This is a genomic window from Flavobacterium sp. (assembly GCF_044357305.1).
In the GTDB taxonomy this organism is placed as follows: Bacteria; Bacteroidota; Bacteroidia; order Flavobacteriales; family Flavobacteriaceae; genus Flavobacterium.
Window position 1 is genome coordinate 1 of sequence record NZ_JBIKPS010000020.1, and the last position, 57,671, is coordinate 57,671.

Below are 57,671 nucleotides of genomic sequence, written 5' to 3' on the forward strand. Positions count from 1 at the left end.
ATGCATCAGCAAAACAAACTAATAATGAAAACCTATAAAACTAAAAACAGCACCAAAAAAGTTTTTGATGCTGTTTAATTTATTTATTTTTGTCTAATAATCTGTATCGATTATTTAGGACTAGTCATTTTTTTATTTTAAATTTTTCTATAAAAACAAGAATTGTCTGCTGTAATAATTTTAATTACTAAAATTTGATTTTCATAAGGCGCATTAAATTGGAATTCCGAAAGATTCAAATTTTTAAAATCATTCAACAATCTTCCTTGAATATCATATACCTCAACGGTACTCATTTTAGTTCCTTCTGATTTTATAGCAACCGTAGTTCCTGTTTTATATAGGACTAATGAAGTTGCTGTAGGAGAAAAATTTGAAGCAGAAAGAGCAGAATTTGCAAAAAGAATTTTAAACCTATCTTCAAATGTTCCTTCGGAAGTTGAGAAAGTGTAATTACCATTTTTTAAATTGAACAATTCATTATTATTGGAATCTTTAAGATACACTTGTTGGTTGTCAAAAAGGCCATCCAAACTAGATAGTTTAATTTCAAAATCTCCTGCAACGGTTGTTTTATATCCAAGAGGAATTTCATCATTAACATTAAACGGAAGTGCTCTACCTTGAATTCCTAATTTTTTATCATTTAGTAAAGAATAAAATGCAATTGGATTTCCCGCATCCATTATAGGTCCATCATATCTTGTGTCATAATTATTAGTTGCACCTGCTACATAACCAATTACTATTTGTTTGTATAATCCTGAAGTATTATAAATATCCAACCAAATTCTACTTTTAGAACCTTCTATAGCAGAAGAAGGATTGTTGGTTTTAAAAAATTGCGAATTATCCGTAATTGCAAGTCGCATTGGATTAATAAATGTTGCTGATCCATTAGCTATACCTTGAATAAAAAACGATTGCCCTGCTCCTACTTTTCCGTTTGGCACTGAAGTATTGCAACCACTACACGGATTACTTGGAGCAATAGTACCTATACCGCCGGTAAGATTATAACTTGCATAATCATTATACGAATAATAATAATTGGTTATTGGTGTGTTGTGGGTCCAAAAATACATTGTACCTGCTACTACCCCACTATTGTAATTTAAAAAAGCATCGGCATCTAAAGCACCTGGATAAGGATTTCCAATAAGATTATAAGAATCGTTGGAAGCAGTATAGTTAATTGGAGTAGTTATGCTTCCATTATTTGGAACACCATAAAATTGTCCGTTAAAAACAGCACCTGTCGTTACATTAAAAGGAGCAACATCTGGAGCTCTAACAATATAGCCGGTACCAGAATCCATTACCGAATTGGCCGCAACATTAGACCAATTATTTATAGCTGTATTCCATTTATAAAATTTATCCGTCATAGTGTTAGGAGAAAACACATTAAGCACCTGACTAGAAACTGGGGAAGACCAATAGGTATAATCGTATTTTTTCATAGGCATACTATTCCTTTTGTAATATATAGGAGTAGTATTAATTACATTGGGATTTGTTTGAATTAAACTAGCGCTATCTTCAAAAATTAAACTACCCGGAATAGAAGTAGATTGATCCACAATAACTTCATTAGAAATAGTGAAAATATGATTTGGCTGCACTGTAACTACAACATTAGGATTTACCTGCATGGAACAAGCTTGAATATCGTTAGGTAAATTATAATTAAAGGCAAATATTGCTTTTTTAGTGCTGTCTGGAGTGCCCGTATCCCATGTTGAACCATTCCAAGTTGTTGTTGTAAAGACTACAGATGCAATTGAGGAATATGCAGGAGCACAAATTCCATTAGTTATAACTGCTCTATAATAGGTATTAGCTGTTAAATTTGTAGCTGTTAAAGTAGCAGTAGTATTTACAATATCTACTACCCCGCTTGAAAAATCAATTACTGAAGAAGATTGCCATTTGGTAATGGCTCCTGTATATCCCGTTAAAGTTAGCGTAGCACTACTCGTTCCGCTACACACCGAGGCACTTCCAGATATTGAACCACCAATAGAAGGTGGATTTACAACGTATGCATTTGTGCAAATACTTTTTATAGCCGTACAGCCCGAAACAGAAACTATTACATAATAATAACTGGAATTAGCAACTGTAAATTGAGGTATATAAGTAGCTGCTGTAGCTCCAGTAATTGGAGAACCTCCAGTTGCTGGATTTATATAGGATGTTCTAACCCACCATTGGTAAGTTAGGTTTGTGCCCGAAGCAGTAACCGACAATGGCGCAAAAGCAGTTCCTTGACAGGTGGTTTGAATTCCACTTGAAGGTTGTACCGTTATGGATGGACCAAGATTAACTAAAGTTGTACTAGAAGCCGAAACGGAAGCAGCACAACCATTTGAATTATTGTAATTAACAGTTACTACTTTGGAACCAGCTGTAAGCCAGTTTAAAGTTACTGTATTATTTGTGGTCCCAATTCCTCCTGAAATTATAGAATAATCTACACCTAAAACTCCTGTAAGGACCCAAACATAATTAGACTTCCCCGATTGCGTGGTATAAATAACATTAGTTGACGAACATACCGATGCACCAGGTGACACAATAAATGTAATAGTTGGCAATGCGTTTAAAGTTGTTATTGCAGTTGAAATTGTCGAAGCAGCAGCAGTACATCCACTAATAGTAGTATAATTTACGCTTACAGTTCCATTGGTTGTCAACCATTTTATTACCAAAGTACTATCGGAAGAAGTGCCTCCAGAAACTAAAGTATAATTAGTACCCAATACACCCGAAATTGTCCATATATAATTGGTTTGACCTGTTTGTGTAGCATAAGTAACGTTAGAATTCATACAGGCTGATGCACCAGGCTGAGAGGTAAAGGTCACACTTGGCACAGTAACAATAGTCGAACTTGTTGCGGATGTTCCTGAACAAGAATCATAAGTTACAGTAGCATGAAATGTAGCGGTACCCGAAGAAAGCAACCACTGAATAGTAACTGTTTCAGTAGCAGTGGATCCAGCTATTATAGTATAATCGGTACCTAATACTGCAATGGTGGCACCTTTTAAAAAAGTCCACGAATAATTATCCATACCTGCCTGAGTAGAATAAACATTACTAGAGCCAGCACAAGAAGTAGCTCCTGCCGAACTAGAAAAAGTTGGAGAGACACCTGCATTGACGTTAACTATTGCTGACCCTGAATAGGGACTCATCACTGTATTGGTATTGTCTTTTACAGAAACTAGTGTATAGGTTGTAGTGGAAATAGGAGTAACAGAAATAGTGGCACCAGAGATATAATTATTTACAGTAAAATTTGATGTTCCATCCGAATAGATAACCGTATACGGAGAAACGCCTCCTGTAATAGTTACATTAATATCGGTCGAACTTAATGGACAAATAGTTGCGGATCCAGATAGTACCGCACCTGCTATTACAGGGGTTCCTAAAAAGGCTACGTTATCAAATCGCCAAGTTCCGGTAGTACTAGCAACAAGGGTTGGCGTAGAACTTTGTCTGTATTGCCCTGTGGATTGGTATTGAGATGCTAACAAACGTATTGCAAAATTAGCATTATTGTTAACCGCTGGTATGGCAGAAAAATCCACTCGTACTCTTCTGTACGAATCTCCTGTGTTAGTTTCATAACAACCATTTACATTAATAGAACCTGCACAAATAGTAGTATTGGAACTAGTCATAGTAAAGTTAGTCCAGGTTGTACCGTTAGTAGTATATTGCAATCGAACCGTATTAGGTGATGTTTTTGAAAACCGTTGATCCCAAGTAAAAATTGTATTACTATAACCCGAAGTTCCAACATTAAATTGAACTCCATTAACTTCGTTAACGCTTCCCGGATTAAAACTAGGATTTTGCCAAGCAAAACCTGAGTTACCGCTTCCGCAGCCAGTTACTGAAGAAAGTCCAGTAGCAGTTGTTGGCGTCGACAAGTTAACAACAGATGAAGTTCCGGTTCCAAAATTAGGTGTTGGATTAGATGCTGTACCTAGTAAGGAGTCATAGGTCCAGGATGCTATAGTGGTTTGTGCAGAGAGTGGAGTAAAAGCAAATAGAATACCTATTAAAAATAGAGATTTTAATATACCAAAAGATAATTTTATATTCATTTACTATTAGTGTGAAATTGGGAATTTACTTTTATAATTCGCAAATTTATAAAATTAAATGACACGACTCTATTTCTTTTAAGTTATGCTATGGTTATACATTAACTTTTTATTTAGCAATGTAGCAATCCTATTTAAACCACAAAAAAACCGTTTCGAATAAACGAAACGGTTTCTTAAAATTAAGAGCCGGCGGAGGGACTCGAACCCACGACCTGCTGATTACAAATCAGCTGCTCTAGCCAACTGAGCTACGCTGGCAACTCTTGAGTGGTGCAAATATAATATTGAAATTCAGTTTTCCAAAATAAATTTACACTTTTTTCAAATATTTTTTAATTATAAAGCGTTGATTTTAGCAATCAATTGATTAGCAGTTTGTTCTAAATCTGCATTGATTTGTTTAAAATGTGCTTTCTTATTTTCTACTTTTTTAGCATTAACCTTAACGATTAAAGCATCAAATGAAGTAATTGCTTCATCTATAACAGCATTGGTAGCCTCTGTTGGCTTTCCTTCGCTTGTCATTTCATGAATATAAACTGCTTCAATAATATCTCCTAATACGAAATTGATATCTTTCTTTAAATTTTTAACACTTGGCATTTTTCTTTTATTTAATAATTCGGATGCAAAATTACATATAATCTTTCTAATATTGGTTAAGAAATGTAAATTTCTAACACAGAAGCTTTTCCTTTTATTTCAAACTCCACAATTACTGCAGGAAGTAAAACAGTATCTCCTACTTTATAATGGTATTCATCCTCTTGATAAATCAAAGAAAAACTTCCTTCAACGCACATATAAACTGTGAAAGATTGTCCGTTTTTGGTTACTGAAATAGCACCATCCAACGGAATAAAATTAGTGGTGAAATAATTACAATCCACAACTGTATTGGAAGTATTCACCATTTTAGAATACTTTTTTTCGGCATCTACAACATCATAATTAATGGCATCTAAGGCTAAATCAACATGTAGTTCTCTAGTAGTTCCTTGGGCATCTACCCTATCAAAATCGTATAATCTATAAGTAATATCGGAGGTTTGTTGGATTTCTGCAATTACAGTTCCGGCTCCAATAGCATGAACGGTACCTGTTTCAAGAAAGAAAACATCGCCTTTTTGAACCACTTTGGTATCTAATATAGAAAAGATGGTTTTGTTTTCTAAACTTTTTAAATATTCCTCTGGAGAAGATTTTTCTTTAAACCCTACAATTAATCTTGCATCGGCATCGGCTTGCATCACAAACCACATTTCGGTTTTACCAAAAGAATTATGGCGCTTTTTAGCCAACGCATCATTTGGATGGACTTGAATGGATAAATCTTCGCGTGCATCTAGATATTTAAATAATAACGGGAATTGCTTTCCAAATTGTTGGTAGACTTTTGTTCCTAAAACTTCTTCTGGAGACTCGTTAATAATATCATTTAACGATTTATCTTTTAAACTTCCGTTCGCGATAAGGCTAACGTCGTTTTCAACGGTGGAAATTTCCCAACTTTCTCCTGTAATTTCAGAAGTAATTGGTTTGTTTAAGTAGGTTTTTAATTTGGTTCCGCCCCATATTCTGTCTTTTAATATTGGTTGGAATTGTAATGGGTATAGTTTCATAAGTTTACAAATAAGCAAAATGTTTGTCAATTAGCCCCGATTGCAGTGGAAATCCTGGCGTTGTGAGATTGCTTCGCAAGCTCGCAATGACAGATTGGAACAGAAAGCGGGAAAATGGTTTACAAAAGTAAGAAAATGCTTCGCTTCTAAAAAATAAAATTATGCTTTTTTAAGAATTTGAAGGGCTTTTTCAATATGTATTTTGCTAGACATACTATTAAAAATCATAAGGATAACGCCATTTTTATCGGCTACAAAAGTTTCGCGACCTGGAAGGAAAATAAGGGAATTTTCTACGCCAAATAATTTTCTTAATTTTTTATCGGCATCGGAAAGCAAAATAAATGGCAGATTGAATTTGCTTTTGAATTTTAAATGGGAAGTAACCGAATCGGCGCTTATACCTATAACTTCGGCTCCTAAGTCTTTGAAATCTTGATAATTATCTCTAAAACTACAAGCCTCTGCGGTGCAACCCGGCGTATTGTCTTTTGGGTAAAAATAAATCACAAGGGATTGTTTACCAATATAATTTTGACTGTCAAAAACAGTTCCGTTAGTGTCTTTTGCTGTGAAATTAGGAAGCGTATCGCCTACTTTTAGTGCCATTTTAATTTCCTTTATAGGTTACAAAATTGCGAGGGGTTTCATACAAAACAACTTCCAATTCTTTATTGATATCAATAAATTTTCGAAGTTTATTCCAAATTACAACCGCGATATTTTCGGCAGTTGGGTTCAAATTAGCAAAATCGGGAACGTCTAAATTCAAATTTTTATGGTCAAAAGCATTTTCAATATGCTCTTTAATTAAATCGGAAAGTATTTTAACATCGACAACAAAACCTGTTTCTGGATCAATTTCACCAGTAACCGAAACGATTAACTCGTAATTATGTCCGTGAAAATTGGGGTTGTTGCATTTACCAAAAATAGCATCGTTTTGTTCCATAGACCAGTCTTTTCGATACAATCGGTGGGCTGCGTTAAAATGTGCTTTTCTAGATACGGTTACTTTCATGTTTGATTTAGGAATTGAGATTAAAGTATTTAGGAATTGAATTATCTTTAATGATAAGTATTAAATCCTAAATTTTATATTTTATGATCTTCTAAATAATGGTAAAATTCGTCAAAAATTATTTTAAACCAAATGGTGTAAATAGCTGGATTTTGAATCATATCTTCTTTGATTGCTTCTATGGTCATCCATTTCCAACTTTCTACTTCTTCCTCATTAATGTTAGGTTCTCCGTTAGAATAGCCAATCATCACATGGTCGAGTTCGTGTTCTGTTAATCCGTTATCAAAAGGTGCTTTATATATAAAGTGAAATAACTCTTTTAATTCGGTTTCAAAACCCATTTCTTCAAACAGCCTACGTTTTCCAGCTTGGAGATTGGTTTCACCAGCACGTTGGTGGCTGCAACAGGTGTTGGTCCACAACAATGGGGAATGGTATTTATGATGTGCCCGCTGTTGAAGCATGACTTCATTTTTATCATTTAATACAAAAACAGAAAAGGCACGATGCAAAACTGCTTTTTCATGCGCTTCAAGTTTGTTCATTAAGCCAATAGGCTCGTCTTGTTCGTTGACTAATATTACTTGTTCTTCTTTCATACCCATTATAAGTTGGTCAAAAATACAAAAAAAGAATTGGTACGTTGATTTAATTAAATCAACAACCGTTAAACTTTCCTTAAAGATGGCTTTTTGGAAAACAAAATTGTGTTTTGTAGTGCATTCCTGTTGTAGATTTGTATTCAATTCAAAATTTGTTGCGATGAAAAAAATCTTTAACTATTGGTTTCTCCTTCCGTTATTTGTATTAAATGCCTGTGGACAATCGAATAAAAAAACTGAATTAACGACAAAATCTTCTACTATGGAAAATGTAATTAATAAACCTGAGAATCCTTATTATTCCAATACGGATACTACAAAATTAAATGTATCGGATGCCGATTGGAAGAAAGTCCTTTCACCCGATTTGTATGCTGTGGCTCGAGAAGCGGATACCGAAAGAGCCTTCACGGGAACCATGTGGAATTCGGAAACCAAAGGAACTTATTATTGTGCTACTTGTGGCAATAGATTATTCAAATCCAATCAAAAATTCACAAGCAGTTGTGGTTGGCCAAGTTTTTTTGAACAAGAAAATAAGGAAAGCATAACATTCAAAGACGATAATTCATTTGGAATGAAAAGAACGGAAGCCCTTTGTGGAAGATGTGACAGTCATTTAGGACATTTATTTGATGATGGTCCGGAACCAACTGGCAAAAGATATTGTATGAACGCTATTTCGTTGGATTTTGTTCCGGATAGCGCAATACTTAATAAATCCCAAGGAAATCTTGAAACTATTGTTTTAGGTGGCGGTTGTTATTGGTGTGTAGAAGCTGTTTATGAAAATTTACAAGGCGTAAAAAGTGTTTCTTCTGGATTTGCTGGTGGAACCGTAGAAAACCCTAGTTATGAGGAAGTTTGTACCGGAAGAACTGGAGCTGCTGAAGTAGTTGAAATTACCTATGACAAATCGATTACCAATTTGGATGAAATTTTCAAAGTATTTTTTACCGTTCATGATCCTACAACATTGAACCGACAAGGGGGTGATGTTGGAACACAATACCGTTCCGCAATTTTCTATAAAAATGAAGAACAAAAAATTGCAGCACAAAGTATTATAGATGAATTAAATGCTTCAAAAGTATATGCTAGCAAAATTGTAACAACACTAGAACCGTTCAAAAAATTCTATAAAGCCGAAGAGTACCATCAAAATTATTACGAAAACAACAAAGACAAACCCTATTGTCAAATGGTAATTCAACCAAAAATAGAAAAATTTGAGAAGATCTTTAAAGACCGATTGAAAAAATAATAAAACTAAAAAGTCTCCGATAACGGAGACTTTTTTTTATAAAATATAATCGGTAGTGATAAAATTAGATTCTTTGCTGTTTAATAATTCTTGTAAGATTTCATTATTGTAAGCATTATCTTTAGAAGCGACAAAGGTCCTAATGGAAAAGGATCGTAGCGCATCATGAATACTTAAGGTACCTACAGCCGAATCATTTCTTCCTGTAAACGGATATACATCGGGACCTCGCTGGCAAGAACTATTTAAATTTACACGACATACTAAATTCACTAAAGTATCAATAAGTGGCGCAAGGGTTTTTATATCTTTTCCAAACAAACTTACTTGCTGACCATAATTAGATTCGGCCATATCATTTAAAGGTTCTTGAATGTCTTTAAAGGTTAGTATTGGAACTACTGGTCCAAATTGTTCTTCATGATATACGCGCATTTCTTTATTTATTGGAAACAAAACAGCAGGAAATATATAATTTTCCGAATGTTGTCCTCCTTTTTTATTTAAAATTTTTGCGCCTTTAGCTTTAGCATCATCAATTAATTCCTGAATATAAGCAGGCTTTTCTTTTTCTGGCAATGGAGTCAATAACACTCCGTTTTCCCATGGATTTCCAAAAGGTAAAGCATCTACTTTTTCGGAAAATCGTTTGTTGAATTCGTCCGCAATGGATTCATGCACGTATAAAATTTTTAATGCCGTACAGCGTTGCCCATTAAAAGATAAAGAACCTGCAACACATTCTTGAATAGCCAAATCCAAATCGGCATCAGGTAAAATAATAGCAGGATTTTTTGCCTCTAAACCTAAGATTAAACGCAATCTATTTTTATTTGGATGCTGGTCTTGTAAAGCAATAGCCGATTTACTGTTTCCTATTAATGCCAATACCGCAACTTTTCCGGATTTCATTATTGGGGAAGCAACATCTCTACCCCTACCGTAAACAATATTAATTACTCCTTTTGGGAAACTACTTCTAAATGCTTCAAGCAAAGGAGAAATTAGTAAAACACCGTGTTTTGCAGGTTTAAAAATAACTGTATTTCCCATAATAATTGCAGGAATCAGTAAGGAAAAAGTTTCGTTTAATGGATAATTATAAGGTCCGAGACATAAGACTACTCCAAGTGGCCCTCGTCGAACCATAGCATTTACGCCTTGACTTTTGGTGAATTTGGAATTGGATCGGTCTAATTCTTTATAGTCTTCAATAGTGTCATTAATATAATCCACTGTTCTATCAAACTCTTTTTCAGAATCGGATAATGATTTTCCAATTTCCCACATCAAGAATTTTACTACTTCGCTTCGAGTAGTTTTCATTTGTGTGACAAAATTTTGCATGCATTTAATACGGTCAATCACTTTCATTGTTGGCCATAAACCTTGTCCGTTATCATAAGCATCAAAAGCGGCTTTGGTAACCTCAACGGCTTCGGGTTTACCCATTGTAGGAATACTTCCTAAAAGCGTTGGCGCATAATCTGCAGTGGAAGATATGGTTGAAAAAACCTCTGTTGTTTCTTTGGTCCATTTTTTCAATTCGCCATTAACTAAATAAGTGTTTTGGTGAAGTAAATTGGTGATTTTATATTCGTCTGGTATTGTGTTTATCATGATTATTTTTTTGAAAATTTACACCGAAATTTTTTTTGATAATAAACCATCAAAAATCAAACAGTATAAATCAAGTTAAAAGTTGAAAATAATAAATTAATCCGTAACTAAACTCTCAAAGTAAGCTAAGAGTCTTGAAATTACACCTCTTTTTTTTGATTGGTAATCTCCTTTTGTAGCAACACCTTCAAAAGCTCTGAAGGTTGAAATAAAAAAGCTTATGAAACATATTACTACAATTCCTGTAAATATTAGTATATCTAAATTTTTCATTTATTTTTTTAGTTTTAAGTTAAAGAAAATTAGTAATCCAACAATTGTTGGTGGCCAAAGACCAATAAATACAGCCTTTTCAAAATTTTCTTCAACTAAATATATGTATTCAGAAATGAAAATTAGGGTGATGACAACGATTAAAATAAAAAGTTCTGATTTTTTGAATTTATTAAACATAAATAAAATTTAAAATTGATTAGTAAATTAATAGTGGTAATCATTTGATAAACAACTATTTTTTGTAAATTTACAAAATTAAATACACAAACTGTTTATTTATTTTAAATTTTTGTTAAACAAAATAACTTGTCAAAATCAAATAACCTATTAGACACTTTTTATAACTTTTTTTTATCTGAAAAGGTAAAAGAAAAAAGTGAAGCTGTAATAATTTATATTGCAATAATTAGTTTTCTTTTACACTTGTTATTAATAGGTTTGGTCAACCTCAATATCCTAACATTAAATGATCATTCTAAATTATTAAGCAACCCTATATCTGCCATTTATACACCCTTTTCATTTATACTAATTTATGAGGTATATCTTTTATTGTATTATTTACCTAAATCAACTTCCATCTATATTGGAAAACAATATGAGATAATTTCGTTAATTGTGATTAGAAGGATTTTTAAAGACTTGTCCAAATTAGAATTTTCCTCCAATTGGTTTTCAATCAAGAATGATATTTTATTTACTGGTGATTTGTTAGCGATACTTATTTTGTTTTTTCTAATTTTTGTTTTTTACAAATTAGTGAATATAGGCTCTACTAACAAAGGGGAAGCTGTGAAAATAGAAGTTTTAAAATTTATTACATTAAAAAAAACCATTGCTACATGTTTAGTTCCTGTTTTTTTAATTTTATCACTATACAGTCTTGGTCACTGGTTGTATGAGAGTTACTTTTCTGTAAGTAAAATTGTTACCGAAATGAAAGATATTAATAAAATATTTTTTGATGATTTTTTTACGATACTAATCCTTGTTGATGTTTTATTATTGTTATTTTCTCTTAAACATTCGGATAAATTTAGTAGTGTTATCCGTAATTCAGGATTTATTATTTCAACCATCTTAATAAAATTATCCTTTGGTACAGAAGGAATATTAAATATCATACTAATTGTAACTGCAGTAGTATTTGGTGTTTTAATTTTAAAAACACATAATTTGTATGACAATATTGAAAAATAAATTATTCTAAATCAATACCTACAAAAAACACCCTCAAATTATTGAGGGCGTTATCGTTAATGTAGTGGAATGAGGTTTGTAGTATTATTCTTTAATCTTTACAGTTAATGGATTATTAATTTTAGTAGCATAGTTACTTAAATAGTTTTCCCATGCTTCTTTAGTAGTAAATTCGCCTTGTTTTTTCCATCCGAAACCAGTGTAATAAACCACTTTATTATTTTTCACTTTTAATGAAGCATATAAATTGCATAATTCCTTATTTGGATTCAAATATTTTTCAAAACTTACCTTGGTTTTTTTAGGAAAAACAATTCCAGTTCCAATTTCAGAATCGTCGATTGGTTGCCAATAATCGATCCAACCCGCTTTCAAATTGCCTTCGGTTGTTCCATCATTATTATGTAATGTAATTCCGGTTGAGAGTTCTTTGGCACCCGTAACATCAATTTCAAATTTGGATAAAAAACTTCCATAATCTAAACTGATATGTTTTACTTCGGTAATTTTATTTCCTGCAGCATCCCAATCGGCGTAGGTTAAAACAAAACTCGTTCTAATAGGTCCTGTAGTTATGGTTTTCCAGGTAGTAAAATTTTTAGAATAGTAATACGTAGAATCTACTTTAACTGCTACACCACCAATTCCGCGACTAGCTCCAACGTGAAAATTATCTAAACCTTCACCAGTATCTTTGTGATACGTTCCGGTTCCGTTAGTATATTTTTCGTACCATTTATTGATAACTGGATATTCTACTCTTTTTAACCAAGCGTCAATTCCGCTAGTTAAGGTGCCACCTTTAACCTTGTCTTCAACCATTTTTTGAGCCACCGGACCGTAAGTTCTAAAAGCAACTTTATTGTTTTCCCAAGCATAATCATCGGTTCTTTCAGGAACAAATCTGGAATAACAATAAACAATAGGATCTTTAGTTGTAGCATCGGTATTCAATACCAATTCGTATTTATTAGTAGCCGATGCTTTAATTTTTGGTTGAAAAAGTAACAGGTCGTTAATTCCATCTCCGTTTTCATCCACACATTGGGAAATTAAAAATTCGGTGGTTCCAACTTCTCTAATTCGATAATTTTCTAATACATCCGAAGATTCTAAATCCAATTTACTTATAGATAATTCTACTGTTTCAAATTCTCTATCCCTATTTAATGGATTGGTAATTTCAATGATTTTTGACTTTTGAGAATACGAGAGTAATCCACAGAAAAATAGAAGAACTACTAGTATTTTTGTGCTTATCATTTTAAATTTCATTTGAAGGTTTTCCAATGGTTGCCAAAATTCCACCATCAACATATAAAATATGTCCGTTAACAAAATCACTAGCTTTGGAAGAAAGAAATATTGCCGCACCCGATAAATCGTCTGGATTTCCCCATTTGGCAGCAGGAGTTCTGTTGATAATAAAATCGTTAAACGGATGCCCGTCTATTCTAATTGGAGCCGTTTGTTCCGTAGCAAAATAGCCAGGGCCAATTCCGTTTACTTGAACGTTGTGTTTTCCCCATTCGGTAGCCATATTTTTGGTAAGCATTTTAAGACCCCCTTTTGCTGCAGCATAAGCACCTACGCTATTTCGCCCTAATTCGCTCATCATCGAGCAAATGTTGATTATTTTACCTTCTTGCCGAGCAATCATTCCTTTGGCAACGTGCTTAGAAACAATAAAAGGACTCACTAAATCAATATCAATAACTTCTTTAAATTCAGAAACTTCCATTTCAATTAACGGAATTCTTTTAATGATTCCCGCATTGTTAATTAGGATATCTATAGTACCAACTTCGCTTTCCATTTTGGCAATTGCTGCAATGACTTCACTTTCATCAGCAACATTAAATTTATATCCAAAAGCCTGAATTCCTTCTTTTTTAAATTCCAAAACGGCATCGTCAATTTTAGGTTGAGAGGAATTTCCGTTTACAATAATAGTTGCTCCTGCTCTGCCGAGACCCTTAGCCATTGCCATTCCTAAACCATGCGTGCTACCCGTAACTAGAGCAATTTTTCCAGTTAAATCAAATAATGAAATTCCCATAATTATCTTAAATCGGTTATTTTACAAACATCCATATCGCCATAATCTAGATTTTCACCAGCCATTCCCCAAATAAAAGTATAATTGGAAGTTCCTGCACCTGAGTGTATCGACCAAGGTGGTGAAATAACTGCTTGGTGGTTGTTCATCCAAATATGTCTTGTTTCTTGAGGTTGTCCCATAAAATGGCACACTGCTTGGTTTTCTGGAATATCTAAATAAAAATAAACTTCCATTCTTCTATCGTGAACGTGGGCTGGCATGGTGTTCCAGACGCTTCCGGTTTTTAATTCGGTCATTCCCATTTGCAATTGGCAAGTAGTTACAATACCGCCAATAATCATTTGGTTAACCGTTCGATGGTTAGCCGTTTCCATTGCGCCTAATTGCAATTTATTTGCTTCAGCAAGACCCACTTTTTTATTAGGATAATTGGTATGTGCTGGAGCAGAATTCAAATAGAACATTGCAGGATTAGAAGCATCATCACTGTGAAAGACCACTTCTTTATTTCCACATCCTAGGTAAAGAGAGTCTTTGAAACCCAATTCATAAGAAATTCCATCGGCAACTACTGTTCCTGTTCCGCCAACGTTTATTATTCCTAATTCTCTTCTTTCTAGAAAATAGGAAGATTTTAAAGGATCAATAGTTTCTAAAGAAAGTGGTTGTAAAGGCACTGCAGAACCCGCAATATATCGATCGTAGTGGGAATAGGTAAGATTTACTTTTCCTATTTCCATTAAATTATCAATTAAAAATTCGGCTCTTAACTGATCGGTATCGTATTGTTTTACGGCTTGCGGACTAGAAGCATATCGTGTTTGGTAGGATGCAGACATTATTTGTATTTTATATTATTTTTATTTTTCAAATTTAAAAAAAACAGCGTATAAAAATTATACACTGTTTTTAATATGCTTATTAATAACTTGGATTTTGTTGTATAGTTATAAACGAATTGGTATCAATTTCATATTGTGGAATTGGCAATAAGAAACGATCCGGATTTGCATTTGCCTGAAGTTGCGCCAACGAAATAGGTAAAACACTAAATCCTTGATAAACCGAATAAGTACTTGCAAAATGAGTATCCATAATAGCTTCCGCTTTATTTCCAACATTTTGAAATGTTACATTAAATCTTAACAAATCAAACCAACGTTGGTTTTCAAATGCAAATTCTAATCTTCTTTCAAGGGATAATACTTTTTCAAATTTATCAGATGTATCTATTGATGAAGAAATCAACGCTGGTAAACCTGCTCTTTGATGCACTAAATTAATATTTGATAATGTTGTAGGATTGTCTTTTCCATCTGCTTCTGCTTTCATAAGTAACACATCCGAATAACGTAGTACTGGCCAATCGTTTTCAGCGTCGTATGCTATTAATGTTGGGGACATGTATTTATTTGGATAAACAGAATTAAAAAAACTAAGAACCGTATTATTAGCAACTGTTACATTAGAAGATAAAGTAACTTTTTTAGCAGCAACATCAATAGCTTTTACTTTATTTGTACTTCCTGTTATACCTAAACCACTTACAAACTGTCCTAGTTTAATGTTAGTTACACTTTCTAAGAATAAATCTTTTGAATTGGTAGTTGGTTGAATTGTTTTCCCTGGAAAGGCTGCGTATTCTCCAATATTAGCAACTCTTCTTTTATCGGTAACAATTGCAGAGCTAGCAAAAAGATTAAGTAATTCTGATGTTGGAGAATTTAATCCATCTCCGTCGCCGTTAATAACTGCATTTCCACTATTGGATGGCGCAAAATTATTTGGTAATGGATTACCCATTCCTAAGCCTCCACCTTTAAAACGGATAGCAAAAAGAATTTCTGAATTCATTTCGTTGTTTACTGAAAACACATTAGCATACGAAGATTGCAGAGCATATTGATTGCTATTAATTACATCTTGTAATAATATAGAAGCTTCTGGTTTTCTGTTTAAAGTTAAATAAACTTTAGCCAATAAAGCTTTGGCAGCATATACATTGGCATGTCCCAAATCAGTAGAATTTGCAGAATAAATAGGACTATCTCCATTGGCAATAGCATTTTTTAAATCGGCTTCAATTAATTTATAAATAGCATCTACAGTTGTTCTATTAAAAGTTTTCGCTTCATCGGGTGTAATTGGTTCGTGAATTAAGAAAACCCCTCCATATAAGCGTACTAAATTAAAATAATGATAGGCTCTAATAAAAGATGCTTCAGCAGCAATGCTTTTACACTGACTTAAAGTAACAGGAATAGAAACTGGAGCATATTCTATAGTTCCATTAGCCCCATTATAATTAGCCCCCGAAGCATTCATAATAATATTGGTATTTCGGATATTATTATAAGTTTTTAACCAATAATTGTAAACTCCTTGGTGGGTAGTTGGTGGATAAAACTGATCTAAAAAACTTAAATCATGTTTTACTGTCGAGGTGCTGGTTCCAGAATCCATTATTGTATTGTCACTTCGAAGTTCTGTCATAGCCCATTCTTCTGACAATGGTGCTTGCATTCCTTTATAACAACTAGTTAAACCAACTTTTAAATCTGAATAATTGGCATAAAAATTTTCTACACTTATATTGGATTCCGAATTTAAATCAATTATGTCGGTACATCCGTAGTTTAAAAATAAAACTGTAACACTTAAATATTTTAATAAATTTTTCATTGTTTATAGATTAAAAATTAATATCAACTCCAAATGCAAATGTTTTGCTCATCGGGAAACTTCCTCTTTGGTATCCTCCAATAAGAGCAGATGAATATGGTCCTGAAGTAGAACGTCCTTCTGGATTTACACCTCTATAACTATTTGCAAAATGAAAATATACATTTTGGGCAGTGGCATACAATCTTAAAGAAGATAATCCAATTTGTTTTGCGAATTTTTCTGGTAGTTTATATCCTAGACTTATGTCTCTAAGAGAAAAATAGGAAGCATCTTCTACAACATAATCTGTAAGCATCCAGTTGAATCCGATATCTTCATAAGGAGTTCTTCCATCTCCAGGATTAGCAGGACTTAACCAACGATTAGCCATGTAATTTAAGTTTCTTGATCTAGTTTCACTATAGTTAGAATCCCCGTTAATTACATCTCCACCTTGTACTCCTTGCCAGGTAAAGCTAAAATCAAACGCTTTGTAGGTGAATGTATTGGTTAAACCCCAGGTAAAATCAGGATAAGGATTTCCAATTATTGTTCTATCGTTAGTATCTAAAACACCATCTCCATTAACATCCACCAATTTTAAACCTCCAGGACGTAATGCAGAAGGAAGATTAGAAGTTAGTCCGGAAGCATTGATTTCGGCTTGAGAAATCCAAACACCATCGGTTTGGTATCCAAAAAATTGAATTAGTGGACCACCTACAATACTTTTGTAAATTTCATTTCTTTCACCATAATTTTGCAAATAGGCTTCGTTTCCTAACTCTCTGATTTTGTTTTCCGTATGCGAAATATTGGCTGAAGTAGTCCATTTAAAAGAATTAGTTTTTATATTAGAAGAAGATAATTCAATTTCAAAACCTCTATTATTAAGACTTCCTATGTTATTCCATGCCAATGGGACTCCAGAGAAAGCCATTGATGCTTGTTGTAACAATAATTTATCCGTCTTGGATCTATATGCATCAATTGTAAGATTTATCCGATTTTTGAAAATAGATAAATCTACACCAAAATTAGTTTGGTAAGTACTTTCCCAAGTTATATCTCTATTAGAGGTAATCGTAGAAGTTTGAGCTTGACCAGAAGTTTGGGTTCCATTACTAGGACCAAAAGAATAATCGGCATTGTGTAGTAAATTTTGAAAACCATAATTTAAGATACGATTATTACCCGAAACCCCATAACTGGTTCTGAAAGTTAACTTACTCAACCAATCTACATTACTCAAAAATGACTCTTTTTTAGCAGCCCATCCTATAGAAGCTGCAGGAAAAGATCCCCATTTACGACCAGGACCAAAATAAGAACTTCCATCGGCACGATAACTAGCAGATAGTAAATATTTGCTTTTATATGCATAGTTAACCCTTCCTAAATAGGACAACAACCCTATTTGATTATTGGAACCATAAGTTGCTGATTTATCGATGTAAAGAGCATTATTTAATGTGTTTATATCGTCGTTTGGATAACCTAAACCTGCTGTTTGACTGGTCTCACTAACCGTTTTTTGTGCTGTATATCCGGCTAATAAGTCTAAGGAATGGTTGTCAAATTCTTTTTTGTAGGTTAAAGTATTTTCAGACAATAAATCTACATAAGAATTATACGAATAAACACCTCTACTTAACATACCATCGGCATCAGCATTTTTATCGGTCCAATCCTTTTTAGTATCGTATTTCATATATAAAGTAGCCATCGTTTTAAAATCTAAACCAGGCGCTAAATTTATACTTAAAGTAGCTCCACTTTGCAATCCATAAGAGCGCGCATTAATGTCGTGCATCATTAGGGAAGACATTGGATTATTTTGAGAAGAATTAAATGGATTTCCACCTAACACAGAAGTATTTTGAGCAGTTCCTCCTATTAACCAATACGGATTTCCGTCTGGCATTAGTAGCTGTGATCCATCAGGGTAAGTTGGATAATAATTTAAGTTTAGGAAATGTCTTGGTTGCGCAAAATCACCAGGCTGAATACCAGCCCATTGGTTATTTTGGTTAACAAATGCTGCGGTTAGACTATTATGATTGGCTGGCAACCAAGTTGGATATCTCCAAAAATTAGTTAAGTTCTCGGAAGGAGATTCTTTACTTTGAAAAGATGGATTTAAATTAACGCTTAATTTTACTCTTTTACTTAAATCGATATCCAATTTAGTTCGGAAATTCAATTTGTTGAAATTACTTTTTAACATGATTCCTTCTTCACCTTGATATCCTCCAGAAACAAAATATTTCATACTTTTAGTTCCACCTGTTGCGCTTAATTGAATATTTTTAAAATTTGCTTTTCGCAAAACTTCATCTTGGTAGTTATAACCTTTTCCTCCCAGCATAGTTTGCTCCACAATGTAAGCAGCAATTAAATTATTTACTTTAGCACCACTTCCTTGATAGTAAATATTTAAAGCATTTGGGTTTGATATTCCTTCTGCTTGAATTGCAGGATCGGCATTTCTAATAGCCTGTTCTTTAAATAAAAGTTGCGTGTATTCGGAAGTAGAAAGAAGATCATATCTTTTATAATCACTTTTTACTCCGGTAGTAACTTTAAAAGTAAATTTGGTTTTATCGGTTTTACCACTTTTAGTGGTAATTAAAATTACTCCACTTGCACCTCTAGAACCATAAATAGCAGCAGAAGCAGCATCTTTCAATACCTCAACAGACGCTACATCGGCCATATTAATAGAAGCTAAACCATCTGGAATTGGCTGACCATCTACAACCACTAACGGATCTGCTCCTGCATTAATGGAGCTAATTCCACGAATTGTTATTTTAGTATCTGCTCCAGCTTCAGAGGAAATATTTTGAATTTGTACCCCAGCAATTTTACCCTGTAATGCTTGATCTAGTCTAGAAACAGGCACTTCATCCAGTTTATCATTAGTATATTTTGAGATAGAACCCGTTACATTTGATTTTTTCTGAGTTCCATATCCAATAACAACCACATCGTCTAATTCGGTTTTGGATTCGGCTAAAGTAATGTTGATTACTTTATTTTTTCCAACAACTACAATTTGTGCAGCATACCCAATGTAAGTAAATCGCAAAATAGATTTGGAATTTTTAACAGAAATAGAATACGTTCCATCTAGATCTGTAGTTGTATTAGTCTCTTCAAAAGTTACCGTTACACCAGGAATTGCCTTTCCTTGCGGATCGGTTACAGTTCCAGTAATTTTTAATTTGTCGGTTTGAGCATTAATAATTGATGAGAAAATTAATAGAACCAACAGTACTGTTTTTTTCATAATTTAATAATTGATTTGGTTTTGTGGTTAATGCCATTACAATACTTAAACAAATTATGTTAAAAGTAATGAAATAATTAATCTAGGTGTAAAAATATAGTATATTCAGAAAGGCAAAATCCGTTAATAGGGTAAAAATTGTACAATTACCCATTAATAATTAAAGTATGCCATTAAATTTACAAATTAATTTCAATTAAATAATTTCGTAATATACTGTGATTAATACGTTTAAGCCGTATTTATTATAAATCCAAATACTTAAATCCTGTTTAACCCCAAAAAAAAAGAACTCCGAAGAATTCTTTTTTGTTTTATTAAACTGAAGACATTTTTACTATTTTGAATGGAGGAAAAATTAGAATTATTATTAAGATTTATAGCTTTTTTTCCCAAGAATGGCTACTTGTGAAAATGGGTATTTCGATTAATAAGAAATTCAAAAAAATCACAAATTCGAACATTTAATACATCTACAATTTGTTTTAGTTTGGATATTTTTAAATCTACATTTCCTTTTTCTATCTCGGTATATTTTTTAATGCTCAAATCCACTTGTACAGCAATGTATTCATTAGTAATGATATGATTTTCTCTAATTTCTTTTATTTTAAAATATGTAATTTTAGTTTTAAGAAATTGGGATAGGCCAATTTCATTTATCACTTAATATCTTCAAATTTGATTTTATCAAAATATATTTTTCGATTGATTTTTTTAAGTAACGATTCGTTCTCTTCAATTATTTGTTTGTTTTTTAAATCTAAATTTGAAATATCCGTCAAAGCCAATCCATATCCATATTTTCGTATAAAGACTTCAATAACATCAAATTTGTCTTTATACAATTTTCTTACATTAATTAGATCTACAGAAGAATTAAATTCTTCAAGTTCATTGTTAACTATTTTTTTCATAAACTAAATTGAGATGCTATTTTAAATTAATAATTGCGCAAAAATTATTAAGCATTAATATTGTTGTGTTTGTTGCTATTTTAACCACTACAAAAGAATGGTTCCTGAAACTTTTACTTGGTCATCTACAAACCATTTAAAGGAATTTTCTAGTTTAGATTGCGCATCGGATACCTTGGGCGAATTTACATCGCCAAAACAAAATACTAACAGCACAAAAATAAGGTTGCTGTGCAAATTGAAATTTGAAAATTTAATCATAAATGAAAGTTTGTATTTTGTTAATTAATAAAGAGTTTAAAATAAATGACAAATAAATTTAATTAAAAACTTAAATCCAATAGCCTAAAATTAAATAGACCAATTTGAAAGATATATTTTAAGTATTGAAAGAAAGTTATTTATAGTTCGCATTTTTTCGTAGCAAAATTGGCCAAAATAAAACAAAAAGCGAATGGATTGATCTGGATGTTAATTTTAATAAATAAATAAATTTTTGATAAAAATTAAGTTTTTGGATTTGCTAATAAAGACCTTTTTTTAAGTTTTTGAAAGATATTTACACGCTTTTGAAAGATTATTGTTTCGTCATGATGTTAAATATTAATTAATTTTGATGTAAAATATTAATTACAATTAAGATACATTTATTAACTACATTTACTTAACTATATTATTACCCCCCCAATGTTACAAATTGTAATTCTATTCATTACTGCCACACTTGGATTTATATGTTTTGCTACAATTTATGACAAAAGCTTACTTAAAGACAAGTCATTGATAAATAATTACATGTTAATCTTAATTGGTTTTCAAGCAGTTAGATTTTTAGCATATGCCATCTTATTAGCCAATCCAAATTTGAATTTAAACTGGTTCTCCAAATTAATAGATGTATTAGCTATTTCTCTTTTACCCTGCTTTTATCTCTATTTTGAAAATATTATTTGTAAAAATAAATTTAAAACGGTTAAACTGGTTCATTTTATACCCCCTATATTTTTAATTTTCACTTTTTCCATAAGTAATTTCGTTTCTCCTGAAAATGTACACATTATAAAAAAAATATTTATTTATTCCAGTATTTTGATAAGCTGTATGTATTTGTTTTTTTGTTTTCAACTAATTAAAAAACATGTTTGGAAAAGAAAAAGTGAAATTAAAGTTATTCAAAATCAAAATATTTTGATTAAAAAATGGATTATTTTTTTATTCACTAGCTTCCTTTTACTTGTAACTAATCGTTATATAATCTTTTTTTTTAAAAAATCTTTTGATTTCGATTTTCATCTCATTTGGATTACAGGATTGTTATGGAATATAATATTTATAAAAATTTTGCTTACACCGGAAATTCTTTATGGATTTAATTTTCTTAATAAGTCCATCGATGAAACAACTGAAAAAGTGGTACTTAAAAGCGTTTGGAAAATTGATGGACCATTAAAATCCATAACAAATGAAAAGGACATAAAAATTGCAGAAAAAATAGCATCTAAGCTTACCAAGTATATTCATGAAATTGAAGAATTATCTTTTCATAGCACTATTTTTAGAAATCCTAAACTTGGACTTGAAGATATCGCAGCAGAAATAAAAATCCCTGTAAGTAATGTTAGTTTTATCTTTCGATTTCATTGCAATGAAAGTTTTTCGGATTATAAAAAAATCGTGCGCATTCATGATGCTACCAATTTATTAGAGGAAGGTTTTCTTTACGATAAAACAGTGGAGTCATTGGCTGAAAAAGTTGGATTCTCTTCTTACATTACTTTTTATAACGCATTTAAAAGTATTATGGGAGTAACGACGCAGGAGTATGTGAAGCGGTTTTAATTTTTAGCTTGAAAATACCGCATTTACTATTTCTAATAAAGGTTCTGTTGCCAAAAAACCACTTTTGCTAATGGTAACGAACAATTCGCTTTTACTATATTATTATTACCGTAAGGGATGAATTGATTGTGTTTAGTACACAATCAATTCATCCCTTTTTTTTACCATATAAGTTTAATTCACTTCACTAAAAAGGATTAAAAATTATTCCTCCTCTTTTACTTTATCTTTCTTCTTGTTTACATTACTAGCATGTCTTCCACTTCCTCCTGCATTATCTAAAATTCCTTTTTCGGGGCTTAATTCTTGTAACACTTTTTGAAGTCGAGCATGTGCTTCACTTGCTTCTTTATTGGAAGCATAATCCATAACTAATTTTTCTTCAAATGGTGCATTGCTCATATCAAATAATTCACCTTCGCGATTTAATTTCCAATTGGCTTCCCGAACGTACCATTTATTTCCTAGTTCGGTAAAAATCCATTCTCTGGGATTTCCTTTCTTTCCCATTAATTGCGGTAAAAAACTACGACCATCTACACTTTTTTTAGTTGGCAATTTTGCTCCAGCTACATCTGCAAAGGTTGGCAATAGATCACTAGAATCTATTAAAATATCACTCACTTTATTTGCATCAATAACTCCAGGCCAATTTGCAATTGTAGGAACTAAACTACCACATTCAAGCATAGTTCCTTTTTTTCCTGAAAGTGCTTTGCCACCAATAGTACTTCGAGATGCATATTGACTTGCAGTTCCATTATCGCCCATAAAAACAATAAGTGTATTCTCTCGTAACTTTAAATCGTCAAGGGTTTTTAATAATTTACCTACTAATTTATCCATATAAGCAGTGTTGTCTGCATATAAATCACTACCTGGTTTACTATCCGGAGTGCGTTGAATTACAGCATGAACATGCACCATTGAATAATACAGAAAGAATGGTTTATCTTTATTTGTAGTTATAAAATTAACCAAGTGGTTGTGCATCAAATCGGGCATATAGGTTAGGCTATCCAACTTTTTATTTACTCCGTTTTCAATATAATTTTCCGATTTCTTTTTTTCGGTACTCCAATAATCACCACTTCCTTGAAAGGTTATATAATCATCAAATCCAAAATCTCCAGGTGTTAAGGAAAACTGACTCCATTTTCCGGTTAAGGAAGTTACGTATCCAGCCGTTTTTAAAACCGATGGAATTAAAACTTCATCTTCAGGTTTTATAGTACTAACCATGTCTTGATTTACAGCACCCGTTCTAAAAGCATAACGCCCTGTTAAAATCATTGCTCTTGAGGGTCCGCACAATGGCGCAGTATAACTATGGTTGAATCGTATTCCGCCTTTGGCAAGTTGGTCAATAATAGGAGTTTTATTGCTATCCGAACCATAACAACTTACGTCTCCAATTCCTAAATCGTCGGCAAGAATGTAAATAATGTTAGGTTTTTTGGAAATTTTAGTTTCCTTTTTATTTTGGGCAGACAAATTTACAACGCATAAAAATGCTATTAAAAAGTGTAGTTTTTTTAAGTTTTTCATAGTTGGGGTTTTGAAAAAAATTAATACGTTAGTTGTATAATTTCCGAATTGTAAGTTTTTATATCAATAGTTTTTGCTAAATTTTCATATTCGGGATTGGAATATTTTTTGGCAGCCAATTTTAAAATTTTTATGGTTTCGCCATAACCAATTTTCTGAATTTGCTCGTATTCCCATTTTTTTTCATTTTTCAAATAAGGGACAATCCAATCTAAGGCATTTTTCATGTTTTTCCCTTCACTTATTTGCTGATTCCAAAGGGATACATTACTATTTTCTGCCAATTTTGCAACTAAAAAATAGCCATACAAATTCATATTAACATAATTCCATGACTTTGTTCTTGCTAGCTCAAACGGCTGACTTCCGTCCGGCTTTAATTGGCTTTCCATTCTATTTTTAAAAACTTCAATTTCACTAGCGGCAACATCTAATCTATTTGTAAATAGTGCAAACGCAATAACTTGCTCACTATAAAAGGTACCGTGGTTGTTGTTAGAATCGGCTTCATCCTTGCCAATTGGGCTTTCAAGCATCCAAGTTAAATATTCGGAAAACCATTTCTTTAACTCTTCATGGTCTTTAGTATTCCAATTGGGGGTGTTTTGAATTAATATTGCGGCATCACCAACTCTAAACAAATCTCGTGTTTCAATAATTCCTGTTCCGCGCCCGAAATTTAATCCGGGTATTCCTTGACCAAAATTTAAATGCGGATTTTGTTTTGTTTCTGCATCCAAAAACCAAGTTTTCAATAATTTAGCTGTAAAATCGGCATATTTGTTTTCTTTTGTAAAATAATAGGCTAAGGCCAATATCAAGGCACTATCTTCCACTTTATCAATTTCTTGGGAATCGGAAATATCGTAATAAGTTGGATTTCTTTGTCCGTCTTTTTTTATATAGGGTAATCCGTCTGGCTTAGATGGATCTGGCCACCAATAAGGGCCTGTACTCATATAATCGTGTTTGTCACCACTTGGAGGCACTTGCTTTTTATCCATTACTGAAAAAGTTTTCGCTTCTAAAACTAATTTATCCGCTCTTTTAATCAGTGAGTTTAAAGCATTCACTTTATCTGGATCGTTGGCTGTAATTAGTTCCAAATTTTTTCGCAAAACCTGTCCGTCTATTGCAAATGTTTTTGGAAAATTAGTATCTTTTTCAGAATTTTTTTGCGCTTGTAAACTACAAACACATGAAAAAATAAAGAGAAATGAAATAACTATTTTTGGATTTACCATTTTTAATTTGTTAATTATTGCAGTGAAATAAAAGTTAAATATACTAATCTCCAGACGTTTTCCAATTTAAAGTATCGCCTTTTAAATGTCTTAATGCTTCGGCTTCCGTTTTGGCACCTTTATCTCCTTGGTCTGCCATCCATTTTTTTAATTCTTCCAGCAATTTACCTTTTACAGTTGCTAATGATTTATCGTCCTCTAAATTATCCAATTCATAAACATCTTTTTTGATGTTATACAATTCATATTCTGGTCGGTTTCTGTATAACTTAGCGTGTGCTGCTTGCTTAGGAGTTGTATTTGTTGCATTCAACCAACTATTGTATAACTTGTTTTTTGGCTGGGAACCCGATGATAAAAAGGGTTCGTTAAAACTTATATTCCAAATTAATTTGTAATTATGATCTTGAATAGAACGAACTGGGTAATTATCGGATCCATTTTTTATCCCTCTTGTAGTATGAACGCCATAAACATATTGACGAACTTCTTTTGGTTTTCCGTTTAAAGTAGCATAAAAACTTTTACCGTCTAATTTCATTTTACCTTCTTTATCACCTCTTAAAGTTTCTGGATCGCCACCCGCAACCTCGTATATTGTAGGAACAACATCAATATATTGTGCTAAAATATCGGTTCTAGTATTTGGTTTAATTACTTTAGGCCAACGAGCAATAAATGCCGATTTCAATCCCATATTATAACAGGTCCATTTACCAAAAGGCATCGAACTTCCGTGTTCACTAGCAAAAAGAAATAAGGTATTGTCTTTGTTTTTTTGATTTTCTACCATTTTAGTACACGTACCCACAAGGCTGTCCATATAGGTTATTTCGGCATAATATTTTATTAAATTATCTCTAGTTTCCTTGGTGTCCACCATATAAGGAGCTACAGAAATTTTGCTTGCATCGTATTGTTTTACATCTCCTCTATTCCAAGGACCATGTGGCTGGTTCGAAGCAACAATTAATAAGTAAGGTTTTGAATTGTCTTTATTAATCCACTTTTCGGCATCTGTAAGTTCTACATCTTTACCTTCTCCATTATCGCTATTTCTACCCCCTAAGTATTCAAACGGAAAGTTTGCCATTGGTGCATAATGTTGTTTTCCGATAAGCGCCACACGGTATCCAATTTTCTTGAAATGTTGCGCTACAGAAACAATATTGTCATAAACTTGGGCATGATTAGGATAACTTCCGTTTTTTACTGGAAATAATCCAGTATATAAACTTTGGCGCGTTGGGCCACACATAGCAGTAGCATTATTCATGTTGTCAAAAGTCATACCTTCTTTGGCTAATTTCGCTAAATTAGGAGTGTGAACGTCTTTGTTTCCATAAGGCTCACAATCAATGGAAGTCATATCATCGGCAATAAAAAGCAAAATATCTGGTTTTGCATTGCTAGTTGTAACCTTTGCCGTGTTTTTTACAACAATTCCTTCCTTTGATAAAGTAGCAACAACTGGCTTATTGGTTGGTGCTTTATCCGATAAAAAAGTTTCTAATTCGGATGAAGTAAACTTTGAATTTTGAAATTTGTATTTTTCAATTTGGTGCTTCTTGAAAGTGGAATCCAAAAGCTGAAATGAGGATGCTGTAATAATTACTAAGCTAGCAAAACCTAGAAGCAATAGCGATTTGTTTTTCATGTTGTATTGTTTAATCTTGTTTATTTTCAGTTGTATGTGTAGTTTCCCAAACATTAAAATTTCTGTAGGCAAAATGGGTCCACTGCATTTGTCGAAATCCAATTTTACCATCCTCAAGAATTTTTCCGTATTTTATTCCGTCATCCGTCCAGTCGATAACTTTTCTATCGTCAATGAACAAGAGAATTTTTCCTTCTTGTTTTACTAATTTCATTTTATGAATTGCTGTCGATTGCACCGGAATTCCGAATTCACCGGTTTGCACTAAATGGAAACCTTTATTTTTTCTCAAATTGGCCGTTTCTCTATTGGGATTGTCTCTGCCATTGGCATAATAGGATATATGGTAATCGTTCATGGCGCCTTTGGTATAATCGGTAAAGGTTCCCAGAGTTCTTTTGGGCATCGAAGCATCAAAAATACTTTCGCCTTTCAAACCTTTAGCAGCAAAAAAAACAATACACAAACCAGCATCTATTTCCTGATTTTGGGCTTCCCATTCGGCGATGAAATTTCCAGGAAAATCTATCGGACACCAAAAAACGTGATGGCCTTCTTCCTTTGGCGAATACATATGCATCCAATTGTCTTGGAATTCCACTTTAGCTGGGCCTTCCAAAATCCAATCTTTTACCAATTCCGAATTAGACAAAGCATTGCTGTACAGTAATTTTCCTTTGGAAAATTCTTGTGCACTACTAGTACTAGTAAGCATTACTAGTAAAACATAAAAAATATTTTTTAGGGTATTTTTCATCTATTAATTATGCTCCATTTTATACATTAAACTACGGTATTATTTATTTAATTAGAAACACATCTAAAACCTAAATGCTCCATAGAAGAATCGGACGAACTTTTCATTCTTGCCGAAACTCTATAGCCACTACAGTAGGATTCATTACATAAAAACGACCCGCCACGCATGACTCTTTTAGCCACTAAAGGTTCATCTGGATCATAACTTTTTAATGGACCTTTTGGATTCAAGGCAACTGCAACCTTTTGGAAAGAATCGTAATATAAATTGTGGTATTTATCGGCACACCATTCCCAAACATTTCCAGCCATATCATACAAACCATAGCCATTTGGAGCGAATGATTTTACAGGAGCAGATCCTGCAAAACCATCGGTGCCTTCATTTTTATAGGGAAAACTTCCTTGAAAGTAATTGCAATGCATTTTACCCTCGTCTACCTTTTCATTACCCCAAGAATAAACATTCTTAGTTAATCCTCCTCTTGCAGCATATTCCCATTCGGCTTCGGTTGGCAATCGTTTTCCTGCCCATTTGCAATACGCATTAGCGTCGTCCCAACTAATGTGCACTACGGGATAATTATCTTTTCCTACAATATCGCTATCTTTCCCTTTTGGATGTTTCCAATCGGCTCCATGCGACCAACTCCACCACTGACTGTAATCTTGCAAACTAACTTCGCCCACTGTTAGCACAAATACTAATGAGGCTGCTTTTAACGTTTCGGAATCTGGCTTCTCGGTATCGGGAGGCAATTGTTTTTTTAGTTCTTCCCAATTGATGTCTTTTTCGGCAGTTGTTTTATAACCTGTTGCTGCTACAAATTTTGCAAATTGCGCATTGGTAACCTCGGTAATATCTATAAAAAAACCATTCAATTTCACTGCATGTTTTGGAAATTCATCTTGGCGTGCTTGGTCGTTATCGCCTCCCATAGCATAAGTTCCGCCAGGAATCCAAACCATGCCCACAGGACTAGTTGTAGCAGCATTAGTGACTGGTTTTTCTATAGAATTAGATTTTGTTTTAACTCCAAACCTATTAGGAATAGTAGCAGTACAGCAGGATTTTGTGTTATTGGTTTTTTTTAAAACAGCCGTTTTTTTCTTAGTTGTTTTTTGTGCAACTAGAGTATGAGGAGCAGTAATAAATAAACTTAACAATAGAAAAAGTACTGAAATATTATTTTTCATTTTATGTGTTTTCTTTTAGTTGTAAATAGACTCTAAACTTATAAATAAATTTTTTATAAATTCTTAATTTTCTATTTTACTTGTGCTTCTAAAAAAGCAAGCATTTTAGTTTTCAAATCTTTAGCAACCGATTTATAATCTTTGTCGTCTGCCACATTATTAGTTTCGTTTGGATCTTTATCGTAATCGTATAATTCGGTTCCAATAATAAAATCGGGATTGAATTTTTGTGTACTTCTAAAATTGTTATTCATCCAAATGGTATATCGGTATCTTTTGTCTCTTAATGAATATCCCATAACTTTGGAGGAAGCATAGCCTTGACGCTCGGTTTCTGAGTTATTGCCGCTTCTAGGATATTGGCTAATGGAATACTCTTTTACTGATTTTGCTGATTTGTTCATTATAGGCATTAAACTTTTTCCGTCTAATGTTTCAGGAATTGAAACTCCTGCTAAATCACATAATGTAGGAAAAATATCTACAAATTCAGTTGGAGCATTTGTCGATGAAGGAGCAATTCCTGGAGCAGCAATTATCATAGGAGTTCGAGTTGCTTGTTCAAAATTAGTATGTTTACACCAAAGGTTGTGATCGCCTAAATGCCATCCGTGGTCACCCCAAAGGATAATTATAGTGTTTTCGGTTAACCCTAAAGCATCCAATTTATCTAATAATTTTCCTACTTGAGCATCGGTGTAAGAAACTGCAGCATAATAACCATGAATTAATTCTTGTTGCTTGATAATAGGTAATGTCAATCCAAAATCTTTTTGATCGGTAAACGATAACAATGGAGGTATGTCGGTGTAGGCTCTAATTTCTCCTGCATTATGATAGGCAGCTTCTACACTGTTTTTTGATTTTTCTTGAAAAGGAGCAACCGGCATATCTTCTCTTTTGTATAAATCCCAATATTTTTTTGGAGCCACAAACGGCAAGTGCGGTTTTGAAAACCCAACGGCAAAAAAGAACGGTTTTGTATCGGATTTTAATTTTTCTAAAATTTCTAAAGCACGTAAAGCATTTGCACCATCATTGTAAGCATTATCTGGAACATCCACACATTCAACTGCTGGCTTTATTAATTTGGAAACAAAATCATCTAATTCTTTATCTTTTAAACCTTTATCTTGCCCTTCTTTTTTGAACTTAATTGCTAATTCTTTGGTTTCTGGCGATTGGTATGCTCCTAAAATTGGCATTCCTGTTTCTTTAGCGTAATACTTTTCTTCTGTTTTAAAATAATTATAAAACGGAACACTCCAGGAAGGTTCATCCATTTTTTTATCTACACAACGGGAGTCGTAAATTTTTCCAATTCCTTGGGTGGAGTATCCCTGAGAAATTAAATATTGTGGCAAACTTAAAATATCTGGATTGATATCTCTCATTTTGGTTTTTAAATCCCAAACCTGAGTATAATCTGGTCTTTTCCCTGTCATGATACTCGCTCTAGTTGGTCCGCAAACTGCTTGTTGGCAATAATTACTCATGAAAACGGTTCCCATTTTTGCTAGCCGGTCGATATTTGGAGTTTTAATTAAGGTGTTTCCATAACATCCTAATACCGGTTTTAAATCATCAACAGCAATGAAAAGAATATTGGGCTTCTTTTTTTCTTGTGCCGATACTGGCGCTAAGAATAAAAGTGTAATAACAATAGATGCTATTTTAAAGAAGTATTTAGAGGTTTTCATTGAATTGATTTGTAGTTAAGATGCTATTATTGGGGAATGGTTTAATAGAATTGGAATTATTTTTGAATTACTAATTTTAGGAATTTATAATCGTTATTAGAATGCAATTGTACCAAATAAACTCCATTTAATAAATTGGATACCTCCAATTGTTTATTTGAATTTATTAAATCCAATGGGGAAATTATTTGATTATTCACCATTTGTCCGTTTGTATTAAAAATGGTTAATTCTAAATCGGAATCTAAATTTTTTGAAAAATGAAGAGTGAAGTTATTTTTTGTCGGATTTGGAAATAGAGTAATTTTTGTATCGGACAGATCAAATGTATTTTCTGAAAGCACTAGATAAGAAGGGCCAACTTCCGATAAAGTTAATGGATGGTTGGTAGTTGTACCTGTAGTATATTCATCACAACCTGCATCTTTTAATGTAACGGTTGCAGGTCGTGCTTGTCCGCTAATGTCAAACAATAAAGTGGGATCATCATCAAGAACTGGAATGTCTAAAATTGTCGGATAACTTGCATTAGCATTATTCACCGGACTGTTGGCCGATAATCCGCGATACCCTTCTGAATTTAATGTAAGAAATGGGTTGGTACTTGTCATTCCAGAAGGTATGGTGATACCGATACTACCTTGATAAATATTTCCTGCCCAAGTTGTACCATTATTAGCATTGGAATAAATAGATCCTGAGTTTTTTTGGAAAATATTATTTGCCCAAGTATTGCTTGTTGCTCCAGTTCCGCCTAAATCAATATCCCCACAATTATAAAAAGTGTTGTGAATAAAATTAATGTTATTAAGATTTAAGGTCCTTGGACTTGCAGTTGTAGGTGGCACCAATGGAGCAACATACACATAAGTTACAGCATCGGCAGAACTTCCAACGCCAGAATTTTCAAAATAATTATTATAACAATAAATATTGTTTGCCTCTTTAACTCTAATTCCTCCTGCATTAATAAAGAAATTACTATAGGCTACATTATTATCGCCATTTCTAAAACAAAGCATTGCATTTTGTTGGTTGGTAAATGTGCAAAAACGGATTACATTTTCTTTACATTTTACTGATATGCTTTCACTATCGCCTAATCCTGTATTATTAAAATAACAGTACTCCACAATGGTTCTTGACTTATTGAGGTATTCAGCACCTAAACCAATTCGAACTGGCTCATTTCCGTTATCACCACCAATTCCATAATAATTTTGAAAAGAACAATATTTAATTTTATGGTAGCCAGGAACTGTTGCAGAGGTAGAAATTTGAACAGTACAACCAATAATAGCATCGGCTGGTTTTTTTTCTATATTACAATAGGTTATTTCGTTGTATTGAGTTCCAGCTTTAATTTCAATATATTTTTTCGCATAATACCCGCTAATATTTAACTGCGTAAGTAGGTTATGATTTCCATAAACTTCAATAAGATAATTGGATCCAATATCGCCACTTGTAAATTGAAATCCGCTAAAAGTGATGTAATTTCCATTTATGTTAATATCATCATACCCACTAAAATAGACACCTCCAGGAGTTTGAGCTTTTACAATAATATTATTATTGTCAATGTCTAAAAATACATTTTGATACGTTCCGTTAGCAAGAATAATAATATCCCCTGAATTGGAATTATTGCAGGCCGTTTGTAAAGCAGCAATGGTACTTACATTAATTGTAGCCGCTTTTAGTGCTGTTGGAGCAATTAGAATTAATAAAACACAAGCAGATAAAGAGTTATATATTTTTTTCATAATTGGATTGATCTATTTTTTGACAATAAACTTAATGGTTTTAGAAACATTATTATTTATTATTTCTGCAAAATATATTCCATCGGATAAATCGGAAACATCATAGATAAATGATAATTTATCTTCCGAGAAATCAAAAATTTCTTTTAGTTTTTTTACTAATTGACCATTACTATTATAAACGGAAATTTTAATATTGGAATCAAATGGAATTTTAGAATGTATTGTAAATTGCGATTTTGCAGGATTTGGATCAATAAACAAGTTGTTTTCAAAACTTGCTGTATCTATTTGATTGTTAGACAAAGCATCCAATCTATCGTTTAATTGCGCAATAAACAAACTCGGAATTGCCGCAATGTGGGTTCCTTGAGATTGTACTACTCCAATTGGTTCTGTAGTAGCATCACCAAAACCTGTTATAACTGGGCTAACACATCCTATAGCCCAATTTATTTCATCTCCTGGAGGATCTTGGATAACCATTCTTGCAGCATTACAATTCCAAAACATAGTTTGTCCGCCAGCCCATCCGTGACCGCTTCCCATATCCAAACGGTTTTGCACATTCATACTTCCGTTACCCGTTAAATTATCAAATAATATTCCGGTAGACCAACGGTGGTGAGGGCCAATATCGCTATTTTGAAGTGTTGCAGAGGAGTTATAAAAAACATTAGGTCCGCAGGTTCTGCTGCCATTAACATAATCGTGACGCCCATCTCTAGTGACACAATTTTGAACCAAACAACGCTGTCCATCTACATTAAAGGAATACCTTCTTCCGCCATCAATGATTGATTTTGGATCCAGCATTTTACAATTATCTACCGTAATAAAACTAGCATGTGAATTTATATGTACTGCAGAATATCCAAAATAATATACTTCTAAATTTTTAGCCCAACTATTATAAATATTGTCAAATGAAACTGCTTCCCAACCATGATTTTCATCCGTAGCTGATGCATAAGTAGAAGAAATTCGCATGTTTTCAATACCGCAATTTTGAATTCTGTTATCGGTAAATTTCACCAATTCCCCTGTAGAATATACAGGATCAATAACGTCCATAATTGGCGCATCTAAAGTGATTACATTGCCGCTTATTGCCATTATTTTTCTCTCCGAATCCATGTCGTAAGCACTTGCAGTCCAATTCACTGCGGCAGGATCAATTGTAGATAATAAATCCATTCCCAATAAACTAATCCAAGCAGCATTCGGAATTCGGTGAACAAATACCTTATTACCCACTGCAAATGTATGTCCGGAAGCAACAGTGATTTGTTTTTTGCCTATTGGAACATATAAATCGGTAATTGCTTTTCTTGTAGAAGATCCTGAAACATATGCTGTTCCGGAAGCTCCCAAAAAAGAAAATAGTGTAAATTGGGATGTTTTAGTTCCAATAAAATTAGTCCCGCTTCCATTAAAACCTGCTCCGCGTAGAACTATTCCGCTTGCCGGAATAATAACGGTATCACTCACATTATAAGTTCCCGCAGAAAATAAAATGGCTCCTCTAAATCCGTTAGCATCCAAGGGCATTGCTGCTACTTGATTGATTGCGTTTTGTATATTGGCTAAATTATCGCCAACTACTGGATTTACAGTAAGAACCACACCGATTGTAGGAATTGGAGCCTCACTATTTTTATAACCCACGGCACTAAAATCGGGAATACTATTTCCTTTAACATCGGTAGTATAAACAAGATGACCATCCGTTCCAACAGAAACCAAAGTAGATGTTTGCGCATAACTAGTTCCTACTACTAATACAAGAAGTAACATTATAGAAACAAGGAAATAGTTATTTTTCATTTTATAATTAAATTATTTTTTGGCTTCTTGACTTTTAAAAAATGCTATCATTTTCGATTTTAATTCTTTAGAAGTTGCAGCATAATTTTTATCGTTAACAACATTTACTTTTTCCAAAGGGTCTTTAACATAATCATATAATTCCGAAGCATAAACCTGAGCCTCATTAAAAGATTGTGTGCTGTTAAAGTTATTCATCCAGATAGTATAACGGAATTTATCGGTTCTTAAACTGTACCCCATAATTTTAGGATCGGTATAGCCAACCCTAGCCATTTCGGCTTTCTTCATTTTTCGTGGATACTGACTTATAGAGTATTCTTTACCGGCTAATTTATTGTTTAACATTAAAGGTTTTAAACTTTTTCCGTCTAAATTTTTCGGAATTGCAACACCTGCTAAATCACAAATAGTTGGAAAAACATCTACAAATTCGGTAAGGGAACTTGTTTTTCCTGCTTTTATTCCAGGACCAGCAATTAGTAAAGGTGCTCTTGTGGCTTCTTCAAAATTGGTATGTTTATGCCATAAATCGTGATCGCCTAAATGCCATCCGTGGTCTCCCCAAAGCACAATAACCGTATTTTCAAGGGTTCCTAATGATTCTAAAGTATTTAATAAAATTCCAACTTGGGCATCCATATAGGATATTGCAGCATAATAACCATGAATCAATTCTTTTTGTTTTTCTAATTTTAAACCTATTCGAAGGGAATCTGCAGGTAAAGTTGCAAATTCTGGAATGTCAAGATAATTTCTTAGTTCTCCCGATTGGTGGTAGGCAATTAGTGGTCCGTTTTTAGAATGTTCTTGAAATGTTGCAATAGTCATTTCTTCTCTATTGTACAAATCCCAATATTTTTTAGGAGCTACAAATGGAAGGTGTGGTTTAGAAAATCCAACGGCCATAAAAAATGGTTTATCCTCTTTGGAAAGTGCAATAATTTGATCTTTTGCCAATAACGCATTCACCCCGTCTTGATAGGCATTGTCTGGCAAGTCAATACATTCTGTTGAAGGCCCTTTAATGCTTTTAGGATTTTCATCATTTGCTGCTAAATCTTTATTTTTTAATTTTCTTTCGGCAATGATTTCGGGAGTCATTCGTTCTTTGGTTTCCTTCAATTGATACTGTCCATTGGCTGGCTCTCCAAATTCGGCAGGAAAATCAGATTCTTTAGACTTTAAATAAGGAATACTCCAAGATACAGGATCTACACCTTTAATAGCACTTGAGGGATGGTATATTTTACCAATTCCAGAAGTGGTGTAACCTTGCGAAATTAAATATTGCGGGAGTGTAACTAAATCCGGATTTACATCACGCATTTGAGTGGTTAAATTCCAAACCTGCGTAACATCTGGTCGAGTTCCTGTCATTAAACTAGCACGTGTTGGGCCGCAAATGGCTTGTTGGCAATAATTTCTATTAAAAACAGTCGCCATTTTTGCCAATCTATCAATATTTGGTGTTTTCACCAAGGTATTTCCGTAGCAACCCAAAAGCGGCTTTAAATCATCTACAGCAATAAATAAAATATTAGGTTTATTGGTTGCTTTCTTTTGTGCAAGAACAGAAGTTGAAATTGCAAACAAGAATACAAAAGCAGAAAATTGGATACTTTTTTTAATCATTATGTTTAACTTTTATTGTTGTTTTACTTCTTTTGATTTGAAATAATCCACCATTTTTTTATCTAATTTAGCAGCAATTGCAGCATAACTTTTGTCGTCCGACACGTTTACTTTTTCTAATGGATCTTTAACATAATCGTATAATTCTCTTGCATATACTTTAGAAGCATCATAAGGTTGATCGCTAGTGAAATTTTTCACCCAAACAGTATATCGATATTGTTCTGTTCGCATAGAATATCCCATAAGTTTCCCTTTTCCATCTTCTACTTTATTAATATCGGCCTTATCCATTTTTCTAGGATATTGGCTCATTGCATACTCTTTGACAGCTGCTTTGTTGTTTTTCATAACAGGAACCAAACTTTTACCATCTAAATAGGCTGCTGGAGTACCACCAGATAATTCGCAAAGTGTAGGAAATACATCTACAAATTCGGTCATCGATTTAGATTGACCTGCTTTCATTCCTGGTGCAGCAATGATTAATGGCGCTTTAGTAGCTTGTTCATAATTGGTATGTTTTCCCCACATATCATGATCGCCTAGATGCCATCCATGATCTCCCCAAAGTACAATAATTGTGTTGTTAAGTGTTCCCGATTTTTCTAAGGTATTCAACAAAATTCCTACTTGAGCATCGGTGTACGAAACCGCAGCATAATAAGCATGAACTAATTCTTTTTGTTTTTCAATGGTTAAACCAATTCGGTTGCCATCTTTTTTATCGTATTTTGCAAATTCTTTAACTCCAGTATAACTACTTATTTCTCCCGAATTTTGGTATCCAAAATCCTTACTATTAGCCGCATGTTCTTGAAATTCTGCTACTGGCATATCTTCGCGTTGGTATAAATCCCAATATTTTTTCGGAGATACAAAAGGTAAATGTGGTTTACGAAATCCAACTGCCATAAAAAACGGCTTATTATCTTTAGCCAATTTGATAATTTGTTTTTCTGCTAATAGTGCACTAACACCATCGTCATAAGCATTGTCTGGTAAATCAAGACACTCATAAGCAGGGCCTCTTGAACCACCACCATCTTCATCTAAATCGTCTTTTTTGCCTTTCTTTTTATCTTTATCTTTTCCTTTACCTTTCTCTTTTTCATTTCCTTCTACAACTTCCGCTTCTTTTGCTTGTTGTGCTTTTAATTCAGGAGATTGGTAATGTTTTTGAACCGGTATACCATTAAAATAATCGGATTCTTTTGGAACTAAAAAAGGAATAGTCCAAGATTGTGGGTCGAATTTTTTATCTACACAACTCGGATGAAATATTTTTCCAACCCCCGAAGTTGCATATCCTTGACTGATGAAATATTCTGGAAGGGTAATAATGTTTGGATTCATATCTCTCATCTTAGTATGTAAATCCCTTATTTTAGTTACATCTGGACGTAATCCTGTTAATATACTAGCACGTGTTGGACCACAAACTGCTTGTTGGCAATAATTATTTAAAAAAACAGTCCCCATTTTTGCTAAACGGTCAATGTTTGGCGTTTTAACAATGGTGTTTCCATAACAACCTAAAACTGGTTTTAAGTCATCAATTGCGATGAAAAGCACATTAGGTTTTGATTTTTCTTGAGCAAATAAGGGCGATAAAGATAGTATCCCTAAAAGTGCGGTTGCAATTAATTTTTTCATTAAAATTATTATTTATTATTGAAGGTTATTAGGATGTTTAGGACTAATTATTATTGAATTGGTTTAAAAAATTAATTTAAAACCCATAATAGTGGGTATCTGACTGGTGTGTTTCTTATTATTTCAGGTGTTGTAGAATTCGAATTCAGCGATTTCCACAAATTAATATATTTATTATTTTTAAAGGCTAAGCCTCCAAAAAGCAAACTCGATTGTCGCACTGGCCATTCGTCCCAATACATTACATCGTGCTGGTAAGGCCAAAGGGATTTATTTTCAATATACGGAAACATAAATTGCAACCCTAATTCAATATTTCTTCCATCTGTTGTGGTGTAGGTAAAAAGATTGTCCTTTTTAGTGGATAATATTTGACAAATACTCGACATCGCATCTAAATTAAATAAAGAATAACCATAGGGTTTCGTTCTTTTTAATTCCAAAGGAAAACTTCCGTCTTTCTCCATTTGATTAGGTAAAAGAGTGGATTTGTAAAAATTTCTGCAAAAATCCATCTTTTTTTCATCCTTTATCAAAGCCGCAAAAGCCGCTACTTGCATGGTCCAACACACACTGTGGTTGTTGCCATTATCTCTTTCGGATATTCCGTATTCGTGGGTTGTAATCCAATTTAGATAATTTGAAAACCATAATTTTATAGTTATTAAATCGGCTTTGGATAGCGCTTCAGAATTTTCAATTGCGGCAATTGCTTTGGTAACTTCCACTAAATGTACGGTGTCAATAATTCCTATTCCACGACCCGTTGCAACTCCTTTTATTGCCTGTGCATAAAGCAAATTAGTATTCATTTTAGTATTTTGATTTACAAACCAAGCATTCAAATGAAGTACTAATTGTTGTGCGTATTTTTCGTCTTTTGTTAGAACATAAGCCGATGCTAAGGCTCCAGAAATTTGGCTGAAGCGAATTAACGCTTCTCTATGAGACGTAAAATTTGCAGGATTTGTAAAACCATCTTTTCTTATATAAGGTCCATCTGGATTTTGTTCATCGGGCCACCAATAATCGCCTTCCGAATAAAAATCATGGTTGGTGCCAGCACTTCTAGCACAAGAAGAATTGGTAACCGTTTCGGGAGTTTCATTTAAATATAATTCAGCATTTTTAAGCACGCGACTTCTTTCCACTTCATTTAAATTAAATGCCATTTTAGGAGTCGAGCAACTAGTAAGGATACTACTTGCAAACAAAATAACACCAATAAAATTTATTTTTTTCATTTGAAAAGAGGTAATTGACCTAGCTTATTATTTTTTGAATTTTAAATATTCTCCTTTAAAATTTTGATTTAAAATATTCATCTCGATAGAATCTCCAATGGCATTCGGAATCACTTCAATCGCTGCTTTTCCGTTGGACATTTTAATAGACTCGCTTCCAGTTGGGGTTCCTTGGTTTTTTAAAGTTTGTCCGCCTGACAAGCATTGGAAATAAACGCGTTCTTCATAATCTAAACAACGTATGTTATTTTTATCTACAGCGATTGCAGTAACCAAATAATTTCCGTTTTTTAATTTTTCTGCCGATAATTTTAATCCATCTGCAGAACCGTTTTTTGTAAAACGATAATTGACATCAATAGTATCGGAAACTTTCGATCCATCTTTGGAAATTCCTACCGCAACAAAAGTATTTTTTCCTTCTGCAATATTTACTTCCCAAGTTAATCCACAAGCGGGATATGCAGTGCTATCTCTATCTTTAATTCCTAAAGAAACTCCGTTATGGAAGAATTCAACTTTTGGACAGTTACTAAATACATTTAATATTCTTGGTGTACCTTTTGGTCCTTGGCGTTCGGTCCAAGTGTGGGATTCTATATACGTAAAAGGTTTTTCGCTCCAATAACTTTTAAAAACATAATAAGCATCTTTAGGATTTCCGTTTCTATCAACCAATCCTTTTTGGTTCATATACGGAATATCATCTTCCGGACGCAAAGGCGTTGCAAAGTCTTTAAAGGACCATTGCAGGTTTCCTACAAAAGTTGGATCGTTTTCAGAAATATGCAAATGCCAATCGAATAAATCTACAATATAATTTTCGCTCCAATCGCCTATTTGGGCAATATTGGCAACTTTAGTTTGCACAATTGCTTCTTCCCAACCTTCCGATTTTATTTGACCTTCTCCATTAATTGGATTTTCAGAATGGCGTCCTACATGGCTATCGCCACCGTATTCTGCATGTATAAAATGTTTGTAATCTAATTTATATTTGTCAATGGCTTTCTTGTAACTTTTAAAACTTCCAGAATACCAACCCGACCAAATAGAAGGAGAAAATACATCTACAATTTTAGAACCTTCTTCATATTTACGAATTACGGTTTTTCTAGTTGGATCTAATTTGTGGCTAATATCATTTAGTTCCGACAAAAATGATTTCATTTTTTCGGTGTTATCGCCGTCTTTAAAATCGGGTAACCAACTCATTTCATTTCCTAATGACCATAAAATAATAGAGGGGTGGTTATAATTTTGATGTATTATTTCAGCAAGCATATTTTTGGAATTGGTTTGCCAAACTTCATTTCCAATGCCACCACGACACCATGGTAATTCATCCCAAACTAATAAGCCTAGTTCGTCACAAGCTTTGTAAACTTCTGGATCTTGAGGATAGTGTGCCAATCTAACAAAGTTTGCACCCATTTCTTTTATAGATTCCATGTCTTTTCGTTGTTGCTCGTTAGACATAGCCGCTCCAACTCCTGCATGCTCTTCATGACGGTGTGTACCTCGAACTAATACTCTTTTTCCGTTAAGGAAAAATGGGCCATTGTCTTTAAATTCGAACCATCTAAAACCAACTTTATCTTGAATTTTGTCTTTTTCAATTCCGTTTTCTAACAAGGAAACCGAAACGGCATATAGATTTGGCTTATTAATATCCCATAATTCTGGGTTTTTAATATTTTTAAAATCGATGGAAGTTGTTTCGCCAGAAAAATTCCCTTTTTGGGTTGCAATTACTTTTCCTTTCGGATTGGTAAGTTGAGCGATGTAAGAAAATTGACCTGGATTGGCACTATTTTTTACAGTGGCAACTATGTTTAATGAAGCTGATTTTTCAGATACTTGAGGAGTAGTAATCTTGATGTTGTCCATATTATTTTTAGACATGGAAAGCAACCAAACATCTCTTGTGATTCCGCCATAAATGATAAAATCACTTTTTTGTGAAGGAATTACTTCAATATTATAACTGTTATCTACGCGAACCAAAACTTCGTTAGGTCCTTCGGTAATAAATTTAGTAATATCTAAAGTAAAACCAATGTATCCGCCAATATGTCCGCCAACATCTTTGCCGTTTACATACACTTTAGTAGTAATATTAGACCCTTCAAAATATAATTTATATAATTTGTTAGCATCGATATTGGTAATAACTAGATTCTTTTTGTACCAACTAGCACTTCGTCTGTAACCTGGATCGTTGTCGGTGGCATCTTGACTGTTCCAACTGTGCGGTAAATTTAGGGTAACCCAATTGTTAGCATTTTTTGCTTCGGTTATATTGGAGGTTTCATTTTCTAAATAATTCCAATTACTATCAATGTTAGTTTTAGTTCGTTGTATGCTTTCTGATTTTTGAGCATAAAGCGAATTGAAACCAAATAAGGTAATTATAATTAGTAAATGAGAATTGTAGGTTAAGTTGAATTTCATAAATTAAAGGGCTTGTTTTCTAATAATTGCTTCTAAAAAATAATAATCTGCATAGGTTATTGGTTGGTCAATTTCATCTTTTTTAGGCCAATTGCCGGTGCTATGGTCTAGAAGGAAAGGTCCTTTTACAGAATCATTTAATAAATAGTTGTCGGTGCTTAAAGTAGTTATAACCTTGTTGGCATAATTTAAGTACGTTTTGTTTTTGGTAAAGGAGTATAACTCAATCAAAGCCGAAGCCATTACAGCGGATGAAGAAGCATCTCTAGGAGAATTAGGAATACTAGTATCGTTGAAATCCCAGTAGGCAATTCCATCTATAGGCATATTTTTATTATTGATATAATATTTTGCAGTAGCTTCTGCTTGTTTCAAATATTCTTTATTTTTGGTGTAGCGATACGCCATAGTGTAACCATAAACAGCCCAAGATTGACCACGTGCCCAGGAAGACTGATCATTGAAACCTTGGTGCGTACCTCTGTTTCTTACTACTCCAGTAATCGTGTCGTAGTCTACAACATGAAAACAACTATTGTCTTTTCTGAAATGATTTTTTAATGTGGTATTGGCATGTTGGATAGCGATGTCTTTAAAGCTAGTATCACCAGATAATTTAGAAGCTTCAAACAATAGCTCTAAGTTAATCATGTTATCAATAATTACAGGAAAGTCCCATTTTTCTTTATTATGATCCCAAGAACGAATGGCACCTATTTTCGGATTGAAACGCGTGATTAAAGTTTGAGCACTTTTAATAATTATTGCTTTGTATTTTTCGTTTTTTTGAACCAACAAGCCTTTGCCAAAACTGCAATACACTTTAAAACCCATGTCGTGCGTTTTTCCGTTAAACTTTTCTTTTTCGATAAAGGCATTCCATAAAGCAGCTTTTTCTTTAAATCGAACATCGCCCGTTAATTTATAAATCTGCCATAGGTTGCCCGGAAAAAAACCACTAGTCCAATCTTTAGATGGAACTGTTTTTACTTTTCCAGAAGCAACATTCATAGTTCTTGGAATTGCAACTGAATCTATAGGAAAATCTAGAAGTTTTAAAAACCTAGCATTAATTTCTTTTCGAAGAAGATGGTTATTTGATTTATTTTGGGATGAGCAATTAATGCTTACCATCGTAAATAAAAATATATAAAATAAAGAATTAAATCTCTTCATAACTGAATAGTACTATTTGGTTGATAAGAATCCAGAGTTACAACAAACATTAAAACAAAAAAAAGTTTAGCATTAATAAACTCATGGAGATTATTAAAACAATCAAAAAGGATTGAAATAAGTTGATTTTTATTTTTCTGGATTTCATTTCACAAAAATATATGTAGTAAAGATTTTAATAATCCAAAATAGGGTATTCAAAAATCCAAATACATAAAAAAAGAACCCAAAAACATTAGGATTTAGAGTCGTCCGAAAATTTACTTAAGTATTGTGTAGGTGTTTCGCCAAACTTCTTTTGGAAGCATTTACTAAAGTATTTAGGATTATTAAACCCTACTTTATAGCTAATTTGGGAGATATTTATCTTGTTTTGTTCCAATAATTGAGCCGCTCTTTTCATTCGAATTTCATGTATAAATTCATTCGGAGTGAAATTGGTCCATGCTTTAATTTTAGTAAAAAGCATCGTTCTACTTACGCCTAATTCGGAACAGAAAAACGGAATATCAAATTGTTCGTTTGCAATGTTTTCCTCTACAATTTTAAAAGCTTTTTTCAACAACTGTTCATCTAATGAAGAAACAACAATTTCACTTGGCGTAAAACTATCTTCGGAAGAAAATTTAGTTTTTAATCGTTGTTTGGAAATAAGTAGATTTTTAATTCGCAATTTAAATTCTACTAAATTAAATGGTTTACTGATGTAGTCATCTGCCCCACTTTCTAAACCTTCTATTTTATAAATTAAGGAAGATCTAGAAGTAAGTAATATTACCGGTATATGGCTAGTTTTAATGTTTTCTTTAATTTTGGAACACAGCTCTGTACCTACCATTTCGGGCATAATTACATCACTCACAATAAGGTCTGGCAGAAATTTTAATGCTTTTTTAAGTCCAATTGCTCCATTTTCTGCAGTAATAACATTGTATTCTTCTTTAAGAAGATTCTTCATAAAGGACCGTAAAACTTTATGGTCTTCTACTATTAAAACAGTTAATTTATCTTCGGTATTTTCTAAATCATTTATGTCGTCTTCTTGAACAATTTCAGCAGGATTTAATTGAGAGGTATATTGTTCAAGATCATCACTTATCTTAAAGTCTTTTAAAATTTCTTTGTCTAAAAGATGGTTTCTTCCTAGAAGCATTTTTACTTTAAACACAACCCCTTTAGTTGTTTTATTTTCAACCGTAATAGTTCCTTTATGAAGATTTATGATATTTTTTACAATAGACAATCCAATGCCGGTGCCTTTATTATAATTTATTTGCTCATTGTTGTGCGCTGGAATTTCAAAAAACAAATCAAATATTTTATCTACATGTTCTTTTGCAATACCAATACCTGTGTCTTCTACTTCTATAATTACTTGGCCAACTTCATTTCTTATTTTTACTATAATTTCACCTCCTTTTGGAGTATATCTAAAAGCATTGGATATTAAATTATAAAAAACACGTTCTAATTTAAAACGGTCAAAATAAACTAATATTTCCTCATCCGAAGATTCAAAAGTATATTTATAATCGCCATCTTTGGCAAATTCGGTAAACGACAAAAAGATTTCTTTGATGTATTTTACAATATTTCCTTCGGCTGTTTCTAATATAAATTGGTTATTTTCAAATTTTCTAAAATCCATCAATCTATTTATTAATTTCAATAAATGATTAGCACTACTTTCAATTACCAATAATTTTTTATACATGGCATTAGGACCATTATAATTTAAAAGTATTTGCTGTAAAGGTCCTAAAATTAAGGTCAATGGCGTTCTAAACTCATGAGAGATATTAGTAAAAAATTGCAGCTTTGCACTATTATCTTCTTTATTTCTTTCGCTTTCTCTGTATTCTAAAAATAAATCTTGGCGAAGCTTTTCTTTGGATTTTATAATCCAAATTAAACCATAAAGGGAAACACATAATAAAATTGTAAATAAAGAAAGTGCCCACCAACTTTTCCATGGTGCTGGTTGTACAACTATTTCTAAAGTAGTTGGTTCGGCATTCCAAACGCCGTCATTATTAGCTCCTTTAACCTCAAAAACATAAGTTCCAGAATTTTGAATCGTGAATGTAGCTTCTGTATTGGAAGTGGTAATCCATTGGTTATCCAAACCTACTAATCTATATTTATATTTATTATTTGTAGGATTGATAAAGTTAGGAATTGCAAAAGTTATAGTGAAATTAGCTTTATCATAACTTAAAGTAAGGGAGTTTGTAAATGCAATGGATTTTTCTAATATTTCATTGTCATTAGCAACATTTATAGATTTGTTAGCAATTTTAAAATCGGTTAATATAACCTGGGGAGTGTATTTATTGATTGGGAGTTTTTTAGTATCAAAATAAGTTATTCCCGATGGTCCGCCATAATAAAATTTATTATAACCTATTTGCAAAAAGGCATTGTCATTAAACTCGTTACTAATTAAACCATCTTTTTGATCGTAAATAAAACTAGATTTATTTAATAAATTATATTTTATAATACCATAATTAGAGCTTATCCATAAATTATTATTATCGTCTTGGGAGATGGAATGAATTGCAGTTACATCCGAATCCTCTTTTTTAATATTTATTTTATTAAAATTGGTCCCATTAAATTCATATAGCCCTTTTGCCTTAGTTCCAATCCATATTTTACCTTTTTTATCTTGAAATATAGACAATATATCGTCTCCCGAAAGTAATTTATTATCAAAAAAGTAATGTTTAATATGATACACCTTATTGTCAAAATCATTCAAATTTATAACATTCAATCCGCTTTGTGTACCTATCCATAAATTTTCATTTTTATCAATTAACAACGTTCTAACTCTGTTATTAGTTAAAAAATTATCCGAATAATTATCATTACCAATTATTTGATAGGTTTTATTTGTGCTATCATATCGTATTAAACCTTTTCCAAATGTACCTAACCAAAAAATGCCGTTTTTTCTTCCTTTTGTTATAACATAAACACCCGATTCTTTTAGTATATTTTTCAAATCAGGAGCGATATTTTCATTTACAAATCTTTTAGAATGGATGTCGTAAGCTGCCAAGCCTTCTGTAAAAGTTCCTATCCAAAGAATGCCTGTATTAGATAGACATAAGGATTTAATATTATCTACAGAAACACCAATTGAGGATAATGAATTTATCTTTGTTGTCGTTGCTGTTTTACTGTCAAAAACAGTAATTCCGCCTCCTTCTGTTCCAATATAAATATTTTTATTAGCATCAGCAGCTAATGAACTTACTACATCATAACTCAGTGCGTTTAATCCTGAATTTTGATTTAAATTATTGAAATTATTATTGGATTCATCCCAAAAACTAATTCCGTTGTAATAAGAGCCAATCCACACAGAACCTTTTTTATCGGTGAAAACAGTTTTAATTTTCCCAAAACTTGTCTTTTTCTCTGGGCTATTGTATACTTTACTAATAAATCCATTGGTTTGAATTGTACTAATTCCATTATAAGATCCAACCCAAGCAACCCCTTTTTTGTCAAAATCTAATGATCTTACGTCCGCATCCATTTGGTTTTGATTTATTGAAAACGGAAGTAATTTATTCAAAATTGTATTTAGTTTTAAAAGCCCATTTGCTTTAGTAGCCACCCACAAATTCCCTGACTTATCTTCCTTAATATCTTGAACGTAAACACTTTCATTATTAGCAGTGTAATACTGCTTGAACTCGAATGAATTTCCTTTTCGATTTACTAATTGGCATAAACCTTTGGAAGTTCCAACCCAAATTACTCCTTTTTTAGTTTGGAAAATATTTAATACAAAGTTGTTAGGTAAACTGGTATTGTTTTTTGAATTATGAGAAACCGTCGTAAATTTCTGAGTAGTTTTATTAAAAATGGATATCCCTCCTGCGGTTGCTATCCAAATTTCATTTTTAATTTCTTTAATATCCCAAATGGTATTATTGGTTAAGGTATTTTTACCATTACCATGAAAATAATGTTTAAAAATATTAGTGCTGGGATTATAACAATTTAACCCGTTATAAGTTCCCACCCATATATTCCCTGATTTATCGCCTTCTATTGAAAGAATGTCATTATTACAAATGGATAAAGTGTCTTTTGGATCATTACGAAAAACTTTAATACTACTTCCATCGTATTTATTAAGCCCATCCCGAGTTGCAAACCACATTTGCCCCGGAAAATCTTGATAGATTGCAATAACAGAACTTTGGGAAAGTCCATTAGCAGTTGTAATATTTTTTAATCTGTATAGGTTAGATTGGGAGAAAGAACTTACAGAAAAAAAAATAAAAATATAAAAGAATAGTAGGTTTTTCATATTTTATTTTATGAAAAATAATTAGCTTATTTATTCACCTTGTGAAATTAATACATTAACCATTAATAAACAAAGAAAATTATTTGAAACGTTTTTTTAATTGGTAATTGTATAATGAAGGGATCTTAGCCATTGACTGATTAATAAACTCAATATACGCGTCTGGGCCATATTTTGCAGTAAAATTTCTGTTTCCGTTAATTCCTATTATTCTAGCAAATGGACCTTCCTCCATTCCGTTAAGTTCAATAGGCAGGTTGAGATTATTGCCTGAAACAGCAACGGTAATATTCCAAAATGTAGAATAAGCGCCATGGGATGGTTTCCAATAACTGGCACCTCCACCTGCAAAAAGTGGGTAGGTATTATCTGTATTGGCTTCAAAATGCACTTTGATATTGTCAAATAAATTTTGATGGTTAGCACCTGCATGTTGGTCTAAATCGGGATCGGTAAAAATCTCACAATTTTCATATACATTTTTAGTAGAAAAAGTATTGAAACTTAATGGATGCACCGCTTTATTGTAAACCTTTAAATTTTCGACCAATACATTATGAACGCCACCCATAGCAACGGTGTAATGTGCAATATTTTTTCCTTCGGTAACAATATCTTTAATGGTAACATTGGCAATTTCTTCGGTTAAAATACCGCTATCCGCATTGTTAATGGTAACATCTTTAACCCAACTATTGAAAATTCGGGTAAGAAAAATTCCATTAAATCCTGGTTCCAAATGGTGTGCTACACGAGGAGCATCTGGGAAAGACATTCGTAAATGTTCAATACCAACTTCGGTTAAGTGATTCCATTCTACCAATAAAGCTTGGTAATTTAGTTTAATATCAATAAGCAAAGGTGTTTTAATAGTAACTTTATTTTTTGATATTGCTTCTATTTCAACTTGTTGACGAACTATAGGCAAAGAGGGAAGTTTCCAATGGGAAGAACCAATTTTTACTTTTGAATTTTTATACAATGCTTCAATTATTTCGCCATTTTCGCCATCTTTATTAAAGAGATCCAATTCTACTACATCTCCAACTTTTAAGCCGTTACTATCCGAAATATAAAATACATTTTCACCTCTTTTTCCTTGCACAACTTTTGCTAGAATATTTTGAGGAGTATCGTATTTATCTAAATAGTATTTAACCCGTTGTTTCGGGACTTGTGTCCAAATAAATCCTCCCGACCAGGCAAATTGAGAAAATGGCAAATCAATATTATTCTCTTTTTCAACTTGTCGTTTATCTGTCGTGGTTAAATATTCTCTTAATTCCGCTAATGATTCTTGGTTTTTTACATACATAAGTGGCCGCGGACAAAAAATTTCTGTTCCTTCTTTTCCAGAACCAGCACCTCGTAAAACAAAATTACTGCGTTCAATATACAAAATGTCACTAAGTATTATTTTCCCTGCTGGTAATTGCAAAACAACGTTTCCTAGAACTTCATTTGCCGCTTTGAATGCTTTTAGTAATGCTTTAGAATCGTCTAAATCATCATTAGCAATAACTCCAAAATCAGCAGCTAAAATAATTTTTTCTTTAATTACAGGTAGTTCACTAGTTCCAAAATGGTACCCCGCATAACTAAAATCAGGTAAGAAATTTTGCGAAGAAACTTCTTTGTTACTAATTATTTTTGGTGTTTCTTGTGCAAATGAAACGGCTATATTAATGCAAATTGAAAATAAAACGCAACATTTTTTTATTGGTTTTAAAGGGTTTATTTTGGAGATTGAATTCATTTAGGATAGAATAAAAGTGAAATTATCAAAGGGCTATTTTTAAAAAAACCTATTTCACAATGGTTGGAAAGTGAAATAGATTTTTAAAATAATTTATTATTAATAGTTATAAATCGGTAATCGGACTGTATTTAGGTACTAGTAATTTTATTACAGACCAGGCAATTAAATAGGCAACCGCACATAAAACAAACATAATGGTATAACCTGTTTGAATATGTCCTAAACCTTCGTAGTAATCAAATAAATAACCGCCTAATTTGGAAACTAATACGCCGCCTATTCCACCAGCCATTCCACCAATTCCAATTATAGAACCGATTGCTTTTTTGGGAAACATGTCGGATACCGTGGTGAAAATATTGGCTGACCACGCTTGGTGTGCAGAGGCTCCTACTCCTATTAAAATAACAGGAATCCAAAAAGTATAATGACCTAGTGGTTGCGCTAATACTACTACTAACGGAAATAACGCAATGAAAAACATGGCTTTAAGTCGGCCATCATAAGCAGTATATCCTTTATTAATAAAATACATTGGGAACCATCCTCCAAAAATACTACCCACCATAGTCATACTATAAAGTACCGCTAATGGAAGTACAATGTCGGTTCCTTTCATATCAAATTGTGCCTCAAGGTATTTTGGTAACCAAAACAAAAAGAACCACCAAATTCCATCGGTCATGAATTTTCCAAATACAAAAGCCCAAGTTTGCTTGTATCCTAATAATTTAAACCAAGCTACTTTTTCTTCTTTGGTCTCGGAAACGATTTCAATTACTTCCGTTTCATCTGAATTTATATAATCAAATTCGGCTTTGGATAATCTTTTTTGTTTGGATGGCACTTCATAAAAAATAACCCAAAAAATTATCCAAATAAAACCAATTACTCCTACTAAGATAAAAGCAAATTCCCAGCCATATAATTCTGCAATAATAGGCACCGTTAAAGGGGCTAAAATTGCACCAACATTGGATCCTGAATTAAAAATTCCGGTGGCTAGAGATCGTTCTTTTTTCGGGAAATATTCGGCCACAGCCTTTATTGCTGCAGGAAAATTTCCAGATTCTCCAAAACCTAAAACGGCTCTAGACAACATAAATCCCGCAATAGAAACGGGTACTGCTCCTACTCCTATCCAAACCATAAAGGTTGAAAATGCAGTTCCAACAGGCAACGAATAGGCATGCATAATTGCGCCTAAGGACCATACTGTAATTGCTAAAATGTATCCTTTTTTAGTTCCTAATTTATCTATTATTCTTCCTGCAAAAAGCATTGAAATAGCGTAAATAAATTGGAATACTGCTGTAATATTTGCATAATCACTATTCGACCAATTAAATTCTTCGGATAACTTAGGTGCTAATAAACTTAATACTTGACGGTCTAGGTAATTTACGGTTGTAGCAAAGAAAAGTAAACCACAAATGGTCCAGCGGTATTTCCCTACAGATTGATTCATTTCTTTCATAATAAGTTTAGGTTTGGTTATTTAGGTTGGTTGTTTAGGTTGAAATTAAAAAGTTTGTTGGTCCAATAAAATATTTAATATTTTGTCTCGCAAAGGCGCGAAGGCGCAGTTTATAACTAAATCTTTAGCGGCTCTGCGCCTTTGCGAGAATTAAGTTGATTCTATATTTTCATACTATTTACGTGGCTTATCAACGTATACTATCCGTATTATCGAACAACATTGTATTTCTTTTAAACTTGTACAATTTTATTGTTTGTTGATATCAAAATAGGTTTCGGCATTTTTATAACAAATTGCTTCCACCATGGCTCCAATATGTTTTGTGTTATTTGGCAATTCGCCTTTTTCCATTTCGTCTCCTAACACATTGCATAAAATACGTCTAAAATATTCGTGTCTCGGAAAAGAAAGAAAACTTCTAGAATCGGTTACCATTCCAACAAATCGGCTTAATAAACCAAAGTTGGAAAGTACATTTAATTGTTTTTCCATGCCGTCTTTTTGGTCTAAAAACCACCAAGCGGCGCCATATTGCATTTTGCCAGCAATTTTTCCGTCATTAAAATTGGCCGCCATTGCAGCAAACATTTCGCTATCTCTTGGATTCAAATTATAAACAATGGTTTTGGCTAGACCATTACATTGGCTTAATCGTCCAAAGAATTTGCTCATGTTATCCGCCATATTCAAATCGCCAAGCGAATCAAATCCTTGGTCGGGACCTATATCTTGTAGCATTTTGGCATTGTTATTTCGTATTGCTCCAACATGAAATTGTTGCGCCCAAGATTTGGCATTATTCATCAAAGCCAATTCAAATAATACTGCCGATTTGTATTTATTGATTTCCAAAACAGAAACTGCTTCCCCTTTTAATGCTTTTTCAAATATGGAGTTTACTTCTGTAGAAGTGTATTCCTCTCCATAGAAATTAGAATGACCATGATCGGAAATACGGCAACCCATTTCGTGGAAGTAATCGTGACGCTCTTGAAGTGCTTTTATTAAACTTGGAAAATTCGTAACGGGATAGCCAACTGTTTTTTCTAATTTCAGAATCCAATCTATAAAGGCTTGCCCTTTCTCCATTTCGGATGCTTTATCCGGACGGAAGGAAGGCAAAACGGCTATTTCGAAATTGTCTTCTTTTATTTTTTTGTGGTACTGTAAATCATCCGTAGGATCATCGGTAGTTCCTACCACTTTCACATTCATTTTGCGAAGTAAATTCTTAACGCTGTATTCGGGCTTTTTTAATAATTCCGAACCTTGGTTGTAAATACTTTCGGCAGAATCGGCATCTAATAAAGTGGTGATTCCAAAATAGTTTTTCAACTCTAAATGGGTCCAATGGTACAAAGGATTTCGTAACGTATACGGAACCGTTTCTGCCCATTTGGTAAACTTTTCATAATCAGAAGCGTTTCCTGTAATGAACTTTTCGTCCACACCATTGGCACGCATGGCTCTGTATTTATAATGATCGCCATCAATCCAAATCTGCGCTAGATTTTCAAATTGTCTATCTTCTGCAATATCTTTTGGTGATAAATGGCAGTGGTAATCAAAGATGGGTTGCTTTTTTGCAAAATCGTGGTACAGCGTTCTTGCCGCTTCACTGTGTAACAAAAAATCTTCCGTAATAAATATTTTATCCGACATAAATTAGTTTTAAAAAAGACTTTTTTCAATTCCCATTTCCAAACCACGCAACTCCGCAAGACCTCTTAAACGGCCAATTCCAGAATAACCCGGATTGGTTTTTTTATTCAAATCGTCTAGCATTTGATGCCCGTGATCTGGTCGCATTGGAATGATTCTTTTGGTTTCTTTTTGTTTTTTTAGTATCGATTTTACTACTTCGTACATATCTACATCGCCTTCTAAATGGTTGGCTTCATAGAAATTTCCTTCGGCATCGCGTTGGGTACTTCGTAAATGAATAAAATTCATTTTATCGCCATGACGATCTACAATTCCGGGTAAATCATTTTCGGCAATAACTCCATAAGATCCCGTACACATTGTAAATCCGTTAGACGGAGAATCAATAGCATTTAGTAATTGAATCAAATCAGCCTCAGTACTTACCACTCTTGGCAATCCTAAAATTGGATAAGGAGGATCGTCTGGATGGATAGCCATTAACACACCAACACTTTCGGCAACTGGTATGATTTCACGCAAGAAATAGTATAAATTTTCTTTCAATCGAGCAGCATCAATGCTATCATAACCTTGAAGCACTTTTAAGAAATCTTCAACAGTATACGATTCTTCGGCACCTGGTAAACCAGCAATGATGTTTTGTTGTAATTTTATTTTATCGGCATCGGTTAACTTCTCAAAAGTTGCTTTTGCTTTTGCTTTTTGCGCTTCGGTGTACGTAGTTTCTGCTCCGGGTCTTTTTAGGATAAACAATTCAAAAGCAGCAAATTCATTGATGTCAAATCGCAATGCTTTGGATCCATCGGGCATTTCATACGATAAATCGGTTCTAGACCAATCTAAAACAGGCATGAAATTATAACACACAATGTTAACGCCACATGCCGCTAAGTTTTTGATGCTTTGCTTGTAGTTTTCTATGTATTTTAAATAATCTCCCGATTGTTTTTTGATGTCTTCATGAACTGGAATACTTTCTACAACCGAAAAAGTCAATCCTGCGGCTTCCACTTCGTTTTTTCTTTTCATGATTTCGTCTACTTCCCACACTTGACCATTTTTAATATGGTGTAAGGCAGTTACAATTCCGGTTGCACCGGCTTGTCTAGCGTCTGATAATTTTACAGGATCATTTGGTCCGTACCATCTCCATGTTTGTTCCATAACTTATGTATCTAATATTAGTACTATATTTTTTAAACTCCGCTAAAAGCGCTAAAACCTCCATCAATAGGAATAACCACACCGGTTACAAATGAGGATGCGTCATCGCATAAATAAAGCGTGGTGCTGATTAAATCTTCTGGTTCTCCAAATCTTCCCATTGGAGTTTGATCAATAATGCTGTTGCCTCTTGGTGTCAATGCACCATCTGGAGTTGTTAATAAAGCACGGTTTTGATCGGTTAAGAAAAATCCGGGAGCCAAAGCATTCACACGAATTCCCACTTTTGAAAAATGAACTGCCAACCATTGCGTAAAGTTGGATACTGCGGCTTTTGCGCCACTGTATGCTGGTATTTTGGTTAAAGGTGTAAAGGCATTCATGGAAGAAATATTCAAAATACTGCAGCCTTTTTTACCTATCATGTCTTTTGAAAAAACTTGTGTTGGCAATAAAGTTCCAATAAAATTTAAATTGAAAACGAATTTTATCCCTTCGGCATCCAAATCAAAAAAAGTTTTGAACCCTTCGGTGGTATTTAGCAAGTCTTCTTCCAATAAAAATGGATTGGATGTGGTTCCTAATGGATGGTTTCCGCCGGCACCGTTTACCAAAATATCGCAAGCACCCAATTTTTCATTGACTTCTTTTTTGGCTGCTTCCAACGAATCTCTTTCTAAAACATTGGCAGCAACGCCAATTGCTTTACCACCGGCTGCATTAATTTCGTTAGCAATAGCATCTGCGGCTTCTTTTTTTAAGTCCAAAAGTGCTATTTGGTAGCCTTGTTTAGCCAATGCTTTTGCTAAGGTACCACACAAAACTCCTCCTGCTCCTGTTATAACTACTGTTTTCATCTGTATATTTTATTTGTTTTTTAATGGAAGATGGAACGCCTTAAATCATGTGCCTATGTAATGGAAAAACTTCCGTCATGGGCGTTTCATCTTTTAATTTTTTATGGATTGAATTAAAGCCAAAACTGTTTTTGTTTCCGATTCTATGGTAGCATAATCTTTATCGGCCATCAATTGTTTGCTGATTAATTTGCTTCCCATTCCTACAGCAGAAACTCCTGCTTTGAACCAGCCACCAATGTTTTCTTTGGTGGTATCTACACCTCCTGTTGGCATGAATAATAACTTTGGAAAAATATCTTTTATTCCGCTTAAAAATTCTGGTCCTAGCATGTTTCCTGGGAATAGTTTTATAAAGTAAATTCCAGCATTTTCGGCGGTTATTATTTCAGTTGGCGTCATGCAACCTGGGCTGTATAAAACTCCTTTACTTTTTAAAAATGCAGCAACTTCTGGAACAAATCCTGGGCTGATGAAAAAATCAGCACCTACGGCAAAATATTCTTCGGCTTGTTGCAAGTTTTTTATGGTTCCAATTCCGAGTAATAAATCGGGCATTTCTTCATTTCTAACTTGTACCATTTTAGTGAAATTATGCAATGCCGATTCGCCTCGACTGGTATATTCTACGGCTTTAATTCCGGCTCTGTAAATGGCTCTTAATACTTCTATAGTTACCGTTTCATCAGCATTGAAATACAAAGGAAGCATTCCTTGGGCAACTATGGCATCCGATACTTTTTGGATAGTATTCATAATTTATATTTTAACTTTAATTACTACTTTTTTTATTTCGCCTACGCCAATCATTGGGGCGTGCACATCTTCTGGAAAGAAAATAGCAAATTGTCCGTCCGTTAATTGGAAAAACATGTCGGGTGCATCGCTATAAAAACGCACGTCTTTATCTGGATTGTAAGCACCATTTTGCGTTTTGCACTTTTCTCTTGGTTTCCATCCATAGGTTTCTAGGCCTTTTACGCAAACTTGAATGTCGATGTTTTGATCGTGGCATTCAAATTTGGCTAGACTCGCTTCTTCGGTTTTACCATTTGCCGTATTGACAATCAACTTCATGCCATCGGGAGTTTCTGAAACGCCTTCGGCAAGATTTGCCAAATCATTTTGATTTAAAAACGCAAATGCTTTTGCAAACGAAGGATGTAAATTATAGTATTTATGGGCGTTATTTAATGTATCTATTACCATGTTAATTATCTTGCAACTCTACCAGAAGCATCGCCTCCCATAAGTTTGTTAACCTCATCAACAGTAACTAAATTGGCGTCACCTTTAATGGTGTGCTTCAAGCAAGATGCAGCAACAGCAAAGTCTAAGGCGTTTTGATCGTTATCTGGGTAGGTTAATAATCCGTAGATTAAACCTCCCATAAAAGAATCGCCACCACCAACTCGGTCTACGATATCGGTAATTTGATATTGACGGGTTTGTAGCATTTCTTTTCCATCGTATAAAACTCCAGCCCAAGTATTGTGGGATGCAGAAATAGAACCTCTTAAAGTGGTAATTACTTTTTTGGCTCTTGGGAATTTTTTCATCATTTGTTGGCAAACCGATAAAAAGGCTTCTGCTTTTACATCGTGCCCATGGGTTTGCACAGCTGCTCCTTCTGGTTTGATACCAAAGTGCATTTCGGCATCTTCTTCATTTCCTAAAATCACATCGCAATACGAAGTCAATTCGGTCATAATCGCCTCACGGTCTCCGCCGAATTTCCATAATTTGGCACGGTAATTTAAATCGGTTGAAATAGTAACGCCTAATTTGCTAGCCACCTTAACGGCCTCCAGACAAGCATCTGCAGAACTTTGTGAGATTGCTGGTGTTATACCCGTCCAATGGAACCACTCCACTCCTTGAAAAACTTCTTCCCAATTTACCATTCCAGGTTGTATATCCGACATGGAAGAATGGGATCTATCATAAACAACTTTACTTCCTCTACTTACAGCACCAGTTTCTAGAAAATAAATTCCTAAACGATCACCACCCCAAACAATTTTATCTACGCCAACACCTCTTTTACGCATTTCCATCATGGCGCATTCTCCAATATCATTTTTTGGTAAACGAGTTACAAAATCAACTGGAATACCATAATTTGCTAAGGAAACTGCTACGTTAGATTCTCCTCCCCCATATACAACATCAAAGTTGTCTGCTTGTGAAAATCTTAAAAATCCTTGTGGTGCTAATCTTAACATTATCTCACCAAATGTTACTACTTTTTTAGACATTTTTAAAGTTTTTTATATTAATTATAATTGGTTTTATACTTTAGATACTAACAAAATCATTAATCGTGTACGTGCACGGAATTGCAAATCTATATAAAAAATATTATAATTTGATTTTATTTAATTATTTTTAAAAAAAAGTCTTAAAAAAGAGAATTTGTTATAAACATAAAATATTTCGAATGGTTGTGATTAATAGAAAAGTGAGTTTGATTTAACCTTAAATAGGTTATTAGTTTACACAAATTATTAAATGGCTATGGAGTTTCGGGAGGTCACTATAAATCTTACCTCTATTAGGATGTAACTTCAGGAAGTCACTATGGTACAAATCTTCTATAAGTAAAGAGGTTTGGTGAAACTTTAATAAGCTTTCGTATGCTATATATAATTTGTCATAAAAAAACAAAAGCCATAGCTATGATAAAAATTTGAGTAAAAATTAAAAAACATAAGGTTTACAGCAATAAAAACTACAAAAACATAACAATTCCGAAATAGTTAATAATATAACTATTTGATTAAAACATTTCACACAATAACAATTAAAAATAAGAAAATTGCTTTGAAAATAGGATTACAATATTTATACAATTAATGAAGAAAAAATATTTATTTTTAAATAAGTTAAATTTTAATAATTCATTTGTAATATTTTTTATTTAAGTTTGTAATCTAAATCTATTTATTAAATTAATATCATGAAGAATCTAAAACTAGGATTGTTAGCTTTATTGTTTCTATTGTTAGCAAGTAAAGGGTATTCTCAAGTTTGTGCTGGAAATAAGGTAACTATAACTTTACAGAACATTACTAATCCAACTACTACAACTTTAGAGTTTGATGTTTATATTGCTAATACAGGAACTACAACTTTAAGATTAGCATCATTAGCAGGTGGGGTAAATTACAACGCTGGCATGCTGCCAACTGGAGCAACAGGAACTTTAACATGTATTGATCAGCCAACAGCATTGAATTTTCCTAATTTTACTCCCATTGCATCAAACCAAGCAGTACATACTCTGGCTACAAAACAATTAAAATGGCAAAATACTCCTGTGTCATTAGCAAGTGGTAATACTGTTAATCTTACATCTACCCCATTAAAATTTGCTCGTTTTAGATTTACTAGTTCTTTACCATGGACCGCAAATTTTGCTGGTACGTTAACTCAGCAATACTTGGTTCAGGGTGGATATACTCAAATGGTTGCTACTGTTTATTGTAATGGAAATTCTAATTCAACAGGATTGTCATCTACAACATCAGGAACTTTAGTTAGTAACAATGCAACTAACTCTCCTTACCCTATTACCTTAAATGCTTGTGCTAACGCAGCTAGTCAAACAGCAAGTACTGCAGTATCTTGTTTTGGAGGAATTGATGGTAGTTCTACAATAACCATGTCAACAATACCTTCAATATTGGATATCACATATACAGTAGATGGCGGGACTTCTCAAAACGCAACTTTAACTAGTAGCGGCGCATTTACTGTTACTGGTTTAACAGCTGGTTCGCATACTATTGTTATTTCTAACTCTATTTGTAGTAATGTAACTGCAACAGGAGTTATTATTGCTGCTCCTACACTTTTAGTAGCATCAGGAGCACCAACTGTAATTTCATGTTATGGAGGTAACTCTACCGTAGTGGTAACTGCAACAGGTGGAACTGCTCCTTATACTGGAACAGGTTCGTTTCCTAATATTGCTGGCGCATATTCTTATACTGTAACCGATACTAAAGGATGTACTTCTATAGCTTCAGGAACGAT

The 57,671-nt window shown here is 33.2% G+C and carries 43 protein-coding genes and 1 tRNA gene (1 of these 44 running past the window's edge); 4 read left to right on the forward strand and 40 right to left on the reverse strand.

Annotated features, from left to right (window positions below):
* Nucleotides 1-137: 137 nt before the first annotated feature.
* The 7 genes from ACIQ2J_RS11405 to idi all read right to left on the reverse strand — a co-directional run bounded on the left by ACIQ2J_RS11405 (nucleotide 138) and on the right by idi (nucleotide 7,372).
* Nucleotides 138-4,124, reverse strand: coding sequence for a beta strand repeat-containing protein (locus tag ACIQ2J_RS11405; RefSeq protein ID WP_396169852.1), 3,987 nt, complete (start codon nucleotides 4,122-4,124; stop codon nucleotides 138-140).
* Between the two features lie 187 nt (nucleotides 4,125-4,311).
* Nucleotides 4,312-4,385, reverse strand: a tRNA-Thr gene (locus tag ACIQ2J_RS11410).
* 78 nt (nucleotides 4,386-4,463) lie between these two features.
* Entirely contained in the window at nucleotides 4,464-4,730 is a 267-nt protein-coding gene (locus ACIQ2J_RS11415) for a hypothetical protein (RefSeq protein WP_396169854.1), read from the reverse strand.
* A gap of 56 nt (nucleotides 4,731-4,786) precedes the next feature.
* Nucleotides 4,787-5,749: a type I phosphomannose isomerase catalytic subunit gene (locus ACIQ2J_RS11420; protein WP_396169856.1), complete on the reverse strand. Its 963-nt coding sequence runs from the start codon at nucleotides 5,747-5,749 to the stop codon at nucleotides 4,787-4,789.
* Between the two features lie 159 nt (nucleotides 5,750-5,908).
* Nucleotides 5,909-6,358 (reverse strand): peroxiredoxin, encoded by a 450-nt coding sequence (locus ACIQ2J_RS11425; protein WP_396169858.1) that lies wholly within the window; start codon nucleotides 6,356-6,358, stop codon nucleotides 5,909-5,911.
* A gap of 1 nt (nucleotide 6,359) precedes the next feature.
* The gene (locus ACIQ2J_RS11430) at nucleotides 6,360-6,770 is read right to left on the reverse strand and encodes a 6-pyruvoyl trahydropterin synthase family protein (protein ID WP_396169860.1); all 411 of its coding nucleotides are present in this window, start codon (nucleotides 6,768-6,770) and stop codon (nucleotides 6,360-6,362) included.
* A 74-nt stretch (nucleotides 6,771-6,844) separates the two neighbouring features.
* Entirely contained in the window at nucleotides 6,845-7,372 is a 528-nt protein-coding gene (gene idi, locus ACIQ2J_RS11435; RefSeq protein ID WP_396169862.1) for an isopentenyl-diphosphate Delta-isomerase, read from the reverse strand.
* Nucleotides 7,373-7,535: 163 nt separating this feature from the next.
* Between idi and ACIQ2J_RS11440 the strand changes: the two genes are divergently transcribed.
* The gene (locus tag ACIQ2J_RS11440) at nucleotides 7,536-8,639 is read left to right on the forward strand and encodes a bifunctional methionine sulfoxide reductase B/A protein (protein ID WP_396169864.1); all 1,104 of its coding nucleotides are present in this window, start codon (nucleotides 7,536-7,538) and stop codon (nucleotides 8,637-8,639) included.
* Between the two features lie 36 nt (nucleotides 8,640-8,675).
* On the opposite strand, the gene ACIQ2J_RS11445 is transcribed toward ACIQ2J_RS11440, so the two are convergent.
* From ACIQ2J_RS11445 to ACIQ2J_RS11455, 3 genes are all read right to left on the reverse strand, one after another.
* Entirely contained in the window at nucleotides 8,676-10,256 is a 1,581-nt protein-coding gene (locus ACIQ2J_RS11445) for an NADP-dependent glyceraldehyde-3-phosphate dehydrogenase (RefSeq protein ID WP_396169941.1), read from the reverse strand.
* 99 nt (nucleotides 10,257-10,355) lie between these two features.
* Nucleotides 10,356-10,532 (reverse strand): hypothetical protein, encoded by a 177-nt coding sequence (locus ACIQ2J_RS11450; protein WP_396169866.1) that lies wholly within the window; start codon nucleotides 10,530-10,532, stop codon nucleotides 10,356-10,358.
* Nucleotides 10,533-10,712 carry a hypothetical protein gene (locus ACIQ2J_RS11455; RefSeq protein WP_396169867.1) on the reverse strand — a complete coding sequence of 60 codons (180 nt, stop codon included), beginning with the start codon at nucleotides 10,710-10,712 and terminating at the stop codon, nucleotides 10,533-10,535. It lies immediately after the preceding gene.
* A gap of 465 nt (nucleotides 10,713-11,177) precedes the next feature.
* Between ACIQ2J_RS11455 and ACIQ2J_RS11460 the strand changes: the two genes are divergently transcribed.
* Nucleotides 11,178-11,735, forward strand: coding sequence for a hypothetical protein (locus tag ACIQ2J_RS11460; RefSeq protein ID WP_396169869.1), 558 nt, complete (start codon nucleotides 11,178-11,180; stop codon nucleotides 11,733-11,735).
* An 84-nt stretch (nucleotides 11,736-11,819) separates the two neighbouring features.
* On the opposite strand, the gene ACIQ2J_RS11465 is transcribed toward ACIQ2J_RS11460, so the two are convergent.
* From ACIQ2J_RS11465 to ACIQ2J_RS11500, 8 genes are all read right to left on the reverse strand, one after another.
* Nucleotides 11,820-12,998 (reverse strand): DUF4861 family protein, encoded by a 1,179-nt coding sequence (locus ACIQ2J_RS11465; protein ID WP_396169872.1) that lies wholly within the window; start codon nucleotides 12,996-12,998, stop codon nucleotides 11,820-11,822.
* Nucleotide 12,999: 1 nt separating this feature from the next.
* Nucleotides 13,000-13,794: a gluconate 5-dehydrogenase gene (locus ACIQ2J_RS11470; protein WP_396169874.1), complete on the reverse strand. Its 795-nt coding sequence runs from the start codon at nucleotides 13,792-13,794 to the stop codon at nucleotides 13,000-13,002.
* A 2-nt stretch (nucleotides 13,795-13,796) separates the two neighbouring features.
* The gene (gene kduI / locus ACIQ2J_RS11475; protein ID WP_396169876.1) at nucleotides 13,797-14,636 is read right to left on the reverse strand and encodes a 5-dehydro-4-deoxy-D-glucuronate isomerase; all 840 of its coding nucleotides are present in this window, start codon (nucleotides 14,634-14,636) and stop codon (nucleotides 13,797-13,799) included.
* 82 nt (nucleotides 14,637-14,718) lie between these two features.
* Nucleotides 14,719-16,479, reverse strand: coding sequence for a RagB/SusD family nutrient uptake outer membrane protein (locus ACIQ2J_RS11480; protein ID WP_396169880.1), 1,761 nt, complete (start codon nucleotides 16,477-16,479; stop codon nucleotides 14,719-14,721).
* A 10-nt stretch (nucleotides 16,480-16,489) separates the two neighbouring features.
* The gene (locus ACIQ2J_RS11485) at nucleotides 16,490-19,753 is read right to left on the reverse strand and encodes a SusC/RagA family TonB-linked outer membrane protein (protein ID WP_396169882.1); all 3,264 of its coding nucleotides are present in this window, start codon (nucleotides 19,751-19,753) and stop codon (nucleotides 16,490-16,492) included.
* A gap of 402 nt (nucleotides 19,754-20,155) precedes the next feature.
* On the reverse strand, nucleotides 20,156-20,419 hold the full coding sequence (locus ACIQ2J_RS11490) for a helix-turn-helix transcriptional regulator (RefSeq protein ID WP_396169884.1): 264 nt from the start codon (nucleotides 20,417-20,419) through the stop codon (nucleotides 20,156-20,158).
* Nucleotides 20,416-20,670, reverse strand: coding sequence for a hypothetical protein (locus tag ACIQ2J_RS11495; RefSeq protein WP_396169887.1), 255 nt, complete (start codon nucleotides 20,668-20,670; stop codon nucleotides 20,416-20,418). Before ACIQ2J_RS11495 ends, ACIQ2J_RS11490 begins: the two co-directional genes overlap by 4 nt.
* Before the next feature lie 87 nt (nucleotides 20,671-20,757).
* Nucleotides 20,758-20,931, reverse strand: a complete 174-nt coding sequence (locus tag ACIQ2J_RS11500; RefSeq protein ID WP_396169889.1) for a hypothetical protein — start codon at nucleotides 20,929-20,931, stop codon at nucleotides 20,758-20,760.
* Between the two features lie 426 nt (nucleotides 20,932-21,357).
* Here ACIQ2J_RS11500 and ACIQ2J_RS11505 point away from each other — a divergent pair, with 426 nt between their 5' ends.
* On the forward strand, nucleotides 21,358-22,509 hold the full coding sequence (locus ACIQ2J_RS11505; RefSeq protein ID WP_396169891.1) for a helix-turn-helix domain-containing protein: 1,152 nt from the start codon (nucleotides 21,358-21,360) through the stop codon (nucleotides 22,507-22,509).
* 204 nt (nucleotides 22,510-22,713) lie between these two features.
* Here ACIQ2J_RS11505 and ACIQ2J_RS11510 read toward each other — a convergent pair whose 3' ends face one another.
* The 22 genes from ACIQ2J_RS11510 to ACIQ2J_RS11615 all read right to left on the reverse strand — a co-directional run bounded on the left by ACIQ2J_RS11510 (nucleotide 22,714) and on the right by ACIQ2J_RS11615 (nucleotide 55,891).
* Nucleotides 22,714-24,057 carry a sulfatase-like hydrolase/transferase gene (locus ACIQ2J_RS11510; protein WP_396169893.1) on the reverse strand — a complete coding sequence of 448 codons (1,344 nt, stop codon included), beginning with the start codon at nucleotides 24,055-24,057 and terminating at the stop codon, nucleotides 22,714-22,716.
* A 20-nt stretch (nucleotides 24,058-24,077) separates the two neighbouring features.
* Nucleotides 24,078-25,301, reverse strand: coding sequence for an alginate lyase family protein (locus tag ACIQ2J_RS11515; RefSeq protein WP_396169895.1), 1,224 nt, complete (start codon nucleotides 25,299-25,301; stop codon nucleotides 24,078-24,080).
* 43 nt (nucleotides 25,302-25,344) lie between these two features.
* Complete coding sequence (locus tag ACIQ2J_RS11520; RefSeq protein WP_396169897.1) at nucleotides 25,345-26,958, reverse strand: sulfatase; 1,614 nt, start codon at nucleotides 26,956-26,958, stop codon at nucleotides 25,345-25,347.
* Between the two features lie 10 nt (nucleotides 26,959-26,968).
* Complete coding sequence (locus ACIQ2J_RS11525) at nucleotides 26,969-27,715, reverse strand: DUF1961 family protein (protein WP_396169899.1); 747 nt, start codon at nucleotides 27,713-27,715, stop codon at nucleotides 26,969-26,971.
* A 47-nt stretch (nucleotides 27,716-27,762) separates the two neighbouring features.
* Complete coding sequence (locus tag ACIQ2J_RS11530) at nucleotides 27,763-28,914, reverse strand: formylglycine-generating enzyme family protein (RefSeq protein ID WP_396169901.1); 1,152 nt, start codon at nucleotides 28,912-28,914, stop codon at nucleotides 27,763-27,765.
* Nucleotides 28,915-28,985: 71 nt separating this feature from the next.
* Nucleotides 28,986-30,614 carry a sulfatase gene (locus ACIQ2J_RS11535; RefSeq protein ID WP_396169903.1) on the reverse strand — a complete coding sequence of 543 codons (1,629 nt, stop codon included), beginning with the start codon at nucleotides 30,612-30,614 and terminating at the stop codon, nucleotides 28,986-28,988.
* 56 nt (nucleotides 30,615-30,670) lie between these two features.
* A complete protein-coding gene (locus tag ACIQ2J_RS11540; RefSeq protein ID WP_396169905.1) occupies nucleotides 30,671-32,380 on the reverse strand; it encodes a chondroitinase-B domain-containing protein in 1,710 nt (569 codons plus the stop codon).
* 12 nt (nucleotides 32,381-32,392) lie between these two features.
* A complete protein-coding gene (locus ACIQ2J_RS11545) occupies nucleotides 32,393-34,207 on the reverse strand; it encodes a T9SS type A sorting domain-containing protein (RefSeq protein WP_396169907.1) in 1,815 nt (604 codons plus the stop codon).
* Between the two features lie 12 nt (nucleotides 34,208-34,219).
* Nucleotides 34,220-35,842: a sulfatase gene (locus ACIQ2J_RS11550; RefSeq protein ID WP_396169910.1), complete on the reverse strand. Its 1,623-nt coding sequence runs from the start codon at nucleotides 35,840-35,842 to the stop codon at nucleotides 34,220-34,222.
* Nucleotides 35,843-35,854: 12 nt separating this feature from the next.
* A complete protein-coding gene (locus tag ACIQ2J_RS11555) occupies nucleotides 35,855-37,498 on the reverse strand; it encodes a sulfatase (protein WP_396169913.1) in 1,644 nt (547 codons plus the stop codon).
* 71 nt (nucleotides 37,499-37,569) lie between these two features.
* Nucleotides 37,570-38,742 (reverse strand): alginate lyase family protein, encoded by a 1,173-nt coding sequence (locus ACIQ2J_RS11560; protein WP_396169916.1) that lies wholly within the window; start codon nucleotides 38,740-38,742, stop codon nucleotides 37,570-37,572.
* 27 nt (nucleotides 38,743-38,769) lie between these two features.
* Nucleotides 38,770-41,196: a glycoside hydrolase family 2 TIM barrel-domain containing protein gene (locus ACIQ2J_RS11565; RefSeq protein WP_396169918.1), complete on the reverse strand. Its 2,427-nt coding sequence runs from the start codon at nucleotides 41,194-41,196 to the stop codon at nucleotides 38,770-38,772.
* A gap of 3 nt (nucleotides 41,197-41,199) precedes the next feature.
* Nucleotides 41,200-42,372 (reverse strand): glycoside hydrolase family 88 protein, encoded by a 1,173-nt coding sequence (locus tag ACIQ2J_RS11570; protein WP_396169920.1) that lies wholly within the window; start codon nucleotides 42,370-42,372, stop codon nucleotides 41,200-41,202.
* Nucleotides 42,373-42,607: 235 nt separating this feature from the next.
* Entirely contained in the window at nucleotides 42,608-46,705 is a 4,098-nt protein-coding gene (locus tag ACIQ2J_RS11575) for a two-component regulator propeller domain-containing protein (protein WP_396169922.1), read from the reverse strand.
* Between the two features lie 79 nt (nucleotides 46,706-46,784).
* On the reverse strand, nucleotides 46,785-48,461 hold the full coding sequence (locus ACIQ2J_RS11580; protein WP_396169924.1) for a hypothetical protein: 1,677 nt from the start codon (nucleotides 48,459-48,461) through the stop codon (nucleotides 46,785-46,787).
* 106 nt (nucleotides 48,462-48,567) lie between these two features.
* A complete protein-coding gene (locus tag ACIQ2J_RS11585; RefSeq protein WP_396169943.1) occupies nucleotides 48,568-49,932 on the reverse strand; it encodes an MFS transporter in 1,365 nt (454 codons plus the stop codon).
* A gap of 258 nt (nucleotides 49,933-50,190) precedes the next feature.
* Nucleotides 50,191-51,606, reverse strand: coding sequence for a glucuronate isomerase (gene uxaC, locus ACIQ2J_RS11590; protein WP_396169926.1), 1,416 nt, complete (start codon nucleotides 51,604-51,606; stop codon nucleotides 50,191-50,193).
* A gap of 9 nt (nucleotides 51,607-51,615) precedes the next feature.
* Complete coding sequence (gene uxuA, locus ACIQ2J_RS11595) at nucleotides 51,616-52,776, reverse strand: mannonate dehydratase (RefSeq protein WP_396169928.1); 1,161 nt, start codon at nucleotides 52,774-52,776, stop codon at nucleotides 51,616-51,618.
* A 32-nt stretch (nucleotides 52,777-52,808) separates the two neighbouring features.
* Nucleotides 52,809-53,633, reverse strand: coding sequence for an SDR family oxidoreductase (locus tag ACIQ2J_RS11600; protein WP_396169931.1), 825 nt, complete (start codon nucleotides 53,631-53,633; stop codon nucleotides 52,809-52,811).
* Between the two features lie 93 nt (nucleotides 53,634-53,726).
* Nucleotides 53,727-54,389: a bifunctional 4-hydroxy-2-oxoglutarate aldolase/2-dehydro-3-deoxy-phosphogluconate aldolase gene (locus tag ACIQ2J_RS11605; protein ID WP_396169933.1), complete on the reverse strand. Its 663-nt coding sequence runs from the start codon at nucleotides 54,387-54,389 to the stop codon at nucleotides 53,727-53,729.
* Between the two features lie 3 nt (nucleotides 54,390-54,392).
* Nucleotides 54,393-54,842, reverse strand: a complete 450-nt coding sequence (locus ACIQ2J_RS11610; protein ID WP_396169935.1) for a YhcH/YjgK/YiaL family protein — start codon at nucleotides 54,840-54,842, stop codon at nucleotides 54,393-54,395.
* Nucleotides 54,843-54,847: 5 nt separating this feature from the next.
* A complete protein-coding gene (locus ACIQ2J_RS11615) occupies nucleotides 54,848-55,891 on the reverse strand; it encodes a PfkB family carbohydrate kinase (RefSeq protein ID WP_396169937.1) in 1,044 nt (347 codons plus the stop codon).
* A 701-nt stretch (nucleotides 55,892-56,592) separates the two neighbouring features.
* Here ACIQ2J_RS11615 and ACIQ2J_RS11620 point away from each other — a divergent pair.
* The coding region annotated (locus ACIQ2J_RS11620; RefSeq protein WP_396169939.1) for a beta strand repeat-containing protein crosses the window boundary (this coding region is incomplete at its 3' end): on the forward strand, nucleotides 56,593-57,671 show 1,079 of its 2,297 nt. Its footprint extends 1,218 nt past the window's final position.

Excerpts from the sequence above, each read along its gene's own strand:
- ACIQ2J_RS11525 (WP_396169899.1), bottom strand. The coding sequence starts at position 27,715 with ATGAAAAATACCCTAAAAAATATTTTTTATGTTTTACTAGTAATGCTT.
- ACIQ2J_RS11530 (WP_396169901.1), bottom strand. The coding sequence starts at position 28,914 with ATGAAAAATAATATTTCAGTACTTTTTCTATTGTTAAGTTTATTTATT.
- ACIQ2J_RS11615 (WP_396169937.1), bottom strand. The coding sequence starts at position 55,891 with ATGTCTAAAAAAGTAGTAACATTTGGTGAGATAATGTTAAGATTAGCA.
- ACIQ2J_RS11510 (WP_396169893.1), bottom strand. The coding sequence starts at position 24,057 with ATGAAAAACTTAAAAAAACTACACTTTTTAATAGCATTTTTATGCGTT.
- ACIQ2J_RS11575 (WP_396169922.1), bottom strand. The coding sequence starts at position 46,705 with ATGAAAAACCTACTATTCTTTTATATTTTTATTTTTTTTTCTGTAAGT.
- ACIQ2J_RS11550 (WP_396169910.1), bottom strand. The coding sequence starts at position 35,842 with ATGATTAAAAAAAGTATCCAATTTTCTGCTTTTGTATTCTTGTTTGCA.
- ACIQ2J_RS11470 (WP_396169874.1), bottom strand. The coding sequence starts at position 13,794 with ATGGGAATTTCATTATTTGATTTAACTGGAAAAATTGCTCTAGTTACG.
- ACIQ2J_RS11420 (WP_396169856.1), bottom strand. The coding sequence starts at position 5,749 with ATGAAACTATACCCATTACAATTCCAACCAATATTAAAAGACAGAATA.
- ACIQ2J_RS11605 (WP_396169933.1), bottom strand. The coding sequence starts at position 54,389 with ATGAATACTATCCAAAAAGTATCGGATGCCATAGTTGCCCAAGGAATG.
- ACIQ2J_RS11455 (WP_396169867.1), bottom strand. The coding sequence starts at position 10,712 with ATGTTTAATAAATTCAAAAAATCAGAACTTTTTATTTTAATCGTTGTC.
- ACIQ2J_RS11405 (WP_396169852.1), bottom strand. The coding sequence starts at position 4,124 with ATGAATATAAAATTATCTTTTGGTATATTAAAATCTCTATTTTTAATA.
- ACIQ2J_RS11610 (WP_396169935.1), bottom strand. The coding sequence starts at position 54,842 with ATGGTAATAGATACATTAAATAACGCCCATAAATACTATAATTTACAT.
- ACIQ2J_RS11485 (WP_396169882.1), bottom strand. The coding sequence starts at position 19,753 with ATGAAAAAAACAGTACTGTTGGTTCTATTAATTTTCTCATCAATTATT.
- ACIQ2J_RS11515 (WP_396169895.1), bottom strand. The coding sequence starts at position 25,301 with ATGGTAAATCCAAAAATAGTTATTTCATTTCTCTTTATTTTTTCATGT.
- uxuA (WP_396169928.1), bottom strand. The coding sequence starts at position 52,776 with ATGGAACAAACATGGAGATGGTACGGACCAAATGATCCTGTAAAATTA.
- ACIQ2J_RS11555 (WP_396169913.1), bottom strand. The coding sequence starts at position 37,498 with ATGAAAAAATTAATTGCAACCGCACTTTTAGGGATACTATCTTTATCG.
- ACIQ2J_RS11505 (WP_396169891.1), top strand. The coding sequence starts at position 21,358 with ATGTTACAAATTGTAATTCTATTCATTACTGCCACACTTGGATTTATA.
- ACIQ2J_RS11440 (WP_396169864.1), top strand. The coding sequence starts at position 7,536 with ATGAAAAAAATCTTTAACTATTGGTTTCTCCTTCCGTTATTTGTATTA.
- ACIQ2J_RS11585 (WP_396169943.1), bottom strand. The coding sequence starts at position 49,932 with ATGAATCAATCTGTAGGGAAATACCGCTGGACCATTTGTGGTTTACTT.
- ACIQ2J_RS11430 (WP_396169860.1), bottom strand. The coding sequence starts at position 6,770 with ATGAAAGTAACCGTATCTAGAAAAGCACATTTTAACGCAGCCCACCGA.
- ACIQ2J_RS11540 (WP_396169905.1), bottom strand. The coding sequence starts at position 32,380 with ATGAAAAAAATATATAACTCTTTATCTGCTTGTGTTTTATTAATTCTA.
- idi (WP_396169862.1), bottom strand. The coding sequence starts at position 7,372 with ATGAAAGAAGAACAAGTAATATTAGTCAACGAACAAGACGAGCCTATT.
- ACIQ2J_RS11415 (WP_396169854.1), bottom strand. The coding sequence starts at position 4,730 with ATGCCAAGTGTTAAAAATTTAAAGAAAGATATCAATTTCGTATTAGGA.
- ACIQ2J_RS11545 (WP_396169907.1), bottom strand. The coding sequence starts at position 34,207 with ATGAAAAATAACTATTTCCTTGTTTCTATAATGTTACTTCTTGTATTA.
- ACIQ2J_RS11600 (WP_396169931.1), bottom strand. The coding sequence starts at position 53,633 with ATGAAAACAGTAGTTATAACAGGAGCAGGAGGAGTTTTGTGTGGTACC.
- ACIQ2J_RS11520 (WP_396169897.1), bottom strand. The coding sequence starts at position 26,958 with ATGAAAAACAAATCGCTATTGCTTCTAGGTTTTGCTAGCTTAGTAATT.
- ACIQ2J_RS11425 (WP_396169858.1), bottom strand. The coding sequence starts at position 6,358 with ATGGCACTAAAAGTAGGCGATACGCTTCCTAATTTCACAGCAAAAGAC.
- kduI (WP_396169876.1), bottom strand. The coding sequence starts at position 14,636 with ATGTCTGCATCCTACCAAACACGATATGCTTCTAGTCCGCAAGCCGTA.
- uxaC (WP_396169926.1), bottom strand. The coding sequence starts at position 51,606 with ATGTCGGATAAAATATTTATTACGGAAGATTTTTTGTTACACAGTGAA.
- ACIQ2J_RS11580 (WP_396169924.1), bottom strand. The coding sequence starts at position 48,461 with ATGAATTCAATCTCCAAAATAAACCCTTTAAAACCAATAAAAAAATGT.
- ACIQ2J_RS11560 (WP_396169916.1), bottom strand. The coding sequence starts at position 38,742 with ATGAAAAAAATAAATTTTATTGGTGTTATTTTGTTTGCAAGTAGTATC.
- ACIQ2J_RS11450 (WP_396169866.1), bottom strand. The coding sequence starts at position 10,532 with ATGAAAAATTTAGATATACTAATATTTACAGGAATTGTAGTAATATGT.
- ACIQ2J_RS11565 (WP_396169918.1), bottom strand. The coding sequence starts at position 41,196 with ATGAAATTCAACTTAACCTACAATTCTCATTTACTAATTATAATTACC.
- ACIQ2J_RS11465 (WP_396169872.1), bottom strand. The coding sequence starts at position 12,998 with ATGATAAGCACAAAAATACTAGTAGTTCTTCTATTTTTCTGTGGATTA.
- ACIQ2J_RS11495 (WP_396169887.1), bottom strand. The coding sequence starts at position 20,670 with ATGAAAAAAATAGTTAACAATGAACTTGAAGAATTTAATTCTTCTGTA.
- ACIQ2J_RS11480 (WP_396169880.1), bottom strand. The coding sequence starts at position 16,479 with ATGAAAAATTTATTAAAATATTTAAGTGTTACAGTTTTATTTTTAAAC.
- ACIQ2J_RS11535 (WP_396169903.1), bottom strand. The coding sequence starts at position 30,614 with ATGAAAACCTCTAAATACTTCTTTAAAATAGCATCTATTGTTATTACA.
- ACIQ2J_RS11500 (WP_396169889.1), bottom strand. The coding sequence starts at position 20,931 with ATGATTAAATTTTCAAATTTCAATTTGCACAGCAACCTTATTTTTGTG.
- ACIQ2J_RS11570 (WP_396169920.1), bottom strand. The coding sequence starts at position 42,372 with ATGAAGAGATTTAATTCTTTATTTTATATATTTTTATTTACGATGGTA.